This is a genomic window from Levilactobacillus brevis ATCC 14869 = DSM 20054, assembly GCF_001433855.1.
Classification (GTDB): Bacteria; Bacillota; Bacilli; order Lactobacillales; family Lactobacillaceae; genus Levilactobacillus; species Levilactobacillus brevis.
The window spans coordinates 208,894-266,564 of sequence record NZ_AZCP01000004.1 but is presented as its reverse complement, the minus strand read 5'-3'; the positions used below and the strand labels follow the sequence as shown (position 1 = coordinate 266,564).

Genomic DNA, 57,671 nt, shown 5'->3' with positions numbered 1-57,671 from the left:
GGAATAATGACAACGGCTGGTCCTTTTTGCCGGTAGGCTTCCCGAATCGCCTGATTAATGACATATGGCAACTGTTCTGCTGTTGTTGCCGTTCGGTTGTAAACCGCCACATCACTGAACATCGGCGTTTCATCCATTTCCTGGAAATAATTCGTGTTCATGGTTGACTGGGGAACTTGACCCACAATGGCCAACATTGGCACATGATCCATCTTAGCATCGTATAAGCCGTTAAATAGATGGGTCGCACCAGGCCCAGCTGAACCGAAAGCCACACCGATCTTTCCCGTAAACTTGGCATCAGCCGCGGCTGCCAGTGCGCCAACTTCTTCATGACGGACTTGAATATAGTTGATGTGCTCTTTTTCCAAATAAAGTCCTTCCACGGTGTGATTAATCGATCCACCCGGAATCCCATAAATGTGGTCAATATCCCACGCTTCTAGTACTTTAACTAAGGCTTGTCCAGCAATCATCTTTGTCATGTCAATCGCGCTCCTTTAAGTTCATGTGGCGGGTCACATACGATTACTATTGCGCCCCGTAATGATTGATTGTCGTTATCATAGTCCCTTTTAAATCAAAATGCCAGTATTTTTGCTTACTTTTTGTTAGTGAATTTGTTCACGCTTTCAATGTCTCATCAAAAAAGACGATTGCAGCGCCCAAAAGGCAACTGCAACCGTCTGATTCTTACCAAAAATGGCGATGGCGTAACATTACTGCCACGATCCCCATCAATCCAAGCATGAGCAATACCGTGAAAATCCACGAAATGGCATCACTAGCAAAGGGTAAGCGCACGTTCATGCCATAGAATCCCGTAATGATCGTTGGAATCGTGAGCACCAACGACCAGATTGTGAGGAATTTCATAGTATCGTTCAAGTTATTATTTAGAACATTATTAAACGTGTTGGAAATACGATCGACCACGTCAGCTTCAATCGACGTCATTTCGGAAGTCTGGCGCGCTTCAATGACAGCATCCGCCAAATGTTCCGCATTCTTATCTGACAATTGTTTGCCAAACGGCGTACTGCTGAGGTTAACCACCATCATCGCATTATTTCGCGTGGCGCTGACGAAATAAGCCAGACTCTGCTGCAGATTGGATAACGCAATCAGGTCTTTATTATCTGGCGCTTGATTTAGTTGCTTATCCAACCGATTTTGTTCCGCATTGATTTTCCGAATTGGCGGAATAAATTGGTCAAATAAAATAAATAGGCCAATCAACATGAATTCATTGGTATCTGAAATCTGCGCTAATTTCATCCGCTCGCTCAACGTCTGATTCACCCACTGAGTCCGCTTCGTCGTAATCGAAAATACGCGATTACCCTTCAGCAAGAAAGCCACCGGCCGTGTAATATAACGTTGTGAGACTTGATCAACAACGACCGGCACGTGCAGAATAAACAACTGCGTATTTAAATACTCATCTCGATCATAGTGTGATCGCTCATTTTCATCGGTTACATAGGTCAAAATCTCATCAGTCAGTCCGTACTTAACCTGTAAGTCTTCCCGGTCTGAATCTTCTTCAATCATCGCCATGACCCAGATGAGGTCTTGATCCCCGGCCCCAATCTTATGTTCAACAATCATGGACGTTCCTCTTCTCTTCATTAGTAGATTAAGTGTACCACGTCTACGAATGAAATTCGCCCGATAATGTTGAAAATATTTAGCCTAGTGCGCGTGAGCAACCTCAGTCGCATAGATCGCTTCTTGCTTAATCAATCGCTGCCGTTCTTTGGCATTGTACCAAGGCGAAATGGTGAAAGCCAGCACATCATTCATCAAATAAATCGAGCTATTAATGAACATAGCTAGCGTCGCGGAGCCTTGACGGAACGAAATAAACCATAAAACCATTTGCGCTAAACCAGAAGCAATCCACCACACATATTGATTGTTAAACCGTAAGAAACAAATAACCCCTGCGGTTAAACTAATGGCAAAACTGATCGCGTCAACCCATGGCCGTGGATCATCTGTAAACGTGCCAATGGACCAGCCGGATACCAGATAAATTATCAAAGTCGCCGATACCGCTATAACCCAACTCCGACCAGTGAATCGACGAATCTTAGCAGCCATATTTACATTCCAGCTCGCACTAAGTAATACTGGAATATCCAAGGTGATCACATAGGCAATTTGTTCGAAAATACTCAAATAATTTTTAGCAGCCAAGCCGGTCACCACAAAACAAATTGCAGATATGACGCCAAGCCAGCCATTGACTGACTTGGCAGCATTAATGGCTAACACGCACAAAACACCTAAAGTCGTGCCCACAAACGTTAAACATGTCAACCATGTGATGGGAGCATTAACTAATGTCATCACCTGACAACCCAGACTGAAGAAAAAAAGATAATAGTTTTGCTGCGGCCACCCTTTAAGTTGGTGGGACAAAAATTGTAGATAATGGGTCATTGCGATAAACTCCCTTAATTTTATTTTTCTATATTTAGTACGAGCTTATCGATAAGCGAGTCTATAACACAATATATTGTGGTGTCCTTTTTGGACAACGGAAATGATTATAGCATGATTTTTACTGACATTGCCGCCATTGTAGAATATTGTTTCACACCGGAAAATTGTACATAAAGCGCTTTCAATTCAATTAAGCCAGTCGTGAAACAACATGTTGCTGGAACGCATATTCTCACACTCTATTTATTTTGGCGGCAAAATCAAAAAGAGGTGTCCCCATAGGCACACCTCTTTCCTGTCTATTCTCAATTGTTAATCGGCCTCAGTATCATCTTTGGTGGTCAACGCAGCTAACATCTGTGTCAATTCACCTACTGTGATAGACTCATGATCAGTAGCTAATTGTGCTGTACTCATCACTCGTGCGGCTTTTTCTAACGCCTCATGACAATCAATTTCTAATTGTTTGCCACTTGTCGTTAATGATAACGGCCGAACTCGCCGATCCGTACTCTTGTAACTCTGTTCCACATATCCGCGCCGAATCAGCTGAGAAATTCCCCGTGACACTGCTGCTCGAGAAATTCCACGACTATCTGCAACCGTTGCGGACGTTAATTTACCGGGATTTTCCAAGATGTTGTGGAGAATTGCATATTGATCCACTGAAATTCCCATTGTCCGTTGAAAACGAGTTGCTGCCTTTTCTAATTCACGCTTAAGTTCCATAAAGGACTCAAAAAAGCTCTCCGCATGTACGTCCCTACTCTTCATTCTCATCATATCCTTATCATTTACTAACCGGCAAGATAATTAACACGTTTAGCAATATGCAAAATCGTTGACCCCGTAGAAATATCTATACATTTAATAATAATGAAGAACCGTATAAAATGCAAGCCAAAACGTTCATTTAAGAAAAGTTTACGGTATAAAAAGGGGGAGAGAAAATTTCTCACCCCGTAGACATTTCAGGCCAACGATGAATAGCCCCGATTTCAGCCTATTCTAATCGTCGCCAATGATATAATCGGGCCTCCCAAGGCTGAATTTGCATGTCATCAGAAGCCGCATCAACTGGTAGATTAGTTAAAATCAATTCACTAGTTGTCAGATCAAAATTTTGCGTCGTCGCTGGTTGATCACTCATGTTGACCACGACTAACCAGTTATCTCCGTTTAGGGTACGCCGATAGACATACAGCTGATTATCTCCTGTATCTATCAGTTCATATCGTCCTGATCGCAGTGCTGGTACGGATTTTTTTATCCGAATGAGCTGCTGATAGAATGGAAGTACCGCATGTGGATCGTGACTTTCACGCTCAACATTAATTTGCGCTACACCAGGGGCCATCTGGAGCCAGGGCTCATGATCGGAAAAGCCGCCATACTGCTGATGTGTCCACGGCATTGGCGTCCGCGCGTTATCCCGGCTCCGCAATGCCAATTGTGAAAGAATCTGTGGCTCAGCCACACCGGCAGCACGTTGTCGCTGATAATAACGCCGGCTATCTAAATCACGATAATCCGCAATTTTGGTAAAGCCAGCATTAGGTAAGCCTAATTCCTGACCTTGGTAAATGAACGGTGTCCCTTTCATCAATAGGTACAACATTCCCAACGCTTTAGCCGATCGGCGTCGATACTCACCTTGATCGTTACCATAATAAGAAACGGCCCGCGGGAGATCATGATTTTCAATAAACAGTGTATTCCACCCGGTTCCTTCGAGACTTTGCTGCCACCTAGATAAAGTCGCCCGTAGCGCCGCAACTGGGAGCTTAGGCGTGGCCTGTTCCCAGAAATGGACATGGTCAAATTCTAACAGCAAGTCAAAAAAACCGGTTGCCGGATCTAGCCAGCGTTGTGCGGTACTGGGGTCAATCCCCCCGGCCTCACCAATGGTCAATAAGTGATTTTTCACCAATACGGGTTTTAAATCCGCTAGTAACGTGACCGTATCCGCCACATCTTCGTAATACGCGGTAGCTGGCGTCACATCAGCAAAATCCGTGCGCTTCTTAAGATGTGTAACACCAGCGAAACGAAACCCATCAACACCACGATCAGCCCACCACTGTATAATCTGTACCATTTCATGACGAACGGCTGGGTTTCGCCAATTTAAGTCAGGCTGTTCAGCCGCAAAGGTGTGGAGATAAGCGGCCTGTTGATCAGCCACATAAGTCCACGCCGAATCGCCAAAAACAGATTGCCAATTGTTTGGCTGGACGGTCGCGGTCGCCGGTTGCCATAGATAGTAATCACGATAGGGACCCTGCGGATCGGCTAAAGCCGCTTGGAACCACGGATGTTGATCTGAGGTATGATTCAACGCCAGATCAATGACCACCTTAATCCCCGCCTCGTGAAAGGCTGTCACTAACCGATCAAAGTCCGCTAGTGTTCCATATTGGGATGCCACATCGCGGTAATTCGTAACGTCATATCCACTATCCACATTTCCAGAGGGGTAAAACGCTGACAGCCAGACGAAATCAATTCCGAGTGACTGTAAATAATCAATTTTAGTTAAAATCCCTGGCAGATCGCCCACACCGTCGTGGTTACTGTCAAAAAAGCTCCGTGGATAAATTTGGTATCCAACTGCGTGTTGCCACCACTGTGTGTCCGCCATGATTGTCGTCCTTTCATCTCAAATCGCAACCGGTTGTCCTAGCGGTTTTACGCGATTGTATTCGCATACAATTGTAACAAGTTTTTAGGCGTTTGTCGGCTGATTTCCCAAAAAATCTAGTTTCCACCTGAAAAAGCGCCGCAAAGTCCTAATAGAAGACAAAACCATAAGCGACTCGCAGCCCGACATCACAAAAGGGTTAGTCCCCTCAGAGCTGAAGGAGACTAACCCTTTTTATCGATAAACTAAGCCAATTGCGTAAACTGCTTATTTTCCAAACGGAATTGGTGATCACATTGATCGGCCACATCTGGTTCGTGGGTTACAATAATCACACACTTTTGCTGTTCATGGGCAATCTTTTGAAATTGGGCAATCACGTCTCTGGTATTGTCTTCGTCTAGGTTTCCAGTTGGCTCGTCAGCAACCACCAACTGGGCGTCACATGCCATGGTGCGAGCAATTGCGACCCGTTGCTGTTGCCCACCGGAAAGGTGTTGCACGTTACGCAAGGCTAACTCTTCACTAATACCGAAGTCATTTAAAATTTGCTTTGCGTAAACCTTGTCACCGGCATGTTTAGCGCCTGTAATCGCCATCGCCGTCATTAAATTATTTAACGGTGACATGTAGGTAAAGAGGTTATAGGCTTGAAAGACAATCGAAACATCTTTCCGCCGATAGTTAGTCAGGCCAATCTTTTTTAAAGACCGATCTCCTAACAAGATGTCCCCTTCCTTGGGTTTATCCAGTCCGGCAATCAACGACAGAAACGTTGTTTTCCCGGTTCCGGAATGACCAAGAATGGCGTAGGACTGCCCGATATCAAACTCTAAGTTAATGTCTTGAAATAACGGTTGGTCTTTATCCTGATACCAATAGCCTAGACCTTCAGTTTTTAACATGTGCGTGCCTCCTTAAGAAATAAGTACCTTCTTTGGTTCTAGCCGTAAAATACCACCCGAAGCGATCATAATTGACAGGAATGTAATGGCTAAGCCAAAACCTCCCAGTTCGGCCAAATCAACCGCACTGACACTGATATTGAGATCTGCATCGGCCTGCTTCGTGGCGCTGCTAGATTGTCCCACGTTACCTGGGCCGCCGTTGCCACCCTTCATGCCACTACCGCTTCCGCCAGGTTGACCGCCACCGCCGGGTTGTCCCGTCGAACTGCTGGTTGACGTCTGCGTCGTCGTGGTACTTTGCGAAACCAGTTGCGACCCTAATTGATCACCGACAAGCTTCCCACCGGCGCCCGCAATCGCGACGGCAATCACAATCACCATCAGCATTTCCGTAAAGAATTGGGCGATAATCTTCCAGCGCGCTTCTCCAAGAGACAGCAACACTCCGATTTCAAATCGACGTTCTCGGATCATCAAGATGACAATCAAGGCCAAGATAATCGTTCCAGCAATCGCGACTAACCAAACAATCTTATTGGCAAAGCTTTCCACGTTATCCATTGAGGCCTTGACTGTTTGATAGCTAGAGTCATCCGTACTTAGGGCATACTTACTGGTATTAATTAGCTTTTTGCCAGCTGTTTTCACACTGCTGACTTTCGCTGGATTCTTCACATTAAAGGTCACAGAATCCGCCGTCCCAGCGTACTTATTACCTTTGAAAGTATTGGCCAACGTGTAAGAGGTGTACATCGTATTTGACGTATCCGTACTCATTGGACTGCTACTAGAACTAGTAGCGCTTGCTTTATAAATACCGACAATCTTCAATTTCACTTTAGACTTGCTACCCGTAGTTTTCTTAACGGTTATCGTATCACCAACGGATAAGTCATTTTGACTCGCTAATTCCTTTTCAATCACTACATGATTCGTGTCCTTATCGGCGGTGGTAATCCCACGACCCTTGGTAATCTTACTTTGGCTATCACTAAAGTCGCTAGTTAGGCTCGTTGCCGTGACCCCATCGATCTGGGTATCACCTGAACTGGTCGAGGATTTCATGCCACCACCAGGACCGCCACTGCTACTGTTGCCACCCATCCCACTACTGGTCGACACCGTATCATAGGATGAGGCGTTAACTGAGGTACTACTCGTAACGTTGTAACTACTGATATTGCTGAGCTTGGCAATCTTTGTCGCATCGCTCAACTTCACCGGCGTCAACGTTAACTTTGGCCGACTAGACTTGCTACTCGAACTACTGCTTTGCATCTTCTTAAATGCCGCCTGTCGATTGGCTGACAGCGTCACCGTTGCCCCAACCTCTTCCTTGGCTTGATTGGTAGCCTTAACCGCTGCACTACGAATCAGTAGACCGGCCAAGACAAACATTAGGATGGCCGATGAGACCAAAATCAACAGAATTGATCGGCCTTTCTTCGCCCATACATTTAACCAGGCCCGTTTGAAAAAATTCATTAGGGTCGCCTCCATTTCATAACATGTAAACGATTATGCCAAACCCGGCTTGTCGTAAACTTAAAGTTCATCATTTCAGACCACTTGTCTTTTTCTCCATCAACGTAAAAAATGGCGCCGCCCAAAGGGTAGCGCCATTTTAAATTTTTGAACTCGCTTAATAAACCGTTAAGGCTGAGACAACTTATCCGGCGGTAAAACATCCGGATACAGTGCCGAATATTCTTGGTACCACTGAAAAGCGGTTGTTGCTAAGACCTTAAGAACAGCAAAGCCGGGTACACCGAAAATAACCCCGACTAACCCGAACATCTTGCCCCCAGCCAGCAGGACAAAAACAATGGTAATCGGGTGCATCGCCAGACTATTTCCCATAATCAGCGGTGACAAGACCTGTGTTTCTAAGACCCATTCAATCAGATAAACAATCACAACGCCCAACAACATCGATGGACTGGTCACAACCCCCATGATTAATGCTGGGACTAAGGCGATCGCCGAACCAAAGTACGGAATCAAATTCAATGGTCCCGCTAGCAAACCAATTAACAGCGCATACCGTAGGCCAATAATTGAGTAACCAGTTGTGAAGATAATCAACACACATAAGGCAACCGTTAATTGACCACGCACATAGGAACTCACCTTCACATTCATCTGGTCTAACATGACCACGAATCGACTGCGATAGGCGGTTGGTACGACTTGACTGATGTAATGTGGAAACCGCGTTCCATCCTTTAACATGAAGAACAAGACTAGCGGGGCCGTGATAATCGTAATAATCCAGTCACTAACTGTGGTGACCACATTACCCAGTGAACTCAACGTTCCCGTTAGCAAGTTTAACCCCCGTTTAGAGAAATACGTTGACACACGCTCATTAATATCCGCCAAATTCTTGTTCGATAGCCAGTGATGCTGCTGATTCAAGTGATTCAAGTTATGCAGCATATCATTGGCAAACTGCGGTAACGCTGAAATGATCCCAGTCGTCTGCTTGGTTAGAAAGGGAATCAGATTGAGAAAAATAATGACAATAATTGCCGCGGTTGCGATCATTGCGATCGCAATGGCGAGGCCCTGTCGTAAATGTAACCGCCGTTCCATCAAGTGTACCAAAGGATCCAATACATAGAAGAGAATACCGGCCACCACGACAGCCGGCATGGCGATCCCAATAAATTGCCAGACCGGGGCTAAAAGCCACGCATTTTGCATTAGTTCGTTTAACACTAACAATAACAGAAAAATATTTAATAGCAGAATCGTAATGTGGTTATTCAAAAACCGTTGATAGAACCAGGAAAAGCCTGATTCTGGTTGACGCAAGTTCTTCACAGCGACGCCTCCCAATTGATCACTTTCTCCTCTTGATAAGTATCGGTTTTCCAACACGACTCAAGAATTAGTCACTAAGTCTTAGTTTACGGCTCCCAACTGTTTCTGACTAGGGGGGATTACAAAAAAGAGTGGGACAACTGACGACTAGCTGGTACCCGTTTCGACGTCAGCTAGTCAGAAACGCACAAAGAGCCTGAGACTTTTGTCCCAGACTCAGCCTTGCCGCCAAAAAGTGACCAGCAAATAATCACGAACACCTATTTCAGTTAAGTCGCCTAGCTTAACTGCATTCTCTCAACTAGTCATCCGCATTCTGTGCAACCTTAACGGTGGCCGCAGCCGTCGTACCACTGACCTGATAGACCTGTTTGCCCTGTTGCCACGTCACTGAATTCGTCTGATCGTCGTCATCTTGACTGTAAACCGTAATCGCGCCAGTTTTAGCCTGACTCGGTAAGCTCGCACGCGTCAATTGACGATTGACTTGCTTGGCAAATTGCGCCGGGGTGCCAGTCGTATCCGCGTTACTCGTAACCGCCGTGACTGACCAATCACCCTTGTTCCAGTGCACGTAGGTGTGGCCCATGGTACCCTGAACAACTGCGGTGGTCGCACTATTCAATTTAACCGTAGCACCATTTGTGTGACCAACGTTGGCCACCTGACTAGCGGCGGTACTAGTTGACCCATACGTTTTCTTTTGAAACGTTGCTGATTGATCACGGGGTCCTGTATAGGCCACGCGATAATTCTGCTGATTACCGCTGGCACGTGTCGCCGTCAATTTAGTGCCAGCGGCCGTCGCGGTGGTCGGTGCAGCCGTCTGCCCAACTGAGCTGACATCGTTAGCCGCATGAATCTGTAAGATTGTCCCCGATCCCAATGTTAACACCGCTAGAGCGGCAGTCACTGCCGTCACGATTTTTGTTTTTCGTTGCATGGTTTAACCTCCCTATTCGGTAACATAGCTTTGCAAAGCCGTAACATATTTGCCATTACTCAAGACAAAGTAGCGAGACCCTGTCGATCGTTTCTTAACGGCCGTAACTGTCAATTTGGTTCCCTTAGTCACCGCCGAGGCCCGATTGGCTTGCTTGAATGTTGATTTGCTATATTCATACACCTTTTTCTTGGTTGTAATGGTCTTCGCCGAGCCTAGAGATTCATAGTAAGCATGATTCGAGTACTGCGTGTTAGCAGAAATATACCCCTTACTGGTCTTGATACGATAAGATTTACCGCTTGGCGCCTTAACGACCGTTCCTGCCACAGTGGTGCCTGAAGCATAGCTACTTCCTGTTTTCTTCGTCAATGCTGCGTTCGAGTAAATATTTAATTTTTGACGTAGCGTATATGAGCCGTGCTGACCAACCCAAAAGCCGGTCGCATCCTGTGACAAAACCCATTTGCCCAGTGAACTGATATACAATGCCTGCTTTGATTTAGATTGGGTCAAACTCTTCACTTTGGAAATGGCATAAAATTTCTGCCGATCCGCAGTCGAGATTGCTGTACCATCCACATATTTAGTTGCCCCTTTATGTAGGTAGATGTGTTGTCCAGCCTTATAACTACTATATGCGTAAGTGACGTGTGATAATGCCGTTGTCACACTGTCCGTCCACCAAGAAATAGGATGAACTGACGTCACTGCTTGACTATTATCCGTATACTCACCTAATGCTGATAGATAGTTATTATCTGTATATTGCCAAAGCGCATAGGAAATGGTGGGCGTCGTAGAATAGTTCGCAATCCACTGCGCATCAAAGTTCTGGCGCGCCGTATTGGCATAACTTGTCGCAAATGATTGGTAGGAATAGAAGATTAACTTCTTACTCGTTAAAGCACTCATTTCCTCATACCACGCCTTAACAGCGGCGTTAGTGGTCCCTGAAGTGACGTCATTTTCTTCAAAATCCAGAACGTAGAATTGCGCATTTTTATTAGACCGATTGTAAAAGTCTTTGGCCTCCGCCTTAGCGCTGGCGGCACTCGTGAAGCGTGCATAGTCATATTCACCAAACGGAATCCCATATTTCACGTAAAGCGCCGTATTATTAGTCGCATATAAATCTTGGTACGACGATCCGTACTGCCGCCGGTTAATCACAAAAGAAACTTGACTCTTCAAGTTGGCTACCTGACTTGACGTTAACTTACCTTGCCATTCAGAAATATCTGGAATGGCAAGGGTGCTTGCATGGACCACTGACTGGCTACCCCACGCAAGACCGATAAGCGCACTTGCGGCAACCACTGCTTGGGTTAATCGTTTGGCCCACTGTTGTTGATGCAACATCTGTTTGGCACTTCCTCTTCGTAAATTGATGATCCCCTACTCACTTGCGATGCCCTGATTAGCCCCAGCACCGGTCTCATCCTCCGGTTTGATTCACCTCGCTTCATAAACCTTCCTTACCATAGCCCTTTTAAGTGTGCATTCAGTAACAAGGCGATTGCAGTTCAGTTACCGGATTTTACAGTTATATTTATAATGGAATGCCTGTTAAATCAACAATAACTAACATCTTACGGCGGTCTAAAAGTTCATCAGCTAGTCCCTTTGGCCTTGTGATACAGGTGACCCATTTCATTGATGAGAATTGCTCAAACCGACTAATAACTGGATCTTAATGACATAAAAAGAGCCGTTAGATCAAGCAAAGTTAATCTCCCGAAAGAATCCCTTAAGTTTGATACATGATTTATGCACATCTGTTAGATCGGCCTATGATAATAGTTAGGGGAATTTCAGGATGCTCTACTTATGGGGAGGTCGTTATCATGAAAAACAATCAACTACCACGGCTCACAATCGTTGTGCCGTGCTACAACGAAGAACCGGTGTTGCCTAATAGCGCGCCTATCTTGCAAACATTACTTCAACACCTAATCGACAATCAGCAAATCGCCACTGACAGTAAACTTCTATTTGTGGACGATGGTAGTCAAGACCAGACCTGGGCACTCATCACCCAGCTCCACCACCAAGATCCGCTCTTTACCGGATTACAGTTCAGTCGCAATTATGGTCAGGAGGCAGCGCTGATGGCCGGCATGCAAGTCGCCAATCAGTATTCAGATCTCATTATCACTATTGATGCTGATCTTCAAGATGACCCAACCATTATTCCAGCCATGATTGCCCAAGCGCAAGACGGTTATGACATCGTCTACGGCGTCCGCAATGACCGCTCCACGGATACTTGGTTCAAACGAACCACTGCCCAAAGCTTCTACTGGTTAATGGGAAAACTAGGGGTGAACTTGATTCCCAACCATTCTGACTTTCGGTTGTTGACTCATCGCGTCGTCACCGAGCTCATGCGTTGCCAAGAAAGTCGGCCCTTTATTCGGGGGCTCATCCCGCAATTAGGCTTTCCTGCCACGAAGTTATTTTACAAACGCCAACCTCGTCAAGCTGGTGTCTCTAAATATCCCTTGCGTAAGATGCTTCGTTTTGCGTTAGATGGCATTCTTTCATTTTCAATTGCGCCCATTCGCGCGGTACTATACGTTGGTTTGACCATTTGTGGCGGATCACTGTTCGTGTTACTCTGGTTCTTGATCAGTCACCTTTATGGGACAGTTGTAACCGGGTGGTCATCCATTATGGCCTCACTCTGGCTTCTGGGAGGGTTCCAGCTGGTTGCGATCAGCATGATCGGTGAATATATTGGTCGCACGTTTACGGAAGTTAAACACCGACCGCGGTTCATCATCCAGACGGATACCTACTCACCGGCATTTACCTCATCGCATTCAGATAAGATAAGTCCAAGTGAAGACCACCACATTTATTAAGGAGTCTATTCATGAAAATTCGACACACATTAACGGTTGGCTTAGGGGGGCTGATTAGCCTTGGGTTACTGCTAACTTGGTTACTAGCCTTATTTCCAGTCACCATTCGCGTAGATCATGATTGGTTGAAACCGCTCGCATTAATCATCGCCAGTGGCCTGTATTTAGGGGGCATCGGATTGTTATTTCGCTACCTTCATCGCTTACCAAAACGGTTTGACTGGTGGGTAACCGGCGGGCTGTGGGTGCTATTGTTGCTCATTCAACTATGGGTGGCCACCGCATGGGTGGCCGCTCCCCGAGCTGATCTGTACTTTGTTCACCAACAGGCCTTGAATTTGCTACAGGGTAACCATCACTGGGCAGCCTACTTCTATACGTACCCCAACAATGTCACCTTTACGCTCCTATTAAGTACCCTCATGCATCTCGGAACTGGCGTAACCCTTAATCTGATTCAGTTTATCTGGTTGGACTGTGGTCTAGTCGCTGTGTGGCACGTCTTGCGCCAACATAATCCTGCCCGCGCCAATCTCTTCTTAAGTCTCGTCATCACGGCCGTTCCACTCTATGCATATGCGCTCAATACCTACAGTGATGTCTACGTCTTGCCTTTAATCATGCTTGCCGTCGTGACATTTTATCGGCTTCAGCAAGCTGAAACCTGGCAACAAATCGTGGGCCGTAGTCTGTTACTCAGTCTCTTTTTAGTCGCCGCCTACTTGTTAAAAGCTAATCTGGTCGTCCTATTGATTGCCACCTTGCTTACCCTGTGGCTCCGACCAAATCAGGCGCCTCATCAAAGCGTCACCCGGTGCCTATTCACCCTCATCTTGCTAGCAACTTTAATTGCCGGCAACGGACTAAGTCACAATTGGCAGCGGGCCAACGGTTATCGCCTTAACCCTGACCAGGCCTTACCGGCACTTAGCTGGGTCGCCATGAGCTGGAATCCCGACTATTCGGGGCAATACAATCGGCCAGATGTCACGCACATTCGCCAACAGCCAACACAATCTGCCAAACGAGCGTGGGCTAAAACCACCCTAACGCACCGGCTGGACACGTTAGGGCCAGCTGGCATTAGCGGCCACCTCTATCAAAAGGCACGGCTCTTTTTGGCCAATGGGACCTTCGATAGTTTTCAAGTTAATCCCGCCTTTGATCGGGCGCCTAACTGGTATCGCCAGCACCGGGCCACCAGCGATTGGTTTCTTGCCAGCTGGTGTCAAATCACCTATCTAACCCTCCTCTTGGTCAACCTAGGCTGGGGAATTCAGCAGCTTCGACGGCGTCATTTAACCGCTACCTATCTATTGGGGGGCTTAACTTTCATTGGCTTAGCCTGCTTTCACATTATCTTCTGGGAGGCTGAAGAACGCTATGCACTCCCGCTACTCCCCTTGCTACTCGCTGGTACGGCCGCCGGTTATCGTCAACCGGTAAATGTCTTGCGTTATTCATTACGATCACGCTGGTTACCCCTAGGTGTTGGTGCTGCCTTCACGGTGCTCTTAGGCATTGCAGCGTGGCAAAACGCCGGTTTGATGGTGCATTCTAACAGCGAACCGGTCAGTGTCGTTAGTCAAAATGAGGGACGGTATTACCAAAATCACCGATTGACGGTTGCCCCCCATCACACACTGACACAACCCTTTACTGCCAGTCTTCCTTTCGATCAAATCATCATTAATCAGGGGCAGCGACGACTGACGGGCCAGTTAATCTTACGTGATGCTCACGGTAAAGTGGTCTGGCAATCGCGGGGACAACGACCACGTTTAACTTGGAACTTCCCACCCCAAATGGCGGGACATTACACGCTAAGTGTGACTAATCGTGGCACCCAACCACTAAAACTCGTCACCGCGCCAGCAACCTATCGTTTATTACCCCAAGCAATCATCGGCCACGCCAATCAGTATCTTCAGTTCCGTGTTCAACAACAAAGCGTGGCCCCCGTCTTATCAAATGGTAAATTCTGGTTGTTATTCGGTGGTATGTGGCTCAGTGGCCTGCTGATTGTCGATCGTTTCTACTGGTATCGACGTCAAATTTAAAATTTTTAACTAAATGACTTGCCTTAAAGCCACTCGAAGGTACTAGACTAGTTACTAGTGAGCGAGTACGCCTCACCAATTCTAGTAACTTCAACGGATAAAAGGAGTCGACAACACACTTGACTACAGAAATTAATCAACAAACTTTAACTGGCGAACGGGCCTTGTTTCAAGGTCACGATCTCCACATTACCAATAGCACCTTCGTCGATGGTGAATCCCCATTAAAGCACGCGCGTAGTGTCGCCATTGATCACACCATCTTCAAATGGAAGTACCCGTTATGGTACGCCCATCACGCTAATCTAACGCACACGACGTGGCAGCCAGACGCTCACGCTGGTATTTGGTACACAGACGATCTCACCATGCAGCACAGCTTGATTCGGGCCACTAAGACCTTTCGGCATGCTAGTCATCTCAAACTAGACGATGTAACTTTTGCGGACGCTGGTGAAACCCTTTGGTGGTGCCAAGACGTTGATTTGCGTAACGTGACGGCAACGGGTGATTACTTCGGCATGAATAGTGAAAATGTCTATGCTGATCACCTAAAAATCACCGGGAACTATGCCTTTGACGGTAGTAAAAACGTCGAGGTTCATCATTCCACGTTAATTACCCATGACGCCTTCTGGAATTGTGACAACGTCACTGTTTATGATTCCACCATTATCGGCGAGTATTTAGCGTGGAACACCAAGAACATTACCTTCGTCAACTGTTGGCTCGAAAGCGATCAAGGCCTGTGTTACGTGGACCATCTCACGCTCAAAAACTGTTCGCTTATCAATACCGACTTGTCCTTCGAGTACTGCACGGATATCGACGCCACCATCAATACGGCAATTGATAGCGTGAAAAATCCGGTTAACGGCCAAATCACCGCACCCGCAATTGGTCAGGTAATCTTCGATGATCCCACCATTGACGAACACCGTACCACCATTACAACTACCAAGGAGGCATTACCGTAATGCAGTATGATTTTTCAGAAATGATCGACCGGCGCCATACTGACTCAGTTAAGTGGGACGTCCAAGACAACGAGCTCCCCATGTGGGTAGCAGACATGGACTTCCGGACCGCTCCCGGCATTATCAGCGCTATCAAACAAAAGGCGGACGGCGGCATCTTTGGTTACGAAGAGGTTCCCGCAGCTTACTTTGAAGCCGTGCAACACTGGTACGCCACGGAACATAACTGGGCCCCTAATACGGATTGGATGCGTTTTGTGACTGGTGTTGTGCCTGCACTCTCTTCAGCTGTCCGCCGTTTGAGTCACGTCGGCGATAACGTCTTGGTGCAAGCGCCCGTCTACAATATCTTCTATAATTCGATCGTCAATAACGGTCGGCACGTCTTATCTAGTGACCTGCAATTTCACGCGGGCGCCTATACTATTGACTGGGACGATCTCGCGGCAAAGATGGCAGAACCCCTCACGACCATGATGATCCTCTGTAACCCCCACAATCCAGTCGGTAAGGTCTGGACATCGGCGGATCTGCAACATATCGCGGAACTGGCGGCCACTCATCACGTCACCGTCTTTAGTGATGAGATTCACGGTGACATCACGGATGCCGGTCATGGCTATACGCCATTTGCCGCTGTAAGTGATTTGGCGGCTAATCTTAGTGTAACGGCGGTATCTCCTAGCAAGACCTTTAATGTCGCTGCCTTACACGCTGCGACTCTGATCATTCCCAACGAGAACTTACGCAACCAAGTCGACCGGGGGATCAATACCGACGAACTGGCGGAACCCAACGCTTTTGCCATTCCTGGCTCGATTGCGGCCTATACAACTGGCTCACAGTGGGTTCATGAACTAAACGCAACAATTACGGCTAACAAGCAAACCCTCACGACATTCGTACAGCAACAACTACCAGAGCTACACGTGATTGCTGGTCACGCCACCTATCTGGTCTGGATTGACTGTCGCGATGTCACCCAGGATACCCAGGCCCTGTGCTCGGCAATTCGGCAAACAACCGGCTTGTTCATCTCTGCCGGTGCGGTCTATGGCGGTGACGGTCACGACTTCGTCCGTATCAATGTGGCTTGTCCCCCAGCTCGCCTACAAGATGGCTTGAATCGTCTGGCGACGGGCATTCATCAGTTTGAACAGGCCTAAATCTTTGAGCTTAAGCTATAGCTTAGGCTCTTTTTATGTATCATTATTTCGTAACTATTATCACTCGATAACTTATTCACCGTCTAACGCCGAGATCATGCTATACTAAAATCGATTATTAGAATTAGGGGGATGTTCTTATGTCAATCAATCCAGCTGACGCGCAAGATGTCTACCGTGACGCCGGCGATAATATCATGTTTACCACGTATCTAATTAACCGTGATGACCTATCAGGCGACCGTGAAGCATTGGCCGAGTTTGCCGACCGTTTGGCCGCAATTGAGCGTAGTATGGTAATTCGCTATCCAGATGCTGATTTAAAAGTTGCTTTCGGTATTGGGGCAACGGCTTGGCGGCTTCTTTTTCCTACAGCCAACCGACCGAAAGAACTCGTTGATTTCACCGGCGTAACCGGACCTAAATACAGCGCACCGGCAACTCCGGCTGACCTATTCCTACACGTCCGGGCCAAAACGATGGCCGTCGTCTACGAAGTGCTCGATCAAGCCCGTGAGTTCTTACGCGATTGGACCACCGTTGTCGATGAAACACCGGGGTTCCGGTATTTTGAGGGCCGAGCAATCATCGGCTTCATCGATGGGACCGAAAATCCTGCTGGCCAAGATGCTACGCAGTACGCATTGATTGGCGATGAAGATCCTGAATTTATTAATGGTTCTTACGCCTTTGCTCAGAAGTACACCCACAATATGGACGCGTGGAATGGCCTGCACACCGAGGATCAAGAAAAGGCGATTGGTCGCCATAAATTCAGCGATCGGGAACTAGACGATGACGAAAAGCTACCGAATGCCCATAACATTGCCTCACAAGACAATGATGGTGATATTGAACACAAGATTGTCCGCATGAATGTGCCCTACGCTGAACCAGGTAAAGGGATCGTTGGAACTTACTTTATTGGCTACGCGCGGCACTTTACCGTGACGCAACGCATGTTAACCAACATGTTTAGCCAAAGCGATCGCCTACTGGACTTCAGCACCCCCATTACTGGGGCGGCCTTCTTCATCCCATCGCGGCGACTCTTAGAAAAGATTGCCGATGGTGCGTATTTCCCACAAGACTAGTCTCTAATGAGTGGCATGAACGACCATTAGTTGATCCACATTGAATTAATCACTATTTGGAAACCCGAAACGTCTAGGACTTTGGCCCTAGGCGTTTTTTATTTTCAACCGTAACCTAAACTTAATTTCATTGAGTGGTAGCCCCTTATTTAAACCATTGCGAGCGCATACAAATGAGTCGTTAACGTTGACCTTCCGCGGCTATGGGCGTATCTTAGTAAAGTTACCATTACGGATAAGTCACAATTGGTTCGCGTTACCTAGGGTAACCTGATCAATTAATTCAAGTTATAGGAGTTGACATATTTTGGACGAAGCTGAAAGAGAACGCGGGCCTTGGCGGCGTAATCTGCGGGTTCTCTGGTTCTGTACGTTCGTTGCCGGCATGGCATTTAGTGAGATCATGCCATTTTTATCGCTATATATTAGTAGTCTTGGCGATTACACCAAGTCACAAGTCACCATGTATAGTGGCCTCGTGTACGCTGCTGACTTCTTTGTCAGTGCCATTGCTTCCCCCCTTTGGGGAATGGTTGCCGATCGCAAGGGTCGTAAGCTCATGTTAATGCGCGCTTCATTAGGTACGGCCGTAGCCATGGCCTTAATGGGCTTTGCCACCAGCGTTTGGCAGTTAGTGGCCTTACGGGCATTACAGGGTGTCTTTGCCGGATTCATTTCTAATGCCCAGGCGTTAGTCGCCTCGCAAACACCCCGTAAACACAGTGGGGCTTCCCTCAGCACATTAATGACCGGTGTCACGAGTGGCATGCTACTAGGTCCGGTCATCGGTGGGGTTTTGGCCCAGGTCTTCTCCATTCGATTGACCTTTTTCATCACAGCCTTATTGCTCTTTTCGACGTTTATTTTAAGTTGGGTCTTCGTTGAAGAACAGTTCAAGCCCGTCGTCAAGCAACCTGGGGCGGCTAAAAGTCATAATCCACTGGCAGCCTTCCCTAATCCCAAATTAATTCTGGTCTTGTTATCCTCAACGCTCATTGTTCAATTTGGGAATATCTCCATCTCCCCCATTATTAGCTTGTACGTCAAGGAACTCATGCATAACGTCGGTCCCATTACGGTAGTTGCTGGGATAATTGCCGCATTACCGGGGATTTCAAATATTTTTGCCTCACCCCGATTAGGTCGTTACGGCGATCAACACGGCTCGGGAAAAGTCTTGATCTTCGGCTACGTCTTTGCCTTTCTCATGTATTTACCGCAAGGCTTTGTCACCAGCGTCTGGATGTTAGGGATTCTGCGCTTCATGATTGGCATTTCTGACGGGGCATTGTTCCCGGAGATTCAAACCCTACTGACCAAAAACTCGCCAGTCGAACTGACGTCGACGGTCTTCAGTTGGAATCAGTCCTTTCAGTCAATCGGTAATATGCTGGGGTCACTGCTGGGTGGTTGGATTGCCGGTGTCTTTAATTACAACGCCGTCTTTATCTCAACCGCTCTGCTCATGCTGATTAACCTGTTACTGGTTTGGTGGCTAGTTCCTGAAATTCGCCGCTCTAAAACCCAAGCCGCATAAAAAAACGCGTTGTCCTGATGGGCAACGCGTTTTCTTTAACTCATCATTTGTTCAATGGGAAAAGACGTTTCGGGGTCAAAAACCGCCGTTGGTGCTGGATTAACCGCCAGCAACGTGCTTACGCCAGCAAGTCCATCAACCAAGTCAAAATTTAAATGTGCTGTCATTAATCGGCGACGGGCATCGCGGATTTGTCCCGGCAATTCAACAATGTCATCGGTCCGACTCACAATCACTTGTGACGTTCCGGTAGCCTGAGCGGCAGTAATTAATGTCGTCACAGTATTAGCTAGCTTAATTGTTGGGATCAAAGCCACCACGATGTCTTGATCCATCATAGCAGCCGTCAAACCACCTTCGTCGAGTGTTTCCTCAGTTAATGCGGTCACAGTTTGGGGGAGGGTCACTGCACTAGGGGTGTACACCGTCAGCTGAAGCTGATTATTTTCGCTTAGTTGTCGGACAAAGGTTTGGCTGGTCGCGTCCATTGCGCCAGCAAGCAGGATTCGTTTCAAGATCGTAACTCCCTTTCGGTTTTGTTGATGTTATGTAGTATACAGGGTTCGAGCAGGTCGAAGGCAACCCTTTTTTTGGTAAAAAATCCACTCCTCTTAATAAGAATTTTCTTATCAAAAAACAGATTTTGACTATCGCCACCCAAGCCGATGGGTACAGCGTTTTGACCGGGTTGTTCAGGCATTTACATGACATGATTATCAACACCAGGAATTGTATCCGTTTGGAAATTACTGGTAAATCGTGTACAATAGGTTTAATCGTAAGCCGAAAAATCAAATACGACCGGTCCCCAGGTTGCTCCCGCTCTGACGTGTGCTCCCGGCACACCGATCGTCTTTTTATTTCCGGCACTTTGCCGGTTCAGTAACATCATTACTCAGGAGGTTAATCTATGCTACTTTCAATGGAACATCTACGTAAAGAATATCCCAACGGTAAAGTTGCCGTTGACGACTTCAACCTTGAAGTCGACCGCGGTGAATTTATTGCTTTTATTGGGACCTCTGGTTCCGGGAAGACCACGACCATGCGGATGATTAACCGTATGCTCAACCAAACTTCTGGTACCATTAAGATCAACGATAAGGACATCTCGAAGATGGACCCCGTCAAGCTCCGTCGTTCAATCGGTTATGTCATTCAAAATATCGGGTTAATGCCCCACATGACGATTCAAGAAAATATTGAAATCGTCCCTAAATTGCTGGGCTGGTCTAAAGAAAAACGGGCTAAACAAGCCCATAAAATGATTGAATTGGCCCAACTCCCCGATGAGATGCTGCAACGCTACCCTGGTGAATTATCCGGTGGGCAACAACAACGGATTGGGGTCGTACGTGCCTTGGCCGCTGACCAAGAAATCATTCTAATGGATGAACCCTTTGGTGCCTTGGACCCAATCACGCGGGAATCATTACAGGATTTAGTCAAACATTTACAAGAGGACTTGGGTAAAACCTTTATCTTTGTGACGCATGATATGGATGAAGCCCTCCACCTAGCAACCAAGGTGGTCATTATGAGTCAAGGTAAGCAGGTCCAAGTGGATACGCCCGAAAACATCTTGCGTCACCCAGCCAACGAATTCGTTACGAACTTGATTGGTGAAGAACGCTTGATTCGCGCCCAACCAAATATCCTGTCCGTTAGTCAAATCATGTTAAAGAACCCTGTCGCTATTACGCCAGATAAGACGTTAGACGATGCCATTGACGTCATGCATGATCGTCGAGTGGATACCTTGCTGGTTACAGATGCCAATGGGGTCTTACAAGGCTACATTGACTTAGACGATATTAACCGGACGACTGATCCACATACGCCAATCAGTGAGCTGACGAACGAAAAGGTCTTTTATGTCAAAGCTGACTCGCTAATCGGTGATACCGTTGATCGGATTCTCAAACAGGGGGTTAAAAACGTTCCAGTCGTTGATAAACAAAAACGGCTCGTCGGGATCGTCACGCGGACCGCATTGGTTGATATCGTGTATGACGCTTTGCGTGGAGCACCAGAAGCTGATGAAACTCCCGCTTCCCCAATCAATGCTGATATTCACGCAGCAGCCACTCATGAAGGGGGCGACACCGAGAAATGATGCATTTTCTAGCGACTTATGGGACACAGCTGATCAGTAAGACCGGCCAACATCTCTACATTTCGGCAGCGGCACTCGCTCTGGGCGTTATCGTAGCCGTTCCGCTGGGAATTTTACTGACGCGAATGAAACACGGCGCGAATTTTGTGATTACGTTAGCTGGTGTTCTTCAAACGATCCCTGCCATGGCATTATTAGCCATGATGATTCCCATCTTTGGGATTGGATCGACACCAGCCATCGTCGCCCTATTCATCTACTCACTACTTCCCATCTTGCGGAACACCTATTTGGGGATGCAAGGGGTCTCACCAACCGTTCGTGATGCCGCTAAAGGCATGGGCATGACTTGGTGGCAAATGATGCTGCGAGCCGAAATCCCCTTAGCAGCTCCCGTGATTATGGCCGGTATTCGGCTCTCAGCAACCTATGTGATTGCTTGGGCAACGTTGGCATCTTATATCGGTGCTGGTGGCCTAGGTGACTTCATTTTCAATGGTTTGAACCTCTACCGTTCCGACTTAATCTTGGGCGGGTCAATTCCGGTTATCCTGTTGGCACTAATCGTCGATTACTTATTGGGTAAACTGGAAACAGCCGTGACACCACGGCAATTACGATAGGAGGCTCGCTATGCGCAAACACTTACGAAAATGGCTCGCTGGACTTTTGGCCGCTGTCATCCTCTTACCACTGGGTGGCTGTTCCTTACCAGGTCTAGCTGGTTCAGGTAATGATACAATACGAATTGCCTCGCAAAATACGACTGAGCAACAAATCATGGCCTATATGATTGCGGGCATGATTGAACATGACACAAGCTTAAAAACATCGATCATCAATAACCTCGGGTCCGGAAATGTTAGTTTTAACGCGTTAAAGAATGGCAACGCCGATATTTCCGCCATTCGTTTCTATGGGACCGACCTTACCACGATTCTTAACGAGAAATTCGAACGAGACCCGGCCAAAGTTAAGGCAACGGTGACGAAAGGGTTTCAAGATCGGTATCACATGACCTACTTTAAGACGTATGGCTTCGCGGATACTTACGCGTGGATGGTCACCCAAAAGTATGCCAAGCAGCATCACTTAAAGACCGTCAGTGATATGAAAAAGTTGGCGCCTAAGATGAAGGTCGGCATCGACCAAATTTGGCAAAACCGCCAAGGTGACGGGTATCCATCGTTCCAAAAAATGTATGGTTATAGCTTTGGCACCGTTTATCCGATGCAGACTGGACTGCTCTATGATGCCTTATCGGCTAATAAAATGGATGCCATTCTTGGCTACTCCACTGATGGTCGGGTTGCCAGTTATCATCTGAAGTTACTGAAGGATGATAAGCATTTCTTCCCACCATACGATGCCAGTCCAGTGGCCACTAACGCCATTTTGAAAAAGCATCCGGAACTGAAACCCGTCTTAGAAAAACTCGAGGGTAAGATCTCGTTGAAGACCATGCAGGAACTGAACTACAAGGTTGACGACGAACTTGAAGAACCGCAGACAGTTGCCATGAATTATTTGAAACAACACCACTACTTCGAAGGAGGGAACAACTAACATGAAAGACATGGGTCTGTTTAGCCAGTTGGTCTATTACTTTAGCCACAACGGGATGTACGTGCTCAGTCAATTTAACCAAACGTTCCTCGTTTCGATTTATGGGGTGCTGTTGGGTGCAATTGTCGGGATTCCATTAGGCATTTGGATCTCCCAATATCGGCGGTTATCCCCCGTCATTATCGGGATTGCCAATGTTATTCAAACCATCCCCTCGTTAGCCATGCTATCGATCTTGATGCTAGGACTGGGATTGGGCCAAACGACGGTTATCGTCACGGTCTTTCTTTACTCACTCCTCCCGATTATTAAAAATACCTACACCGGGATGTTGAGCGTTGACCGCGACGTCTTAGATGCCGGAAAGGGGATGGGGATGACCGGCTTTCAAATCATGAAAACCATTCGGCTCCCCCTTTCCTTATCCGTCATTATCGCCGGGATTCGTAACGCCTTAGTTATCGGTATCGGGATTACCGTTATCGGTTCCTTCATCGGTTCTGGTGGTCTTGGTGACATCATTGTCCGGGGAACTAACGCAACTGATGGTGGAGCTATTATCTTAGCGGGGGCGTTACCAACCGCCTTGATGGCCATCATTACCGATTTGGTGTTATCCTTTATTGAAAAGCGATTAACGCCTAAGACCTCTTCGGAACGTTAATTCATTCGTTATTACTGGTAAATAAGCCATGTTGTCAAAACTTCAAGTTCTGGCGACATGGCTTATTTAGGTGACCTTATGACCCTACATTAAGCATCCCATCCATGGAATTTGCTATACTAGGACTAAATAATTTTGAGGAGCTGATGACGGTGGCCCGTTTCCGGCAAGCCGGTATTGATTTTTCTATTGGTACACTAAACTTTCTAGCTAACGTGGGGATCATGTTGCCCTACATTTTAATTTTGTTACGCTATCAGCAAACCCAAAGTACCACGTTTCTGATTGCTCTAGTCGCCTTTTATATTTCACGAGCAGCCAGCATCTTTTACACCAAGCGGTTAAATCTTAATTCGACGACGTATCTACTGGTCACCCTGATTTTAGGTGCACTGGGGAGCCTGCTATTTGCCCTCAGTTCTAGTGTCGGTTGGCTCATCATTGGGAGCCTCTTATGGGGATACAGCGCCGCTACGATCTGGCCCTACTTTTTGACGATCAAGCTTCACCTGACCCATACCACCAGCTTCAAAATGAAACGTCTCTACTGGTTAGTCTTTGCCTTATTAGGCATCATGCTGGCAATCGATTTGTCCTTAGGCCTCAGTTATACCCTGACTTTCAGTGTTCTGGCCTTACTTTATCTCGGCGCCATCCCCGGTGGTGTCTTACTGGGGAACTTCGTCAACGATTTCTACCAACATCGTTCGCACAAGATTCATCGACTACATCACATCTGGCGCTGGTTACTGTCCTTGATTGGCTTTGCCGGCATCGCCGTATTAACCACTTTACGCAAAGCACATTTAAATCTCCCAAGTTGGGTAACGTTAACCATTATTGCCATCGCTTTGATCGTCTTCTCAATAGAGTTGTATAGCGATCGCCATGTACTCCCCGATTACAAGATGCGCCTGTTAAATCGGGGCTTCTTAATTAGTTTTGTTCTACTGTTCAACAGTTTTTTTGCCTATTTTTATTGGGGAAGCATCGGCATGTACCTCGTCTTCGGGTTGTATTTACTGGGTTTTGAAGCCGGCTACGCCGTTTTCCAAGTACTCGCCAAACACCAAACGGCTTTGGCCCAGCGTCTCAGTCAGGGCAGTCTCATCGTGGGACACCTTTTACTGCTCATTCCTTGGCGGCTAAGCTACCTCGTGGCCCTCTTACTGATTACGCTTTATATCGGCTACGATAACCCCACCATCAACACGACCCTCTATGAAGCCACGGACATTGATCACGATCTTGCTATCGTTCATAAATACCGCTTCTCAACTTATGGTGGCTTATTAGGTCAACTGACCATGTTCGGCCTGTTAGTCGCCGTGAGTGCCATTATGGCCCAGCCATTGCTGGCATTCTTTAGCCCCACGAATGCCGACCATTTCTGGTTGTACAATGTCGCCTTGAACTGGCCGCTTATTCTGATATCGCTGGGAATTTCATTGGGAAATATCCGTCATGAACCTCAGCATATTTAACTAAAAATGAGACCATCCTGATGGATGATCTCATTTTTTTGATTACTTACTGGCTAATACACATAACCATCAGTCATCCACAGCTTCTTTCAACAACTCCGTTACCAGCTTAGCCGTCGCCTTGGACCGACCGGCCCGTTGATCCGCTTTAACTAAGTAATAACGATGTAAGGCCGACAGCGTCACCGCTTCTGTAGCGGTTGGCAAGGCGTACAGCCGATGATACTGCGCGACAACTGTTGCAAAGTCTGCTTGTGACGTTATCAATTGCCGAAGTTGGCTGGGCGTCACGTGATTTTTCTTGGCCGGTACCCAACCAGTGGCAGGTTGTTCGGCCAACCGCACTTGAAAAGCTTGTCTCAGCTTTTCGGGCCACGTTGCCGGAATAACTGGAGACTGCTGCCAAGATTCCCGTAACCTCAATAGCGTCGCATAACAGGCATCGGATAATTGCCGACCCTCCCAGCAATCCCGCAGCTGCGTCAATCGTTGTCGCCGCTGGTCAGCTGTCAGCTCAAACCCTAGTGCTGCATTAAAGACGTCATCATCCCAATCCCGCTGGCGCTGCGCGGCCAACTGCCGGCTGAACCGATTCAGATCAGCGACTAGGTAACGGGGCACAATTTGAAGCCGCGTAGCCGTGATTTGGCCCGTCCGTGCAAATTCAGTTGCCATCACGCTGAGTTGATAAGAATTTACCAATTGACCGAGTGCTGGTGGCATGGTGATTCCACGCAAACGCTGTTTAAATTGGGGCAAGGGTAAATGTTGCACCATTAAGGCGGCTACTGCCTGTAAATAGGTCTGATAGCTAGTTGACGCACGCAACTGTTGTTCTGCCGTGAGCTGCGCTTGATCGGCCGCCTGCCATGCAGCTGCCGCTTCTTTTTCAGCCAGTTGGGCCTGCTGTTGAACGGCGTGTTGTTGTTGGACTTGTTGCCGTTCAGCCATTTGGCGATCAACCGCCTGCAATTGCGTATATTCTGCCAAATAAGGCGATAATTGGGTTTCTGGCAATATCTGTTGGCGGTGCTTCAAATAACCGGTGACCGTTGTCTTCGTCCCATTCTTCACCCAATGCTGACGTCGACGATGCTGTTGTGGTAAGTGGGGCAAGGCCTGTTGATCCCATAGTATTTCAGGAACCTGGGGATACTGTGCCGTCAGGTCATCATACTGGGCCACTGCGTGAAAGTTATCCTCCGTTGTAATGGTCATCAAGTATTGCATCTCATCACTCATGAACTTCTTGACGCACTCCGACCCCACCAAAATCTCATGTCCATCCGTTCGCAACACCACATGGTACTCGTAGCGCACCGGCTTATGGCACAACGCACAATGGTGCCAGTCTGCGCGTCGATCACTCGCATTAATGGCATACGGTAACCGCGCTAACAACTTCCAAACATCACTGCCTTGAACCAACCAGTTCACTCGTTGATCCAGTAAGAGTTGCCGAGTAGACCGCGACAGAAAATCACTACTGTCTTTAATGGTTGGGTGATCACGCAAAAGTGGCATAACCCGCGTCAGCTCCGTTAATTGTAGTGCTGGCTGACTCAGCTGTAAGAAACGATTCTCAGCTGGCGTTAAAATTGTGGTTGCCATTAAGCCATTTCCTCCATCCTCAAAAATCATGTTCTTTCAGTCTACCATAATTCGGCAAAAATGGGGAACGTACGTTTAATCCGTAGCAAAAAAAGACGACCAACCGGCCGCCTCTTTTATCATAATTTACCATTCAAAAACTGGGCTTCCCCGTTGCCGAAACTCCAATCGGCCTTAGTATTGGTGACCAGATTAATCATAATATCACTGGGGGCCACATCCGTGTGCGTACTTAACTCCTGAACCAATCGCGCATAGAACCGTTCTTTATCAGCCTCCGCACGCGGGCTAGAAGTTAAGCTGAATAATAAAAACTTGGTCGATCGCGGGAGTCCCAATCCGACGTCTTCAATCACCATTTCTTCTGGCTCATGTTGTGTGACGACCTGATAACGGTCACGGGGCAACAAATGAAATTCCTCAGAGGCTACCTGATAAGCAATATCCAAAATCTGACGAATCTCCGCTTTACTACGGCCACGAATCATATCAACTCGCATTAATGGCATAACCCATCATCCTTTCGTATCCTGTTGCCACTGTTTCAAAGCAACACCTGTTTTCGAATCAGCAACTGTCACAGACTGTCGTGGCGTTCCACTGTACTGAATGCGACCACCATAACGACCCGCATCAGGACCTACGTCGATTAACCAGTCAGCCTGACTGATCACGGCCAAGTTATGCTCAATAATGATTAATGAGTTGCCAGTCTCTACCAATTCATTAAACAATTTCAATAACCGTGCCGTATCCTGCAAATGCAACCCAGCGGTGGGTTCATCCAAAAGATACACCGTCCCTTGCTTACCCAATTCAACCGCCAGCTTTAAACGTTGTAGCTCACCACCCGATAAAGTAGTCAACGGTTGTGCCAACGTCAAGTACCCCAGACCGACCCGATCCAAGTTGGCTAACTTCTTGGCAATTGCTGGTGTATCCGCAAAAAATGTGGCCGCAGCTGTCACGGACATTTGGAGAACCTCCGCAATGTTTTTGTCTTGATAGTGATACTGTAATGCGGCGTCACTATAGCGTTTCCCGTGGCACAACTCACAAGTTTGGACAACCGGGTCCATGAAGGCCATGTTAGTAATGGTGACCCCTTTACCCTTACACCGGGGACAAGCGCCTTTACCATTATAGCTGAAGAGGCTCGTACCTACCCGACCGTTAGCTTGGCTAAAGAGCTTACGAATATCATCCAAAATCCCTAGATAAGTTGCTGGCGTCGAACGAATGTTAATCCCCACCGGTGCTTGCGCCAAATCAATATAGTCATCCTGCAGATGCGCCTTAATGGCCGTCACCAGGGAGGACTTACCCGAACCGGCGACACCAGAAATGACCGTCATCACGCCCAGTGGCACATCGATATTCACATCTTGTAAATTATTTTGGGTGATCTTTCTGAGCGCTAATTGTCCCGTGGGTTGTCGTTCGGGTCCCCAGTGATGGGGTTCACGCAGCCACTTCCCCGTTAACGTATCTGACGCCAGTAGGTCTGCGTAACTACCAGTAAACGTTACGGTACCACCACCTTGACCAGCTTGTGGTCCCATTTCAACAACATAATCGGCAAACGCAATCATAGCCGGATTGTGCTCAACCACTAGCACGGTATTCCCCTTATCCTTCAGCTTCGTTAGGGCCTGCTTAATCAGCTGAATATCATGCGGGTGCAACCCCACGCTGGGTTCATCTAAAATATAGACCATATCAACCAAGGAACTGGTCAGATACTTCGCAATTTTTATCCGTTGGGCCTCACCACCAGATAGTGAACTCGTCCCCCGATCCAAGGTCAGATATCCCAGACCAATCGCCACTAATGACTGAATCTTCGTCGTTAATTCACGCACGACGTCGGCCGCCAGTGGGACTGTAATTTGTTGTAAGAACGCTAACACGTGGCGTAAATCCATTGCACTGACCTGCGCAATATTTTGCCCGTTAATTCGGTTTTTCAAAACTTCTGGTTTTAAGCGCGTTCCCTGACAAGTGGGACAGGGTTTGCGCGTCACAATCGCCGCAATTGCTTCTCGATGATGTGCCGCCTCTTTTTTACCAATAATCGACCGGCGAATCCGCGGAACGACACCTTCATATAACGCTGTCCGCGGAAAACCAGCTCCTGGATGCGCTAATCGCTGCTGGGGCGCATGCATCAAGAGATCATATTCGGCCGGCGTATAGTCTTTCAACGGCTTATCGTTATCAAATAGCCCGCTCGTCCCATATCGTCGCCAGCGCCAGGTGCCCGGATCAAAGCTGACGAAGGTAATTGCACCTTCATTTAACGACTTCTCCGGGTCAATCAGCTTACTTTCATCAATGTCATCAACGTAGCCCAATCCCTGACACGTGGGACACATCCCCTGTGGTAAGTTAAACGAAAAGCTATCAGAGTAGCCAATAAATGGCTGCCCAATTCGCGAAAATAGTAGCCGTAGCAACGAGTAAATCCCCGTATACGTTGCCAACGTTGACCGCGCATTTTTTCCCAATCGCTGTTGTTCAATCACAATCGCCACGGGTAAATGTGCAATTTGTCCCACGTGGGGTTGACCAAACTTAGGCAGATATTGCTGGGTAAAACTCGGGAAAGTTTCATTCAATTCGCGACGCGAGGCGGCCGCAATGGTATCGAAAACTAATGATGATTTACCCGAGCCGGATAGGCCCACAAAGACCGTTGTTTGGTACTTAGGTACTCGTAAATTAACGTGCTTCAAATTATTTTGGGTGGCGTCTTGAATCTCAATATAACCCTGCTCAAACATGTTTGCCATGCCGCGCTCCTCTCTCACTCAATTGACAGTAACAATTCCTTCATGACTCTCTTATCAGCTTAACATATCTAAAACCATCCAGATGGCCTCACGCTTCAAGCAAATTTCCCCCTAAATTCTGGTAAGACCGGTATACTCAATAGTGTACTTACTTAAAGGAGGTAGTCATCGTGACCTTATTTGATCATCGTCATTTAAATTTACCCGCAGCAATCATTGCAGGCGGCGCGGCCGGTATCATCTCTGGCTTCGTTAAGCTCGGTTGGGAGAATGTGTTGCCCCCCCGAACCGCAAAACGAGACGCCGTCAATCCACCAGAAACCTTAATGAAACAAGTTGGCATTCCAGATAGCATCTTAAACGCTAGCTATCACTACTCCGGACACGAGATTCCTTGGGCTGGCTTTGTCATCCACTTTGGCTTTTCAACCACTTTCGCTGTGCTATACCAAATTCTCGGTGAAAAGGTACCCGCCATCAAAAAGGATGCCGGTACTTGGTTTGGACTAGCCATCTGGGTAGCCTTCCATCTCGGCATCATGCCCGCCATGGGCACCGTTCCCACCGCTAAAGAACAGCCAAAAGACGAACACATTTCCGAGGCCCTCGGCCATATCGTCTGGATGGTTACCAACGATCTAGTTGGTACCGACGTTTATCGGCGGTTAACGCAACAAAGTCATCGCCATTAGTGGCACGGAGGTAACCCGTTGAACTCTCCTTGGCAAACAAAGTGGCCTGAACGTATTAGCTATGGCCTGAGTGATGCAGCCGATAACTTGGTCTTTCAAATGATGACCACGTATCTCCTGTTCTTTTATACTGATATTTATGGCCTGTCAGCTAGTGCCGCCGCTATTTTATTTATCGTTGCGCGGCTGGCTGATGTGGTTGAAAGCCTGCTCATCGGTGTGTTGATTGATCACACGCATTCTAAATGGGGCAAGAGTCGCCCCTTTTTCCTCTGGTACGCCTTGCCGTACGTATTGTTTGCCGTGCTGACCTTCGTCACCCCGCCATTCGGTGCCCAAGGAAAACTTATTTGGGCATACGTGACTTACCTGGGCCTGGGTTTCTTTTACACCGCGGTTAACCTACCCATCACTTCAATCCTACCGACCATGACCCAAAACGAATCTGAACTAACGCTCCTAGGGGTCATCCGTCAATTTGGTGGTAGCTCGGTGCAAATTATCGTGGCCGTCTTCACATTGCCACTGGTTGCTTGGTTCGGCCACGGCAATCAGCAACATGGATTTTTGCTCACAATCATTTTGTTTGGCGCCATCTCACTGGCATTAATCTGGAATACCTTTTTCCACGTTCGTGAGCGCTTTACCAATCCAGAACATGCTCACCAATCGTGGCGAGCTGTCGGTCGGATGCTACGACGTAACCAACCGTGGTTAATCATCTCTGTGGTCATCTTGTTATATTGGCTAACCACAGCCATTAAGAACCAAACGACGATTTACTACTTCAAATATATCCAACATAGTGAGGCACTGGTTCCGTGGGCCAACAGCTTTACTTTTGCCGCACTAATTGGTGTCTTGCTGATTGTTCGTGCGGCTCACGTTTGGGGGAAAAAACAAACAATGTTGGGTGGGATCGCCTTGGCCGCCGGTGGTCAACTGATCTTAACGCTGGGGGTCTTGTTCAATCAATTAGTTCCCTTATTCGCGGGTATTCTAATCAATTCAGTTGGTAACGGTTTGATTATCGGTCTAGTTTCCATTATGATTGCCGATACCATTCGTTATGGGATGGCTTTGGGGATTCAAGCCGAGGGCATCTTAGCGTCAACTGATGACTTTGGGGTTAATGTCGGTTTAGGCCTTGGTGGTTTAGTAACGGCCGGATTGTTTCACTTGTCCGGATACGTGGCTAATCACCCGCAAAATACTGCAACACAACACATGATTATTTTAAATTATGCTTGGTTGCCACTACTGTTATACATCGTCATGTTTGTTACCTTGTTGTTCTACAATGAACGTCGCTTAAAGATCACCCTTGATCAGCAAAGTGACCGTGACTAAAAGAAGCCGAGTTCTCAGAAGATCTTTCGTCCTGAGAACTCGGCTTCTTTTATTAAACGCGTCTGAATCCGTGTTAATTGCCACGTGTATCATCCATTCGCTTTAACCCAAAAGTAGCCCGAAACCTCCGTTCCGCGCTACTTCCTCGTTAAGATTAATCTTAAGCTATTCAGCCGTACGGCCATGACTGTTCCGGCTACGGTTGGAATTCCGGCGCTTATCATGTAAGCTATCGAATCCAACGAAGCCCGCCGCAATAGCCCGTTCGTTGGCTTTGTGTAAGACCTTGATAAACCGTTCAGCTTCTTCTTTACCACCAAAGAATTCTAGCCAACGGTGGAACCGTTCATCCGTTGCCTGGGATAAGTTCCGTTGAACCCGGCTACCAGCCGCCGTTAACGTAATATATTTGACACGGCGGTCGTTAGGGTCAACCTTTTGCATCACATAATTTTCCTTTAACAGAACGTTTACTTGGCGCGCAATTGCACTCTTCGAAACGCCCTCCAATTTAGCTAATTCCACCAACGTTTGACCATTCTTGCTCCGTGCCACGTTATCCATGACCATGAATGCTTCGAAAGTCAAATTGTACTTTTGCGTCGGAATGGAAACGAAGTCCCCAATGTACTTAAAAATATGCATGTAGAGATCATCGAATTCCTTTTTTAATTGTGCTTCCGTTACTTCTTCACTAGCTGTCTCTGTCATTATTCGTCCATTACTCCTTTGTTCAGCGTATCCGCTGCCTTTTTTCACCCAACTTTGCGTACGGCTACGGGACCGCATGCATACCCTCTAGGTCTATCATCTGACAACAAACTTATCAGGTGAATAACCCTGCGTACATTTTACCATGAAATTAAGTTATCCGATAATGTTTCGCAAACTGGTTTCAAAAGTCGAACGTTTGTTCTATAATAATGTACGAAGTGCTTACCACAAAGGATGTGCCCATCATGTACCCGAACAGTCCACAAATTAGGCATCTACTCCAAAATGCCTACCAAAATAACCAAGTTACAACGCTCACCCTCAAAGCGGCCACATACACGGGAACCATCGATTTTATCACCGATTCCACTGTCTATCTTGGCTTAACTGCTGGTCGTTCCTTAAAAATTCCACTGGCAGATATTACGCATGTTCAACTACACCAATTACAATCTTGGTGGCATCTTTACGAACACTCTAGCTAGTTCCCTTTATTAGTATCGCCTCTCTTCCCCAAAAAATAAAGGGTCTTTAGCAGATCGTTAATGCTTCCAAGGTAATTCTCTGCAAGCGTTGTCTAAAACATGCTTAGCGGGATTCTCACGAAACACCTAACAAAAACACGCATTTAAATTAGTCCTAGTCTAGTTAAATTATACCGCGCCTAGCCCTGAAAAAGTGACCCCAATTTGCAACGACTGGTAACAATCGAAAAGTTACATAGAATGATTGGTTAATTGGATAAGAGCCTACTCCCATGCAGGGTTTGATTGCCAGTTAAAATATCCTACCAACCATTCATAGGGGGATATAAACGATTGGTGGCCTATCATAGATGCTGATTTTCCTTTGTTAAGCCAACCAGTTTACCTCGCTTTATCAGTTCTGGGCTAAAAAATAGCACCTCCAGAAATCAGGATCTGGACGTGCTAATAACCTTATTTAAAATAAACCTACGCTATCTAGTTCAAATCAGTAAAGGCGCCAGGCAAAATCGCGGCTACCGTGGTCGCCGTAAAAGCCCCTTTCTGGTTAGTTAAGTAGATTGGCGCGTCGGCATCAAAGAATTCAGCAATGACCTGGCGACAGATGCCACAAGGGGCAATGGGACCATCCGTGTTGCCAGTTACCAATAACGCCGTAAAGTGTGTCTCCCCGGCAGCAATTCCCGAGAAGATAGCCGTTCGTTCGGCACAGTTAGTGGCACCAAACGAGGCGTTTTCAATGTTGCATCCACCATAAATCTTACCACTGGCACCCACAGCCGCCGCACCCACGTGAAAATGAGAATACGGGGTATAAGCCTTATCGAGCATTGCCGTTGCAACCGTTAGTAATTCTTGTTGTTCTGCCATGTTGCGGCCTCCTTTTAGGTCAATCAGTTTACACCCTTTATTGTGACACAGTTTAACCGAAAGCGCTACCACTAGATCGTTATTTCTAGTCATTTGGTTAATTTTTCACCAAACAGGCAAACGTTAGGGTAAGCTATGCTAGAATGACACCAATCAAGTCTAGTAAACAAGGGAGATCGTCTGACTTATGAAAGTCCTCCGTAACATTCTTAGTTGGGTGGTGCCGATCGTGGTCGCGGTCGTCATTGTCCTACTTGTTCGTACTTATCTATTTGAAGTTGTTAAGGTTTCTGGTGGCTCTATGGAACCCAATCTAACCAACAACGAACGCATGGTTGTCATCAAGCCATTAAAGTTAAAACGACTCAGTGTCATTGTCTTTGACGCCTATGGTGAAGACCCGGCTGCCGCCCCCAACACTAACTATGTCAAACGGGTGATTGGTCTGCCCGGTGACAAGGTGGTCAGCAAGAACGGCTATATTTACGTTAACAACCAAAAAATCAATCAGTCTTTCATCAGTCAGGCCGAACGTGCGGGTGGGACCGGTAACTGGACCCTCGCCAGTCTTGCTAAGAAGAACCATTGGACTTACCGCGGCAACACCGTTCCTCAGGGACACTACTTCGTCTTAGGTGACCATCGCAGTATTTCCGAGGATAGTCGCGCTTGGGGTTACGTTGATGCTAACAAAGTGATGGGCGTCGTCAAGGTGCCATTTTGGACCGGAACTCGTCAACATCGAACCAACATTAACACCATGGCTAGTTAATTCCTGGGTCAAAAAAATAGGGCTTCCCCAGAATCAGACAGATTCTAGGGAGGTCCTATTTTTTTGACCGCAACTCGCTAGTCTAGCGTTTAGCTAAACATCCGGCGTGTGGCCTTCAACAACGTCTTCGGATCTTTATCATAACGCGGCGTCTTGACCAAATGATCCATGGAAATACCCGCAAAGTGATAGGCAGCAATTTCACCTGAACGAACCGCACTTTGCTCCGTGAAAATCATCTGATACGGTTGTTCTGCAAACTCACCCGTAAAGGCAAGATTGGTCGAGTGTGCTGGAATCACTTCCGGCCGATCGGTCTTAGCCCGATTGTTAAATAAGGCCGAGGCATATGGCATGTGCACTGGAATATTATTAATAATACTGTCTAAAATTTCTGCTTCCTTGTGCTTAATATTATCGGGTCCTGGGTCAACTTTAGACAATTGACCAATCAACTCTTGTGCCATTTCTTTCCCAGTCATCTTAATGTACTGTTTGTGGACAAACTCTCCAGTCCGTCGTGGGTAAAGGAAGTATCCCCAAATAACTGTTTCATTAGGCTTTTGCGTCGTGAAATGTGGTTGATGGTGCACCACAATCGACATATTAACATCCTTTTGCCCCAGCTTAGTGATTGGCGTCGTGGACAGGAAGGAGTTCAGGGCATTCCCAGGCATCTGTGTGGTGATCCGTGTAATTTCGTTTAACAACAAGTGATTCTTAGTGGTCAGCGTAAAGCTGGTCCATTCGGAATTCTTCCGGTCGTTAAAGAACTTATCTGGCGTGCCTAGATTATAGAAACGTTCCGTGGCTTTCTTCCACAGTGCGGCACTAATCCCGTATTCCATATTTTCCACAGCCGGAGTGTTGTAATCCCCCATGCTAGTGGAATCCGTAATGGACCCGTTTGTGAAGATAACGGCGGTGTTATCGTCAATTGGTACCAATTCTTCGGTGTCATCCGTGGTATTCTTCACGTGAATCCCGGTAACTGTAATCTCATCTTGCATCGGACTATCGGCAAATTCCCAATCAGTGACAATCCGGTTACCAATAAAGGTGACGCCTTGACCTTTCAGGTAATTAATCAGTGGTAGCATCATGCTTTCGAACTGATTGTACCGCGTCCGGTTAACTCCGACTAAATGTTCAATTTGCGTAAATTCATAAATCATTTGGTGCATGTAACGGCGCAGTTCCTGAGCTGAACTTTCTACCCGAAAGGCGAAAGTCGTTTCCCACATATACCAAAAGTTAGTCTGGAACATGTGCGGGTCGTCCTTAAAGTATTCGGCGATCGTGACATTATCCAACTTTGTTTCTTCGTCATCTGGCATCAAAACCAGCTTGGATAACAGCACCCGATCCTTATTGTTCAGACCCAGCTTGCCACCATCAATGATCCCCTTACCCCCTTGGAGTAAACGGGCTTTATCGAACGTCCGGTGATGTGCATCAAAGTCACGCGTATCTTCGGCCGCCGTCATTCCTGGCTCCGTGGTTGACGGAATCCGGTCCAGTAAGTCCATTAAATCAACGTAGGTCCGGTAGTTTAACATCCGACCACCCCGAGCCACATACCCAGTCTGGTTATCTAATGGATGATTCTTATTCCAGTATTCATCCGTGAAGTCGTGTGCTTCCCCACCATCATTGGACCCGTGCATATCGATGCCATAAAAAGTAATCTGATCGCCACGCCAATGGCCTTCTTGAATCAGATAAACTGCTGCGGCCATATTTGCTAAACCCGCACCAATCATTACTGCTTTTGTCTTTACCATCAAAAAACACCTCCGTAGATTCTTGCTGCTTTTTACACACCCATTATGCGTGCTTTGTCAAAGATTGTAAAGCGGTTACTTCGGGTACCGAAAAACATTAAGAATCCTTAATCTGGCGGGGATTGTGACAGGCCATGTTGTAACTATTTGATCCACTTGGCCGCCCTTTTTTCACCCAAAAAACGGCCACCAATTGGCAGCCGTTTTCAGATAATTCACGTTTTAAATTTAGTCTGCAGGCATGAACTTGCCAGCCGTCAATTGTGACGCCACAACCCAGCCCTTGCTGGAAACGTACAGGTAGTTCACGTTCTTCTTGTTTTCTTTAACCGTGATCTTCTTGGTTGCGTAGTAAGTCTTGCCACCAGCTAAAGTCCCCTTCTTCGTCAAGGTTACCTTAGCCTTATCTGCGGCAAACTTGCCGGTAAAGAAAGCCACGCTACCGTTACCCTTGTAGTGGAAAGCTGATTTCTTGAGACTTGTTGCGCTAACCAATGTGTAGGTCTTGCCAGCAACCTTATCTGCGGCCTTCTTGGTAACCTTCTTGCCGTCAGCTGCCTTAAAGATTCCCTTGGTCAACTTAGACAAAGCAACCCAGCCCTTGGTCTTGCCATTGGAGGTCTTCACGTAAACATACGTCACGCTCTTAGCCTTGGCTGTCTTAGTTGCTTTAGTTTTAACCACAATCTTCTTCGTTGCGTAATACGTCTTTTGGCCCGTCAATGAGCCTTTCTTGGCCATAGTTACTTTGGCTTTGTCTGCGGCAAATGCAGCACTATATAGTGCTGGACTGCCACTCTTAACGTGGAAAGCCGCTTTCTTCATACTCTTTGAGCTAACCAAAGTTAATGTGGTTTTCTTAGCCGCGGTCTTGGTCGCTGCTAAAGCTGTTGCGCTCCCGTTAGTTGGTGCAATCGCCCCTACACCTAATGGTAATACCATGGCTGCCGCTGCAGCAATCATTGCAACTTTCTTCATCATAACAATTACCCCCCGTAGATTATATGTCCGAACCCATCTCTGAATTCACAGATATCATAGCACATCTCTCCTCGGACAACCGACTTGACTACTCGAAAGTCGTCCTGAATGTGCAAAAACACTGATCCACTAGTAAATTCAGGCAACAAACCTTGACTTCCCCAAATGAGTGCGCCCACTAAAAAAGCGTAGATGCTAAATATCTTAGCACTTACGCTTTTAATCTCACGCTTTCGTTTCCTTAGCAATCGCTTTGGCAATTAGTGATGTGAAGTAACGATTACCCTGATTATTCGGGTGAACATGATCACTCACAAACCAACTACTATGTGTCTTCGCAGTTGTGTACCAATCAATAACGTGGACATTTTTATACTTAGCCGCCGTTTTTGCAATTCGGTTATTTACTGAATCTTGCCATTCACGGGTTGGGACGTGCGCCGTCACCCAGAAGATTTGGTGATCGGTACCAATTGCGTGCACAATATCATCGGCCTGCTGAGGCGTCACATAACCATTAGTCCCAATATTCACTAAGACATTCTTGGCTAGTTCACCCCGCTGAGCAAGGCTGTGAATGACTCCCGGAACCGCATCAGCTTGCCGACCAACGGCCCCATCTACAACCGCCCCCGGAAAGACTTGTTGCAAGTCACCAGAGTCGTCCAGCAACACGGAATCGCCGACCGCCGTTAACGGCGTCTGCTTGCTACTTCGTAGTTCATCAGCCGATAAGAAGTACGTTTTCGCAATCTTTTTATCCGCTTTGGATAACTTCGCTAAAGCCGCAGCCTTATCATGCTTTCGTTGCGAGGCCGCTTTTGCCAAAGCGCGTTGTTTCTTGGCTGCCGCGGCATTCTTTTTCTTAGCCGCTGCTTGTCTTGCCGTAATCGTCTTTTGTAACGCTGTCGGTTGTGCGCTAGCTGGTTGTTGAACGAAACCCACAGCCGATAAACTAAACAGTAAGGCGGCAACCACCCCTAATCCGCTCGCCCAACGATGGCGACTAGGTTGATGGAAATACTGCACCACATCCTGCGTAAGTTGCCCATAATGGTAATGGCGCATTGGATTCTCAATTAACCGGTAACTCAACTCCGTGACCAACATAATCAAGGCCAGCTCAATCAGCGAATTTAGTAACGGGTGATTACCAATATTAACCCGGGCCTCATAAAAAATCATAACGGGAAATTGATACAAGTAAATGCCGTAGCTTCGCTGCCCAATATAGCTGAAGACCGGATTCGTCAACACGCGATTCAAATCACTGCCGGGATGCGCTACCGTTGCCACTAGAATTCCTGACAATAACGTAAACCAGAACATCCCACCACGATAAGTGCTGGCTGCTTGGCCACTCATATTGAAGAACATCCAGATCAACATGAGCAGTGACAAACCACCGGCAATATCCAAAATTAACCGGTGAGCGGAAGTCACTTGCGGATTGAGCTTGTGAGCCGGCCACAAGAAGGCCATCGCCGTGCCAATCAAAATCGCAAACATCCGCGTATCAGTACCATAATAAACCCGGTTCGTATTGGCCGGATCGTATAGAATGGCCATCAATACGGCCGACAGAATGGCCACGCCCAATAAAATAGCGGCTGCTCGTAGTCGCTTACGTAAGAATAAGAGCAAGCCCAGTACCACAAAGGGCCAAACGAGATAAAATTGTCCTTCAATCGACAGTGACCATAAATGTGTGAATGGCGACTCCCCACTAAACCGATCGAAGTAGGATTGTCCGTGCTTAATCTCAAACCAATTGTACCCATAAATGAGATTTGTCAGCACCGTACCACGAATATTTAACAACAGACTCCGCTGAAATAGCGTAATGTAGGCCGTGGTCCCCAGTAACATGGTGACCAGTGCCGGGTAAAGTCGTTTTAGCCGTCTGCCGTAGAAGCCAAGAATATTGATGCCTTGGGTCTTATCCCACTCTTGAATCAGTAAATATGTAATCAGATAGCCCGAAACCACGAAGAAAATCGGAACACCTAAGTACCCCCCTTGAAGTGTTGACGGCGCTAAATGATAGATAATAACCCCTAAGACTGCCAACGTCCGAATGCCATCAAATCCCGTAATATAACGCCGCTTGCCCGCATGCTGACGCCGGACTGCTTCCCGCGTTAGTCGCGTGTAAGATTGTTCCATATCCATTACTCCTTTTTCCACCAAACCGATTACTAAGCTTTTGGTGACACTCCCCCAAATGGTCGTTCGCCAATTTTTAAGCCGCGTTATTTATTTTAGTGTGTTCATAACCAGACTAACAACCAATCTTGTAGCACCTCATGATTTCTCTATCATAAATCACGGCTACAAATCAAACTTCTATTAAGTACCCCTATCATATAATGTTTAGTCAAGTGAAACAACGATTTTCCACTATCTTTATAAATTGTAAAATTTGCCAGTCGGTTGGGCTCACTTCCAACAATTCGGCGTTATTCACTTGTTTAGTCATAATCGCCCAATTCGGTTAGTTTGGTCAATTGCTTAACTTTAGAATGGGAAACAACGAGGTCAGCCTTAAATCCCGACAAATTATCGATCCTAGCTGGCGGTTAACCGCTTTCATGATATACTAGGAACAAGTGTTTAATCGAAGGAGGAGTTCAGTAATGTCTAGCGTTAAGCCCTTTACCCCAGAAAATGTCCGCCATTATCCCAAGGTGGAGTTACACTGCCACCTTGATGGTTCCATCTCACTTTCAGCAATCCGGCAAATGGCGGCCGTAACGAACAGCCCCCTACCAGCCGATGATGCCGACCTCCGCCAATTGGTCACGGCCCCGCTAGAAACGACTAGCCTGATTGATTACTTGCAGCGATTCCAAGTGGTTACTGACCTGATGCAAACGCCTGAACAATTGCGAATTGCTGGTTACGATATGGTTCAGACCGCGGCCGAAGATGGCCTTATTTACTTAGAGGCTCGCTTTGCCCCAGCAATTTTTACCGCACAAGGTTTAACCGTTAAAGAAGCCATCGCCGCCACACTCGATGGTTTGCATGCTGGTACTCGAGAATTCGGCATCCCAGTCAACGCAATCGTTTGTGCCATGCGCGATCAACCCCTAGCGGACTGTATCGCGGTCTTTAAGACGGCAGCCGATTTTGCCGACCAAGGCGTTGTTGGCCTAGACTTTGCTGGTGATGAAGCCAACCATCCCGCCATTGACTTGGCACCCGCAGTGAAGGCCGGGTTAGCCACTGGCCTGCCATTTACCCTTCATGCTGGAGAAGCCGGTCCCGTGGACAATGTGGCGGTCTCACTAACGCTCGGCGCGCAACGAATTGGTCATGGCGTTCATATGAGCGGCTTCCCGGCAACGATCAACCAAGCCAAACGAGCCGGTGCCACCATTGAAATGTGTCCCACCAGTAATGTCCAAACTAAAGCGGTTGTCGATTATACCGCCTTTCCGCTAGCCGAATTCCTCAGCGCCGGATTAAAAGTCACCTTAAATACGGATGATCGCACCGTTTCTGACGTCACGCTCACCAGTGAAATCATGCGGATGCACGATGAATTCGGTCTCAACTGGTCTTTACTGGAGCAGTTGACCCTCAATGCTATCGACGGTGCCTTTCTCAACGATCCGGCTAAAGAAAAACTACGTGAACGCGTGCGGGCCGCTGCAAGTACGGTGAATCAATCATAGTTAAAAAACAACAGACTGACCGCTGCTCTCATCAGTGAGGGCTAGCGGTCAGTTTTTCATTTTTAACTACCGTCTTAGATTTGCTATAATCAGGCTAAACATGCTTGAAAGTGAGGTAAACCAATGTCTGTTGATTATCCTTATCAGGATGCCTTTGATCGTCTACTCGACCAGCGTGACATGGCTACGGCCACTCATGATGAGTACACGGCAACATTAAAGGACTTTTTCCACTACTTAGAAAACTTCAATCCAACTTATCAACGTACCCATCAAGTCAATCAGTTACAAACAACCGACGTCCAGCAGTATTTAAGTATGTTGGTGACGGCTCGTCAAATTAAAAATCAAACTTACAATAAGATTCTTTCCCATCTCAACGTCTACTTCAAATTTCTCTTTTCTCATCAATGGACCCCTTATTTGCCCACACTGGACCTTAAAAGCAAGCCCAAGCAACCCGCTCAACCAATTAATTATCAATGGGTCGACAACCTTGAAACCTTTTTGCGTGATGAACGCCTCCACGTATACACCCGATTGACCCTCTTATTAATTGCCCAAGGCTATCCGGAACAGGCTTTCTTAACGCCCGGCATGACCGCTCAACTACAGCCTACTAACTGGTCGCCAGCTGCTCGTCAGTTTCTCAAGCGATTTCAGGCCTTCATTATTCCCTTGCAACAACGGTTCCAGTGCACCGATTGGTTTTTGAAACAACGCGCAGCGGCCGATCCCCATTTAACGCTACCTGGTTTGCATAAGTATTTACGACCGGATGAAGCGATTATTGGCTTTTCTTTGAGTCCCACCGTTTTATATCAAGGTTACTTAATTAACTATCTTCGGCGTAATCCCCAAAAAACTGATCAGGAGGTCATTGCCGCCCTGCATCTACCACCGGATTCGATCGATTATTATCGTCGATTGGCCCAACGTGCCGATTAATTTTCCTTTTTGAAGGTGATCCCCTTATAATGAAACTATTGGGGGACACTATCATGCAGAAAAAATTCGGGTATTTAGGTGGTTGTTTGGTACTCATCATTGCCATCATCGTGGGGGTTGGACTTCGTCAACGATCTGCCCATCAAGCAACACCAGCAACTGCCCATCGTCCGGTTACACAAACCAGTCACGTTAAAACAACTCACGTTGCCACGACTAAACCGTGGATCAAACTTAAACGACCACTTCAGTTACCAATTCTGATGTATCACAGTATCTCTAGCGGCAATAATTTACGCGTGCCCAAGCAACAGTTCGTTCAAGAACTAACGTATTTAAAACAGCATCACTACCGCACCCTCACTGCGGCCGAAGCAATTCGGGCTTTAAAGACCAATACCATTCCGCAAAAGAAAGTCGTCTGGCTAACCTTAGATGATGCGTATAAAGACAATACAAAAATTATGGCAACCCTGAAAAAGGATCATTTTCACGCGACCATCAATGTCATCACTGGCTTCACCCACAAAACCAATCATCTGTCATTGGCCCAACTTAAACAGATGAAAGCAACCGGCCTAGTTGATTTTGGTAGCCACACCGTTCATCACCTCGACCTCAATGCCTTAACAACGGCCCAGCAACGAACGGAAATAATCAGCTCCAAATCATGGCTGGATCAGCACCTCCACCAAACGACCACCCTCTTATGTTACCCCGCCGGTCGCGCCAACGCGGCTACTCATAAATTAGCTAAACAGGCAGGGTATCAACTGGCGTTAACAACACAAGAAGGCTTGGCAAGCTTACATGAAGGTCGTTATAATCTATCCCGGCTACGCGTAACACCGGGGATCAGTACGGCCACCTTTGCGACGTTGATTAACGTTCATCATTCATAAGCTTCCTAATGACCCCGACGACTGTTCGGGGCTTTTTGGTAGCCGCTGTTTATTTCAACATAAAAATGTAAGCGGTGTCTATTGCGGAATGACGCGGTTCAGCGTACAATAGAGGTAGTTAAACCATACACAAGGAGGTCTTTTCCATGGGGAGCATAGTAACGTTAGTGACTTGGTCAGCAATGATCGTGTTAATTGGTGCGGAAATCATTCGGGGGATCTTTATGTTTCGGGGTTAAGTTCAGTCATAAATAATAATAAATCGTCGCGATCCATTCAGCAGGTATTGAAGCTGAACGGATCGCTTTTTAATTACCCCTTCACTGAAGATAAGCAACCAATCAGCCACCTGGCTTCAGAATTTTATCGTTGACAGATGTAAACGATGGCGATATACTAATTTCGTTAATTGGGATTACATTTGTAAACAAAGGCTTGGTTTAGTCGTTTAGCGATTCGACCGAATTAAGTCATTAGGTGATCACCACCATTTTTAGTGTCACTTACCGTATTCCTCATACTTATCTAGACTGAAAGGACTGGTTTATCATGCTCAAACTAACTGTACTCATTGTTGGTCTCTTAATTATTGGTTTTATTCTTTGGTGGTTCTTTGGTCCCCACCACGCCACTACCGTCACTGCCGCCACCCATGGGCAAACCCAAAATATCGATATTGAAGTCAATGGTGGCTACTCACCCGAAAATATCGTGCTCAAACAAGGTATCCCGGCAACGCTAAGTTTTGTTCGTCAAGACGCGTCCAGTTGTTTGGACCACGTCGTCTTCGCCGATTTTGGCATTAACCAAGAACTTCCACGTCATCAAAAGGAAGTCATTCACATTGATACTAGTAAGCCTGGTAACTTCCAATGGGCTTGTGGTATGGATATGTTCCACGGTAACTTAACGATCAAATAAAAAGGAGTTGGCCACGCTTGTCAATCACTAAACGTTTTTGGATTTCATTCATTTTCTCCTTGCCAATGTTGGCTGGTATGATTTTAATGCCATTCGGCTGGATGCTGCCAGGCGGGGCTTGGACCCAACTTGGGTTAACCACTGTCATCATGCTACTATCGGCCGGCCCCTTTATTCAAAGCGCTTGGGCCTCGTTCACCAAGCACCACGCTAACATGGATACACTAGTCGCTATTGGAACGGCAACGGCCTACTTTTACAGTATCTATGCGATGGTGACCCACCAAGCCGTCTTTTTTGAAAGTGCTGCTTTTGTCACAACGTTTGTTCTCCTCGGACAAGTCTTTGAGGAAAAAATGCGGCACAATGCCTCTAATGCCGTTGAAAAACTGGTTAATTTGCAAGCCAAAGACGCTGAGGTACGCCGTGGCGATCACTTTGTCAAAGTACCCCTCGCTGCTGTCAAATTAGGTGACACCATTCGCGTGAAACCCGGCCAAAAGATCCCGGTTGATGGGACGATCGTTAAGGGTAGCTCCAGCGTTGACGAATCAATGGTGACGGGGGAAAGTATGCCCGTTACCAAAACGGTAACCGATCCTGTCATCGGCTCGACACTAAACAACACCGGTACCTTTTGGTTTAAGGCCGATAAAATTGGGGATCAAACCCTACTATCGCAAATTGTCGACCTGGTAAAAAAGGCCCAAAATAGTCACGCCCCTATTCAAAAATTAACGGATAAGGTCTCCGACATTTTTGTGCCGGTTGTCTTGATTCTGGCAATTGCCACGTTCCTCGCCTGGTACGTTCTGTTGAATGCCAGCCTCGCTAATGCACTGATCTTTGCGGTCTCCGTTGTCGTTATTGCCTGCCCATGTGCGCTGGGTTTAGCGACGCCCACGGCCTTAATGGTTGGCACGGGACGCGGCGCTAAAATGGGGATTCTTATCAAAAATGGGGAGGTTCTGGAAGCCGTTAACGACGTTCAGACCGTTGTTTTTGACAAGACAGGCACACTCACTGTCGGCAAGCCCCAAGTCACCGATATCATTGGGGATTCAAAGCAGGTCCTTCAAATTGCTGCTAGTCTAGAGGACTCATCAGAACACCCATTGGCAGCAGCAATTTTAGCTAAGGCTAAAGCTGACAACATCTCCACGCTTCCGGTTGAGAACTTCACTGCGATTGAGGGTAAGGGAGTTGCCGCAACCATTAGTGGTCAACAAGGAGTCGTGGGTAACCAGAAACTCTTAGGCGATCTGACCTTTGACAAGCAGTTACAACAACAGGAAACCCGGCTGCAAAACGAGGCCAAAACCGTGGTATTTGTGGGTCTGGATGACCGCATTATCGGGTTGATCGCCATTCAAGATGCCCCTAAACCAACCTCAAAAGAGGCCATTGCAGCCTTACGTGCACGTGGTCTAAGAACCGTCATGCTAACAGGAGATAATCAACGGGTAGCCCAGGCTGTCGCGCAACAAATTGGGATTGATGAAGTGATTGCCGATGTCTTACCAGGCGATAAGGCCGCCCAGATTAAGCAATTCCAACATGATGGCAAAGTGGCCTTTGTCGGTGATGGTATCAACGATGCGCCAGCACTGACGACAGCCGACGTCGGTATTGCAATGGGGTCCGGCACAGATATTGCCATTGATTCTGGTGGCATTGTCTTAGTCAAAAACGACTTACGTGACGTCGATAAGGCCTTGGCGTTGAGCCAAAAAACGTTTAGTCGTATTAAACTAAACCTCTTCTGGGCCTTCATCTATAACGTCCTTGGTATTCCCGTGGCGGCAGGTGTCTTCTTCGCGATTGGCTTATCACTCAGTCCTGAACTGGCTGGTCTAGCAATGGCATTTAGCTCCTTATCCGTCGTGGCAAGCTCCGTCTTGTTAAATCGATCTAAGCTCACGACCACTATCAGTGGTGCTTAATAAACGAAGACCCCCCGCAGTTACTGGCGATGATGCCCAGTAACTGCGGGGGGTCTTTTTTTATCACTTTATGCGGTTTGCTTAAAATTTAGGCAATCTTAGTTAATCACCGACTGGATGCCAACCGTTATTATCAGTCAGGCGATTTAAGAACGCCATATCCTGTTCATTAATCGTAAAGTCCAACTGCGCATTAGCTTGTACATGAGCCATTGACCGGGCCTTAGGGAGTGGTGCCACCCCATTTTGAATGACAAACCGTAACGCTAATTGTGGAATCGAGACCCCATAGTTACCAGCTACCCGTTCTAGCTCTGGACTATCCACCAAACCACCCGTTGCCAAGGGTGAATAAGCTTGAACGACAATCTCATTTGCCGTTGCTGTATCGACAATTGAGGCCTGAGTGTGACCGACATAGTATTGAATTTGATCAACAGCGGGCTTAACCGTTAAGCCATCCCAGGTCAGCAAATTGTTGAGGTCATGGGAATTAAAGTTAGACACCCCAATTGCTTTAGCTCGACCGCTCTGATAAATCGTCTGCATCGCACGCCAAACCTCACGATTTTCAGCATCATGGTTGGAACCCATTTGGGCCCACGGCCACGGCGCATGAATAATGTAAGAATCAACATAGTCTAAGTCTAACGCAGCTAAGCTACTTTCGAAATCGGCTAACGTTTCATCATAAGTCTTGGATTCAGCGGGTAATTTTGTCTGAATAAAGAGGTCTTCTCGGGCGACATCACTGTCACGAATTGCCTCACCAACGCTCGCTTCATTGCGATAAGCCTTCGCCGTATCAATAAATCGATAGCCAGCTGTTAGTGCGCGACTAACCGCTTCATAGGTTTCTTGACCCGGCTTCGTTTGCCACGTCCCAAAACCAACCTTGGGCATCTCTAGACCATTGTTCAACGCAAAGGTTTCTGTAATTGTTGTCATCCAAAAGTCCTCCTTTAATCGTTCATAATGCCATCTTACCCCCTTCGTCCCACACGAAGGCAACTCAAAACATCTACTTATCAAAAAAGGACTGGTTATTTCCAGTCCCTGAGTCCTTGTAGATTAGGTCGTAAAAATCTGGGCCATCGGTTTAACCAAGGCCGTTAATAACGGATCGGTCTGATCAGTTTGTTGAAACACGACCCGATCAGCAAATAATGTGGCTGTTTGAGCCGCTTGATACGTGATTTGTTGCTGCACACCGGCTTGCCGGTCGGTGACGGTCGCTTGCGCAACAGGATCGCCCGCCGATACCACTCCCCGACGTAGTTGTTGTGCAGTTAATCGGGTTTGCACCGCTGTGGTCAAGCCACCAGCTTGCGTCCGATACCACACCCCCGCCTGCTGGGAAGTTGGTGCCGCAGTGACGGTCGTTGCCAAACCATTGCCTAGCTGAATCTGCCGACTGGTTAGCGCGGTAGTCTCCAATCGATAGCTCTGTTTGAGTTGTTTAATTAACTTGTTCATTGCTGAGAAAGTTGTGTCACCACCCAGAATGGTGGCAATCATCCGCTGCCCATTCACGGTATAGGTCGCCGTAAAACATAACTTCGCATTCTCAGTATAGCCAGTCTTCAGCCCATCAATGTGACTCGCCTTTTTGTACTGTGATTTACCGGGCAAACAACTATTCTCATTATAAATTTTGGTGCCATTAATAGTGGCCTGCGTCTTGCTAGCAACCGCTGTTATCGTTGGGTCAGCAGCCAGTAAGTGTTGGGCCACCACGGTGATGGCTTTCGCAGAGACCAAGTTCTCTTCCTTTTTTCCAGTTCCAGCTAATACCAAATGATAATCCTTCAAATCCGTATTATCCAGGCCCGATGAACTGATAAAATGGGCATCGATTCCCCAGTCTCGACTCTGTTGATTCATTAACTGAATAAATTTTGCATTACTTCCGGCAACGTACTCGCCTAGAGCCGTAGCCGCGCTATTGGACGATGCAATCATCGCCGCCGCTACTAACTGACGGACCGTAAAGCTTTCACCCTTTTTCATCCGCAATGACGAATACGTATAGCTATGACTGAGCTTTAACAAGTCTTGACTCATGGGCACGTTATCCGTCCATTTAATTTGCCCATCATTAATGGCCTTCACTGTTAAGTAAACGGTCAGCAACTTGGACAGCGAGGCAATCGGATACTTTTTATTGGCATTTTGTTGGTAAAGTACCTGACCGCTCTGCGCATCCATGACGTAGGCCGCCCGCGCAGCCACCTTAGATACCGTCTTGGTTGCCGCAGCACTAGCGGTTGGTCCACCACCAAGTAGGCTACCGATAAGGCCCAGTACAGCCCCCCACCGTAACCAGCGTTTTAACATCTTCACGTGTTAAACGCCCCTTTCCGTAACACAATTTTTTTAATCGTTTATCTTTTCTTGATTGACGTAACTCGTATTATACAAAAATAATCTTTAAAAAGGCATAGTGCTAAACTATTTTTGCCGAAACTTTAATTTATTATTAGCACATTTGTAAAAAAGTCTCTTCCTTGACACATCATGACTACAGATGTAGACTCAAGTCAGTTATTAAAGATTACATTTGTAGTCTAAGGGGGGAGTCACTTATGTCAAATACAACATTAACCGTCTCCATTTCCGACGCCGAATGGCGGGTCATGCGGATTGTGTGGACGTTAAATCAGGCCGATAGTCATACCATCATTGAACTTCTTGAGCGCCAACACGACTGGAAAGCCCCGACGATTAAGACCTTAATTGGACGTCTGGTCAAAAAAGGCGCCTTGGCAACCACCAAACAAGGCCGTCAATATATCTACACACCACTTATCGATGAACAAACGGCCATGGACACGGCCCTACAAACCGAGCTTGATCAGATGTGTGCGATGCACCGCGGCAAAGCTTTGACCCACGTATTAGAACAAACTGAACTGAGTCAAACGGATATTCAACAGTTAATTGGGACACTAACCCAGAAGCTACCGCAGGCGCCTCAAATGGTCGACTGTGACTGTTTACCAGCAGATTGTGAAGGGAGCTGTGAATCATGAAAGAACACGAAATGATGACCCACGATCACATGGACCAAATGGATATGGCTCATGGCGATCACATGAATATGAACGATATGGACATGGGCGATGGCCATATGATGCACATGGGCAACTTAAAGCGTAAGTTCTGGGTTTCCCTGATTCTGACCATCCCCATTATTCTCATGTCACCAATGATGGGTGTCACCCTGCCCTTCCAGTTAACCTTTCCCGGTAGTGATTGGGTCGTCGCCATCTTAGGCACGATTCTCTTCATTTATGGTGGTGCCCCCTTCTTCAGCGGTGCCAAGGCCGAACTCCAAATGAAGCAACCGGCAATGATGACGCTCATCACGATGGGCGTTGGTGTGGCTTACATCTACAGTATTTATGCCGTCATCGCTAACGACTTATTCCATGTCACCCCGATGGTCAACAATTTCTTCTGGGAACTTTCCACTTTAATTGTCATCATGCTATTAGGACACTGGATTGAAATGAACACCGTCATGAATGCCGGGTCAGCCGTGGATGCCTTAGGCAAGCTACTCCCACAAACTGCCCACGTCGTTGATGACGCTGGCACCACCCACGACGTTTCCCTAAATGACCTACAAGTTGGCCAGACAGTGGTTGTTCGTGCTGGTGAGCAAATTCCCGCGGATGCGACGATTGTAACTGGGACCTCCGCAGTTAATGAATCCCTAGTCACTGGTGAAGCCGCTGCCGTCAAAAAGGTTACGGGCGACCAAGTCATCGGCGGTTCCGTGAATGGCACCGGAACATTTACGGCTAAAGTCACCGGAACTGGTGATTCCGGTTATCTCGCTCAAGTCATGGACTTGATCCAAAATGCCAAGAATGCAAAGTCAACCTCAGAAAATTTGGCTGATCGCGTGGCTGGTTGGTTGTTCTACGCCGCTTTATTCGTTGGTATTCTGGCTTTCCTCATTTGGTTAACGGTGGCCAACCTAGCCGTGGCACTTCCCGTAGCGGTAGCCGTCTTCGTCATCGCCTGCCCGCATGCATTGGGCTTGGCTGTCCCATTAGTTGTCGCACGGAGTACAGCACTAGCCGCTCAAAATGGCTTACTCATCCGTAATCGCAATGCCATGGAAGATGTCAAACACTTAAAGTTTGCGCTGATGGATAAAACGGGAACTTTGACTATGGGGCATTTTCAAGTGAACCATTTGATTAGCTTAGACCAAGACTACAGTGAAGAAACCATTTTACGCTTACTAGCTAGCCTGGAAAGCGGCTCTAGTCATCCACTAGCAACCGGGATTCTTAGCGCTGCTAAGGCACAACAAATTACCTACACAGCCGCTACTGACACGCATCAAGAAACTGGGATGGGCCAGTTTGGTACCATCGATGGCGTCACTTATGGTGTCGTTGCCGTTTCCTATTTGGAGCAACACCACTTAACTTACGATCAAGCCCAATTCAAGACCTTAGCCGCTGAAGGCAATTCACTCAGCTATCTCGTCACAGGTGACCGGGTCTTAGGGTTAGTCGCTGAAGGTGATCAGATCAAACCAAACGCCCAGCACCTCGTCAGTGAATTAAAGCGCCAAGGGATTACCCCCGTTATGCTGACGGGTGATAATCAAGAAACGGCGAATAAGGTCGCCCACGCTGTTGGGATTGAGGATGTACAAGCTCGCTTATTGCCAGAAGACAAGGAACGTCTCGTTCAACAGTACCAAGCCTCTGGTAAAGTCCTCTTTATCGGCGATGGGGTCAACGATGCCCCAAGTTTGGCCCGAGCAGATATCGGGATGGCAATTGGCTCTGGTACCGATGTCGCGATTGAATCGGCGGACATTATCTTGGTCGCCAGTGATCCAGCCGACGTCATTCAATTCCTAGACTTAGCGCGCGCGACGACACGGAAGATGACCGAAAACCTCTGGTGGGGGGCTGGCTACAACTTAATCGCGATTCCACTGGCAGCTGGAATCTTGGCCCCCATTGGTTTCATGCTTGATCCCATGGTCGGTGCCGTCATCATGTCACTTAGCACCGTGATTGTGGCAATTAACGCGATGACCTTAAAACTCAAACCTGTCAAATGACACGGTAACTGTCTACCAGATAGTTTACCTGCACTATAAAAAAAGATCGGTCCACTCAGCTGTTTAAGTCCTGAGTAGACCGATCTTTTGGGTTTTGCTAAGTTTCTGCGCGTCGACGGCGGAAAAAGTTCATCATCTTACGACCGTTCAAGGATAAGACCATGACGGCTAAAATAATTAAAGCACCACCAACTAAATCGAAAGTTGTCAGTTGCACATTTAAAAAGATGACCGAGAACACCGTCGCCGATAAGGGTTCAAAAGCATCTAATAGACTCGCCGTTGTTGGTAAGATATAACCTAAGGCGTGGGCAAACATTAAGAATGGAATGACCGTCCCAAAGATAATAATCAGTAAAACCAGCCCCCATTCAGCCGCGGTTAGCGTGACATGTACTCGCCACAACGGGCCAAAGACATTTAAGCAAATCCCGGCCACGAACAAGCCCCAACCGGTTACCGCCATAGCCCCAAATTTAGGTAACAAGGGGCGTGGGATCAAGGTGTTCGTCGCCACCCCGATTGCCGATAGACCGCCCCAGATGAGCACCACTGGTGAAATCGCTAGGCTAGTCAAGTGTCCATGCGTCACAATCAACAAGGTCCCCACGAAGGCCATCACCATCCCAATGCCTTCGGGACGAGTCGGCGTCATGTGCTTAAACAGGAAATAATAAATACTAATGATAAAGGGGCCTAAGAACTGAATGATTGTCGCAATGGGCGCGTTACCAAACTTCACCGCTTCAAAGTAACATAGCTGAACTGGGACCAGTCCCAGTAGACCGTAGCTAATGACACGTAGTCCGGTGGCTCTTTGCCGCCAAATTTGAAATGGCTGGGCGTGAATTAGTTGACCCCAAATCAACAGAATGGCCCCAGCGCTAATCATTCGAATCTGGGTCAGCCACAGAGCGGTCACGTGATGATTTAACGTAAACAACGTGCTCGCAGCAACCCCAGAAATCCCCCACAACATGCAGGCAATGCTCGCCAATAGCACGCCTCGTAAATGGTGTTGGCGGGTCATTGACACCACTTCCCATCAATCCTTAACTTCATTAACATGTCAATCCCTCTTACTCATCAAATTTCACAAAGTACTAACCATTATAGCAGATAATGACCGGCAATCTAGGCCCCTTTGTCCAATTTTTTTCGAATTTAATTGCTAAAGCGGTTTCTTTTTAATGGCTAGTTAATCGCGTCTGGTCGCCGGTTTGAACCATCGGAACTAATCTTGCATCGGCCTTTCCATAAATAAAAAGAGCCCGACTAAAATCGTCGCGCTCAGTGGATTATTCAGTTAACGTTGCGGCCGGACGACCGCTAAGAAGTCCTGTAGGGCTTGTGGATCAGTCAATTGCCGATTGCATTGTGCACTATCACGACAAATATAATTGCCGTTGCGCGTATATGTCCCGAGTCCAGAGGTCTTCGTCGTTGAGACAAACAACGACACGTTACCAATCGTCTGACAGATCGCGCAAACCCCTTTGACGGTTTGTGGTGCCAGATCACCGCGGATACCGATAAACCGCTCGTGGTCTGGTATAACCAGGTATTTCTTCTGACTGCCCCCATCGTTCCAACCAAGATAGGTTAATTCATGCAGATTCAAACTGGCCCACGCTGGTTGTTTTAGCTTTTTCACCTTGCGGAACAGCTTTCCCAGTTGTTTGGTACTGAACTGCGGAAAGGGAATCACAGCGGGTTCTAGTAACGGTAACAACTTCGCCGCTTCCTTACGACTGAGGCGATCCGGCTGTAACCCAGCCAGAAATGCTTGCGTTAAGGGGGCGCCCTCCGGTAAGAATGGTGTCACATAGGCAATTGTCTCAGCCCGAATAATCGATCGCATATGGCGATCATTGACGGCTAAATAGGCACTTACCAAGGCGTTAACGTGTTGTTTGATGTCACTATACTCATAGGCAGTAATTGTTGGTTCCATGATATTAAATTCCTTTCAGATTGACAAACCTGACACTTCTCTGAAAGGGTCTCGCAGAAAAGTGTCGCTAACTAGCAGCACTTTTCCGTACGAATAACGATGCCATCATCGTTGATCATCTCCTTAATTTTAGCCTAATTTGGCTAAAGCGGCTGTAAGTATACCGAACTTCATCCCAAATAGCAACCGGCCAAAAATTAACGAACCAATTTTCGATCCCTATATTTATCCGTATAAATATTCTGCAAACTATGCTACAATAAACAAAACAACGCTGGAGGCGGTTTCATTTGAAAACAGAAAAAGAAAAATTTCTTGCGGGCGAACCTTATAACATCATGGATCCCGAGTTAGCTGCTGAGGAGACCAAAGCCCGTCGTTTATGCAAGATTATCAATGAACTGGACGACACCGCCGCTGCTGAAAAGGACCACACCATCCGCCAGCTCTTTGGCTCTGTTGGTAAAAGCCCATGGATTCAACCCAATTTCCGTTGCGATTTTGGCTATAACATTCACGTTGGCGATAACTTTATGTGTAATTATGACAATGTCATCTTAGATATTGCACCAGTGACCATTGGTAATCACTGTATGTTGGCGCCCCACGTACAAATCTATGCGGCCTATCACCCGCTGGACCCCCGCGGTCGCGACAAGTTCATTGGCCTAGGTAAGCCGGTAACCTTAGGCGATTCCGTTTGGGTCGGTGGCGGATCGGTCATTTTGCCCGGCGTGACTTTAGGTAACAATGTGGTGGTTGGTGCCAACTCGACCGTCACCAAATCCTTTGGCGATAACGTCGTCATTGCTGGTAACCCTGCCCGAGTCATCCGCCAAAACATCCCCACTGATTCAACCAAATAAAAAACGAACCTGAGTATTCTCAGATTCGTTTTTTATTTACGCTCGGTTGGGACTTCTTTGATGGTAGACGTCCCACAGCTTCCCGTTTTATAACTGAGCCACACGGCCACTACCGCGTGGCTCACTGGTAGTGTAGCGCATCCCTTAGCTGATCACTAACCAGATCTTTTAGTTAACTTAGTCAGTAAACGAAGTTAGTTTAGGCGATCCAGCCACCGGTTCCGAGAATCGTTACGGCGCCAGTTTGCGCTACTTTGACGCGATAGGTATACCCATGAATATCAAAATCTGCACGGGCGGTAAAGCTAAAGATAGGCGCGGTTTGCTTAACCTTCGCAGTCTTAACAACTTTCCCCGTTGCCGACCGCGTGGTGGCGATCACCGCCCGCCCAGTAACAAAGTCAGACGTCACCGTTGTACTATCTTGGCGAAGCAAGACAACCCGTTGTACCACCCCGGCCGCCATCGCCACACCCACCTTGACGTGGGCTGCCGCATCAACTGTCGTGGTCGTGGCAGTGATCCCTGTTAACTGCCGATTCACCTCACGCTGCAATAAGTTGGGGTAAGTGCCCTTAATCACCACATTGGCTGGTAGCCAACCAATCCCTTTGCCATTTGCCGTGGTGAGATACAGATAATGTTTCTGACGGGTTGTCGTCAACGACTCGGTCGCATACAACGTTCGGTAACCATAAGTCGTGCCGTAATGAACGGCAGCCGTCGTCCCGATCGTTCGCGCCGGCATATCCCAATAATCATGGTCGGTCGTTGGCGTCCAGTAGGCCGTTTTCTTAATGGCTTTTAACTGCCGAATCACTGAGTGACTGCGTAATTGTCGCAAGGCCACGTATCCTCCCGCCAACTGATTGCGCTTAGCAGGCAGTGGGGCAACCGTGCCGTGATGCAACGGTTGGGCACTGACTGCCGCCAAACGCACGTAGCGTTTGCCATTAACCGTCACGACCTTATCAACCGTCCACTGCTTTTTCGTGCTCTTATTAACGCCCAGCACCTTGCTACGGGCATACGCCGCTCGCGGATAGCTGTACACCTTAGTCCGCCGGGTCTTAAACGTAAATAGGCGTTGCCGCGGATACTTGGGTAAGACAGTCCGCTTAGCCGCCTGAGCCGTTGTCGTTCCCCATAAACTTAGACTTAGACCGGCTAAGAATGCTAACTTCATCCATTTCATGTTGGTTCTCCCCCCTTATGTCCCCCCGGACTAATTTATAAGTTTTGCCCCTTTTCCCAAGCCGTCTTTGATAATAACAGGCCATGCTTGACAATCGTGTCAAATAACTCCCGCGTGCGTTTAGAAATCTCACCAGCAGTGATCTGATTACTTTGCGTGAGGAAGGCAGATACGTTACCACTAACCGCCGCATCCGTTGCCGCTACGCGCGACCGCGCATATGACTGGCACCCATCACGAAAGGCGTTAACAGCCTCAACATAGTCGTGGAAATGGGGTTCAATCAACACGGATAACGTCTTATTTAACCAATAAACATTGGCCACATCAACTGCCGCTGTCGTGCTTTGATAGTCAGCTGGCGTGTCTGTAATGTTGGTAAAGAATGGCACATATGGCGCGTAGGCAAAGAAGCCCATCGCAATCCACTGAATTGCCGCATGATCGGCGGGAACGTCATTTCTAATTTGAAGAATCGACGAACATTGGTTACGATCCATAGCAATCGGCCGGTACTTACGCTGATCGGCTGCTGACCCTGAGGCATAAGTACCAAAGGGATCATAGGGCGTCCCGTTGTAGTGGGATGACAAGAAGAATTGCACGTCTTCAATCGCCAGTTTCTTGGCTGGCTTTCTGGTAAACGGCATGTCTTGATCCGTTGGTTGTTGATCGGTGATTTCCGGATTGAATAGCTTCTGACCATACCAAGTCCGCGGCGTATTGTAGTAGGCATCGTCTTCACCATGTGTCCCAAAAATTTCCCGGAAATTAAACGTGTCCGGTGTCGGATTCAAGTGGTGTTGCGCAACAAAGTCCACTAGATCACTGGCAACTAAGAAATTATCAGTGTCTTGCAAATCCACCGTTTGCATCAGCGTTTGGTTCGGCGCAATGGCATAAGTATCTTCTGGTAGCCGCATAGCCGCCCAATGGTGCCCACCGGCTGTTTCTAAGTACCACACATCATTTTGATCGTTAAACGCAATGCTGTTACTTTCGCCTGTCCCGTATTTTTCAATCAGAGCGCCTAATCGTGCGGCGCCTTCCTTGGCACTTTTAATGTAAGGTAGGACTAGCGTAATCATGGCTTCTTCGTTAATGCCATCGTCCACCAAGGGGTCATAGCCCAAGACGCGGGCATTCGTTGCCGTGGTCTCAGTGGCACTCATCCCAACGTTTAGCTCGTTAATCCCGGCCTCTTCGTACTGACCATCGCTTTGGTCGGCCTGCGGGGTACCCGTATAGCGGTACGCGTGATCGGGTAAGGGCACTTCCACCCCCGTTACGGCTGACGTAAATGACGCGCCAGTTTGGTCAACGGCTGGGTGCATCACAAATTTAATGGGGTTAATTGGCCCATAGCCATCCTCGTTACGTGCTACAATCGTGGAACCGTCCATACTGGCGGCTTTACCCACTAAAATCTCGGTACAATCGGAACTTTTTTTCATCATTTGTTGTTCCGCCCCCTTTGTAAGTCCAGTATAGGAGTCTCATGGGCTAAGAGCTAGCGAAATTTGTGGGAAATGTTAATCCGTGGAAATAAATTTCTATTCCTAATAACAAAAAAAGCAGCTCCCTCAGGAATCAAATTCCAAGGGAGCTGCTGGTTATTATTTGATGACTAACGCCTGACGCTTAATACACGTCACACCCGTCAGTCATTAGAAATTACGCTGTTCTCGAGCCACCATCTTGGCATCGTAGCGGTGACGCAACCATTTGGCAATCTCGGTAACGATTAAAACAACAATCCCCGCCAAGATTGGAATCCCCCAACCGTAGTGGAAGTTCGCGCTCGTAGTGTGGAAGACACCTTGCATCGCTGGCCAGTAAATAATCACGGCCTGTAACGCAATCAACAGGGCCACAATAGCAAAGCTCATCTTATTTCTGAAGAAATACTTAGAGAATACCGGATGGTCGTTTTGTAAGTTAAACAGGTAGAAAATCTTACCAAAGATGATCACATTTAACGTCATGGTACTCCCGACCACGGTAGATAAGCCTTGCGCTGTCAGGAGGTCATAAGCCAACATCCCTAGTCCAGAGATCAATAAGGACACGTAGGTCACCTCAAACACGTCATACTTTGAGAGAATCCCTTGCGTGACGTCCCGGGGTCCCCGCTTCATAATGCCGCTTTCTGCCGGTTCAAAGATAAACGCAAACTGAATCGTCAGTGCCGATACCATGTTAATCCACAACAGTTGCGTTGGGAATAACGGCAATGATTGATCCATCAGAATACTCATCACCACAATTAGGCCTTCGGCAAAACTCGTTGGTAACAGGAAGCGAATCGTCTTACGAATATTATCAAAGACGTGTCGACCTTCTCGCACAGCACCGAGCAAGGACGTAAAGTCATCATCGGCTAACACCATATCAGCGGAGTCTTTGGCGACATCGGTTCCCCGAATCCCCATTGCTACACCAATATCCGCTTGTTTTAGGGCCGGCGCATCGTTCACCCCGTCACCAGTCATGGAAACGACGTGCCCGCGACTCTGTTGGGCCTTCACAATTCGGAGCTTATCAGCTGGCGTTGTCCGCGCGAAGACGGTATACTGGTCAATCTTTTTCGCCAGCTCATCATCACTTAGCTGTGCCAGTTCTGGCCCAGTAATCGCCTTAGCCTGTTCTGACAAATTCAACTGTTCGGCAATCGCCGCAGCTGTTTCCGGGTCATCCCCGGTAATCATTTTGACCTTGATACCGGCGTACCGCAGCTGCCGGACAGCATCGGCCACACCAGGACGGGGTGGATCAATAATCCCCGCCATGCCGGCCAAATGAAAATCTTGCCCAAT

At 47.4% G+C, this 57,671-nt stretch carries 49 protein-coding genes (1 of these 49 running past the window's edge); 23 read left to right on the top strand and 26 right to left on the bottom strand.

Annotation, left to right across the window (positions count from 1 at the left end; genetic code table 11):
- From spxB to FC61_RS09120, 10 genes are all read right to left on the bottom strand, one after another.
- A protein-coding gene (spxB, locus tag FC61_RS09165; protein ID WP_021742514.1) for a pyruvate oxidase crosses the window boundary here: on the bottom strand, positions 1-485 show its 5' portion. 1,276 nt of this gene lie to the left of the window's left edge; the window shows 485 of its 1,761 coding nt (coding positions 1-485); it begins with the start codon at positions 483-485; its stop codon lies beyond the left edge, outside the window.
- Between the two features lie 208 nt (positions 486-693).
- Positions 694-1,611 (bottom strand): magnesium transporter CorA family protein, encoded by a 918-nt coding sequence (locus tag FC61_RS09160; RefSeq protein WP_021742513.1) that lies wholly within the window; start codon positions 1,609-1,611, stop codon positions 694-696.
- An 84-nt stretch (positions 1,612-1,695) separates the two neighbouring features.
- On the bottom strand, positions 1,696-2,448 hold the full coding sequence (gene pnuC / locus FC61_RS09155) for a nicotinamide riboside transporter PnuC (RefSeq protein ID WP_021742512.1): 753 nt from the start codon (positions 2,446-2,448) through the stop codon (positions 1,696-1,698).
- A 315-nt stretch (positions 2,449-2,763) separates the two neighbouring features.
- A complete protein-coding gene (locus tag FC61_RS09150; RefSeq protein ID WP_225353918.1) occupies positions 2,764-3,225 on the bottom strand; it encodes a MarR family winged helix-turn-helix transcriptional regulator in 462 nt (153 codons plus the stop codon).
- Positions 3,226-3,454: 229 nt separating this feature from the next.
- A complete protein-coding gene (locus FC61_RS09145; RefSeq protein ID WP_021742508.1) occupies positions 3,455-5,092 on the bottom strand; it encodes an alpha-glucosidase in 1,638 nt (545 codons plus the stop codon).
- A gap of 245 nt (positions 5,093-5,337) precedes the next feature.
- A complete protein-coding gene (locus FC61_RS09140; RefSeq protein ID WP_021742507.1) occupies positions 5,338-5,997 on the bottom strand; it encodes an ABC transporter ATP-binding protein in 660 nt (219 codons plus the stop codon).
- Between the two features lie 12 nt (positions 5,998-6,009).
- A complete protein-coding gene (locus FC61_RS09135; protein WP_035464960.1) occupies positions 6,010-7,485 on the bottom strand; it encodes an ABC transporter permease in 1,476 nt (491 codons plus the stop codon).
- A gap of 168 nt (positions 7,486-7,653) precedes the next feature.
- Positions 7,654-8,826 (bottom strand): AI-2E family transporter, encoded by a 1,173-nt coding sequence (locus FC61_RS09130; protein WP_011667100.1) that lies wholly within the window; start codon positions 8,824-8,826, stop codon positions 7,654-7,656.
- A 301-nt stretch (positions 8,827-9,127) separates the two neighbouring features.
- Positions 9,128-9,769, bottom strand: a complete 642-nt coding sequence (locus tag FC61_RS09125; RefSeq protein WP_021742504.1) for a hypothetical protein — start codon at positions 9,767-9,769, stop codon at positions 9,128-9,130.
- A gap of 12 nt (positions 9,770-9,781) precedes the next feature.
- Positions 9,782-11,131, bottom strand: a complete 1,350-nt coding sequence (locus tag FC61_RS09120) for a GH25 family lysozyme (protein WP_021742503.1) — start codon at positions 11,129-11,131, stop codon at positions 9,782-9,784.
- A gap of 485 nt (positions 11,132-11,616) precedes the next feature.
- Between FC61_RS09120 and FC61_RS09115 the strand changes: the two genes are divergently transcribed.
- The 6 genes from FC61_RS09115 to FC61_RS09090 all read left to right on the top strand — a co-directional run bounded on the left by FC61_RS09115 (position 11,617) and on the right by FC61_RS09090 (position 19,470).
- Positions 11,617-12,636, top strand: coding sequence for a glycosyltransferase family 2 protein (locus tag FC61_RS09115; RefSeq protein WP_035464959.1), 1,020 nt, complete (start codon positions 11,617-11,619; stop codon positions 12,634-12,636).
- Positions 12,637-12,647: 11 nt separating this feature from the next.
- Complete coding sequence (locus tag FC61_RS09110; protein WP_021742501.1) at positions 12,648-14,696, top strand: hypothetical protein; 2,049 nt, start codon at positions 12,648-12,650, stop codon at positions 14,694-14,696.
- Positions 14,697-14,815: 119 nt separating this feature from the next.
- Entirely contained in the window at positions 14,816-15,673 is an 858-nt protein-coding gene (locus tag FC61_RS09105; protein ID WP_021742500.1) for a DUF3737 family protein, read from the top strand.
- Complete coding sequence (locus tag FC61_RS09100) at positions 15,673-16,839, top strand: MalY/PatB family protein (protein WP_021742499.1); 1,167 nt, start codon at positions 15,673-15,675, stop codon at positions 16,837-16,839. The genes FC61_RS09105 and FC61_RS09100 overlap by 1 nt, the downstream gene beginning before the upstream one ends.
- A 140-nt stretch (positions 16,840-16,979) precedes the next feature.
- Positions 16,980-17,933, top strand: a complete 954-nt coding sequence (locus FC61_RS09095; RefSeq protein WP_021742498.1) for a Dyp-type peroxidase — start codon at positions 16,980-16,982, stop codon at positions 17,931-17,933.
- 307 nt (positions 17,934-18,240) lie between these two features.
- Positions 18,241-19,470: an MFS transporter gene (locus FC61_RS09090; RefSeq protein ID WP_035464958.1), complete on the top strand. Its 1,230-nt coding sequence runs from the start codon at positions 18,241-18,243 to the stop codon at positions 19,468-19,470.
- A gap of 35 nt (positions 19,471-19,505) precedes the next feature.
- Here the strand turns inward: FC61_RS09090 and FC61_RS09085 are convergent, their stop codons facing one another.
- Complete coding sequence (locus tag FC61_RS09085) at positions 19,506-19,985, bottom strand: Rossmann-fold NAD(P)-binding domain-containing protein (protein ID WP_021742496.1); 480 nt, start codon at positions 19,983-19,985, stop codon at positions 19,506-19,508.
- A gap of 395 nt (positions 19,986-20,380) precedes the next feature.
- On the opposite strand from FC61_RS09085, the gene FC61_RS09080 reads away from it, so the two are divergent.
- From FC61_RS09080 to FC61_RS09060, 5 genes are all read left to right on the top strand, one after another.
- Positions 20,381-21,586: a betaine/proline/choline family ABC transporter ATP-binding protein gene (locus tag FC61_RS09080; RefSeq protein ID WP_011667089.1), complete on the top strand. Its 1,206-nt coding sequence runs from the start codon at positions 20,381-20,383 to the stop codon at positions 21,584-21,586.
- The gene (locus tag FC61_RS09075) at positions 21,583-22,209 is read left to right on the top strand and encodes an ABC transporter permease (protein WP_021742494.1); all 627 of its coding nucleotides are present in this window, start codon (positions 21,583-21,585) and stop codon (positions 22,207-22,209) included. The genes FC61_RS09080 and FC61_RS09075 overlap by 4 nt, the downstream gene beginning before the upstream one ends.
- Before the next feature lie 10 nt (positions 22,210-22,219).
- Positions 22,220-23,152 (top strand): osmoprotectant ABC transporter substrate-binding protein, encoded by a 933-nt coding sequence (locus FC61_RS09070; RefSeq protein ID WP_021742493.1) that lies wholly within the window; start codon positions 22,220-22,222, stop codon positions 23,150-23,152.
- A 1-nt stretch (position 23,153) separates the two neighbouring features.
- Entirely contained in the window at positions 23,154-23,816 is a 663-nt protein-coding gene (locus FC61_RS09065; protein ID WP_011667086.1) for an ABC transporter permease, read from the top strand.
- Between the two features lie 152 nt (positions 23,817-23,968).
- Positions 23,969-25,300, top strand: a complete 1,332-nt coding sequence (locus FC61_RS09060) for a hypothetical protein (RefSeq protein ID WP_024525829.1) — start codon at positions 23,969-23,971, stop codon at positions 25,298-25,300.
- A gap of 69 nt (positions 25,301-25,369) precedes the next feature.
- On the opposite strand, the gene FC61_RS09055 is transcribed toward FC61_RS09060, so the two are convergent.
- The 3 genes from FC61_RS09055 to FC61_RS09045 form a co-directional block, all read right to left on the bottom strand.
- Positions 25,370-26,911: a hypothetical protein gene (locus FC61_RS09055; protein WP_035464957.1), complete on the bottom strand. Its 1,542-nt coding sequence runs from the start codon at positions 26,909-26,911 to the stop codon at positions 25,370-25,372.
- 119 nt (positions 26,912-27,030) lie between these two features.
- Positions 27,031-27,420 carry a tautomerase family protein gene (locus tag FC61_RS09050; protein WP_011667083.1) on the bottom strand — a complete coding sequence of 130 codons (390 nt, stop codon included), beginning with the start codon at positions 27,418-27,420 and terminating at the stop codon, positions 27,031-27,033.
- Between the two features lie 6 nt (positions 27,421-27,426).
- A complete protein-coding gene (locus FC61_RS09045) occupies positions 27,427-29,694 on the bottom strand; it encodes an ATP-binding cassette domain-containing protein (RefSeq protein ID WP_042516752.1) in 2,268 nt (755 codons plus the stop codon).
- Positions 29,695-29,873: 179 nt separating this feature from the next.
- Here FC61_RS09045 and FC61_RS09040 point away from each other — a divergent pair, with 179 nt between their 5' ends.
- Positions 29,874-30,395, top strand: coding sequence for a DUF1440 domain-containing protein (locus tag FC61_RS09040; protein WP_011667081.1), 522 nt, complete (start codon positions 29,874-29,876; stop codon positions 30,393-30,395).
- A gap of 18 nt (positions 30,396-30,413) precedes the next feature.
- Positions 30,414-31,745 carry an MFS transporter gene (locus tag FC61_RS09035; protein WP_021740835.1) on the top strand — a complete coding sequence of 444 codons (1,332 nt, stop codon included), beginning with the start codon at positions 30,414-30,416 and terminating at the stop codon, positions 31,743-31,745.
- A 165-nt stretch (positions 31,746-31,910) separates the two neighbouring features.
- On the opposite strand, the gene FC61_RS09030 is transcribed toward FC61_RS09035, so the two are convergent.
- Complete coding sequence (locus FC61_RS09030; RefSeq protein ID WP_024525833.1) at positions 31,911-32,456, bottom strand: MarR family winged helix-turn-helix transcriptional regulator; 546 nt, start codon at positions 32,454-32,456, stop codon at positions 31,911-31,913.
- A gap of 248 nt (positions 32,457-32,704) precedes the next feature.
- Here FC61_RS09030 and FC61_RS09025 point away from each other — a divergent pair, with 248 nt between their 5' ends.
- Positions 32,705-32,944: a hypothetical protein gene (locus tag FC61_RS09025; protein WP_024855215.1), complete on the top strand. Its 240-nt coding sequence runs from the start codon at positions 32,705-32,707 to the stop codon at positions 32,942-32,944.
- A 477-nt stretch (positions 32,945-33,421) separates the two neighbouring features.
- Here FC61_RS09025 and FC61_RS09020 read toward each other — a convergent pair whose 3' ends face one another.
- Complete coding sequence (locus FC61_RS09020) at positions 33,422-33,907, bottom strand: cytidine deaminase (protein WP_015473176.1); 486 nt, start codon at positions 33,905-33,907, stop codon at positions 33,422-33,424.
- A gap of 94 nt (positions 33,908-34,001) precedes the next feature.
- Here FC61_RS09020 and lepB point away from each other — a divergent pair, with 94 nt between their 5' ends.
- Positions 34,002-34,586: a signal peptidase I gene (gene lepB / locus FC61_RS09015; RefSeq protein ID WP_021740837.1), complete on the top strand. Its 585-nt coding sequence runs from the start codon at positions 34,002-34,004 to the stop codon at positions 34,584-34,586.
- 89 nt (positions 34,587-34,675) lie between these two features.
- Here lepB and FC61_RS09010 read toward each other — a convergent pair whose 3' ends face one another.
- The 3 genes from FC61_RS09010 to FC61_RS09000 form a co-directional block, all read right to left on the bottom strand.
- Complete coding sequence (locus FC61_RS09010) at positions 34,676-36,370, bottom strand: oleate hydratase (protein ID WP_021740838.1); 1,695 nt, start codon at positions 36,368-36,370, stop codon at positions 34,676-34,678.
- A 228-nt stretch (positions 36,371-36,598) separates the two neighbouring features.
- Positions 36,599-37,351: a hypothetical protein gene (locus FC61_RS09005; protein WP_021740839.1), complete on the bottom strand. Its 753-nt coding sequence runs from the start codon at positions 37,349-37,351 to the stop codon at positions 36,599-36,601.
- A 225-nt stretch (positions 37,352-37,576) separates the two neighbouring features.
- Positions 37,577-39,517, bottom strand: a complete 1,941-nt coding sequence (locus tag FC61_RS09000) for an acyltransferase family protein (RefSeq protein ID WP_035463957.1) — start codon at positions 39,515-39,517, stop codon at positions 37,577-37,579.
- Positions 39,518-39,987: 470 nt separating this feature from the next.
- Between FC61_RS09000 and add the strand changes: the two genes are divergently transcribed.
- The 5 genes from add to FC61_RS08975 all read left to right on the top strand — a co-directional run bounded on the left by add (position 39,988) and on the right by FC61_RS08975 (position 45,745).
- Positions 39,988-41,031: an adenosine deaminase gene (gene add / locus FC61_RS08995; protein WP_035463960.1), complete on the top strand. Its 1,044-nt coding sequence runs from the start codon at positions 39,988-39,990 to the stop codon at positions 41,029-41,031.
- Between the two features lie 123 nt (positions 41,032-41,154).
- Positions 41,155-41,979 carry a phage integrase N-terminal SAM-like domain-containing protein gene (locus FC61_RS08990; RefSeq protein ID WP_021740843.1) on the top strand — a complete coding sequence of 275 codons (825 nt, stop codon included), beginning with the start codon at positions 41,155-41,157 and terminating at the stop codon, positions 41,977-41,979.
- A 53-nt stretch (positions 41,980-42,032) separates the two neighbouring features.
- Complete coding sequence (locus FC61_RS08985) at positions 42,033-42,881, top strand: polysaccharide deacetylase family protein (protein ID WP_035463963.1); 849 nt, start codon at positions 42,033-42,035, stop codon at positions 42,879-42,881.
- Positions 42,882-43,430: 549 nt separating this feature from the next.
- Entirely contained in the window at positions 43,431-43,802 is a 372-nt protein-coding gene (locus FC61_RS08980) for a cupredoxin domain-containing protein (RefSeq protein WP_011667068.1), read from the top strand.
- A gap of 17 nt (positions 43,803-43,819) precedes the next feature.
- Positions 43,820-45,745 (top strand): copper-translocating P-type ATPase, encoded by a 1,926-nt coding sequence (locus FC61_RS08975; protein WP_035463966.1) that lies wholly within the window; start codon positions 43,820-43,822, stop codon positions 45,743-45,745.
- A 102-nt stretch (positions 45,746-45,847) separates the two neighbouring features.
- Here FC61_RS08975 and FC61_RS08970 read toward each other — a convergent pair whose 3' ends face one another.
- Positions 45,848-46,693, bottom strand: coding sequence for an aldo/keto reductase (locus FC61_RS08970; protein WP_021740847.1), 846 nt, complete (start codon positions 46,691-46,693; stop codon positions 45,848-45,850).
- Positions 46,694-46,816: 123 nt separating this feature from the next.
- Positions 46,817-48,082, bottom strand: a complete 1,266-nt coding sequence (locus tag FC61_RS08965; protein ID WP_233995623.1) for a D-alanyl-D-alanine carboxypeptidase family protein — start codon at positions 48,080-48,082, stop codon at positions 46,817-46,819.
- Between the two features lie 248 nt (positions 48,083-48,330).
- Between FC61_RS08965 and FC61_RS08960 the strand changes: the two genes are divergently transcribed.
- Both FC61_RS08960 and FC61_RS08955 read left to right on the top strand, forming a co-directional pair.
- Positions 48,331-48,777, top strand: coding sequence for a CopY/TcrY family copper transport repressor (locus tag FC61_RS08960; protein WP_011667064.1), 447 nt, complete (start codon positions 48,331-48,333; stop codon positions 48,775-48,777).
- Positions 48,774-50,840: a heavy metal translocating P-type ATPase gene (locus FC61_RS08955; protein WP_021740851.1), complete on the top strand. Its 2,067-nt coding sequence runs from the start codon at positions 48,774-48,776 to the stop codon at positions 50,838-50,840. The genes FC61_RS08960 and FC61_RS08955 overlap by 4 nt, the downstream gene beginning before the upstream one ends.
- 97 nt (positions 50,841-50,937) lie before the next feature.
- On the opposite strand, the gene FC61_RS08950 is transcribed toward FC61_RS08955, so the two are convergent.
- Both FC61_RS08950 and FC61_RS08945 read right to left on the bottom strand, forming a co-directional pair.
- The gene (locus FC61_RS08950; protein ID WP_011667062.1) at positions 50,938-51,870 is read right to left on the bottom strand and encodes a DMT family transporter; all 933 of its coding nucleotides are present in this window, start codon (positions 51,868-51,870) and stop codon (positions 50,938-50,940) included.
- A gap of 276 nt (positions 51,871-52,146) precedes the next feature.
- A complete protein-coding gene (locus FC61_RS08945; protein ID WP_021740853.1) occupies positions 52,147-52,794 on the bottom strand; it encodes a FusB/FusC family EF-G-binding protein in 648 nt (215 codons plus the stop codon).
- Positions 52,795-53,084: 290 nt separating this feature from the next.
- On the opposite strand from FC61_RS08945, the gene FC61_RS08940 reads away from it, so the two are divergent.
- Complete coding sequence (locus FC61_RS08940) at positions 53,085-53,660, top strand: sugar O-acetyltransferase (RefSeq protein ID WP_021740854.1); 576 nt, start codon at positions 53,085-53,087, stop codon at positions 53,658-53,660.
- A 199-nt stretch (positions 53,661-53,859) separates the two neighbouring features.
- Here the strand turns inward: FC61_RS08940 and FC61_RS08935 are convergent, their stop codons facing one another.
- From FC61_RS08935 to FC61_RS08925, 3 genes are all read right to left on the bottom strand, one after another.
- Entirely contained in the window at positions 53,860-54,855 is a 996-nt protein-coding gene (locus tag FC61_RS08935; RefSeq protein WP_042516678.1) for a hypothetical protein, read from the bottom strand.
- Positions 54,856-54,890: 35 nt separating this feature from the next.
- On the bottom strand, positions 54,891-56,309 hold the full coding sequence (locus FC61_RS08930) for a C69 family dipeptidase (protein WP_111705400.1): 1,419 nt from the start codon (positions 56,307-56,309) through the stop codon (positions 54,891-54,893).
- A gap of 213 nt (positions 56,310-56,522) precedes the next feature.
- Positions 56,523-57,671, bottom strand: a 1,149-nt coding sequence (locus FC61_RS08925; RefSeq protein WP_155516311.1) for an HAD-IC family P-type ATPase, incomplete at its 5' end; no start/stop codon positions are given.

Bases quoted from the DNA above. Each gene is read 5' to 3' on its own strand.
- FC61_RS08980 (WP_011667068.1), top strand. From the start codon at position 43,431: ATGCTCAAACTAACTGTACTCATTGTTGGTCTCTTAATTATTGGTTTT.
- pnuC (WP_021742512.1), bottom strand. From the start codon at position 2,448: ATGACCCATTATCTACAATTTTTGTCCCACCAACTTAAAGGGTGGCCG.
- FC61_RS09145 (WP_021742508.1), bottom strand. From the start codon at position 5,092: ATGGCGGACACACAGTGGTGGCAACACGCAGTTGGATACCAAATTTAT.
- FC61_RS09020 (WP_015473176.1), bottom strand. From the start codon at position 33,907: ATGACTAGAAATAACGATCTAGTGGTAGCGCTTTCGGTTAAACTGTGT.
- FC61_RS09005 (WP_021740839.1), bottom strand. From the start codon at position 37,351: ATGATGAAGAAAGTTGCAATGATTGCTGCAGCGGCAGCCATGGTATTA.
- FC61_RS09045 (WP_042516752.1), bottom strand. From the start codon at position 29,694: ATGTTTGAGCAGGGTTATATTGAGATTCAAGACGCCACCCAAAATAAT.
- FC61_RS09160 (WP_021742513.1), bottom strand. From the start codon at position 1,611: ATGATTGTTGAACATAAGATTGGGGCCGGGGATCAAGACCTCATCTGG.
- FC61_RS08930 (WP_111705400.1), bottom strand. From the start codon at position 56,309: ATGAAAAAAAGTTCCGATTGTACCGAGATTTTAGTGGGTAAAGCCGCC.
- FC61_RS09030 (WP_024525833.1), bottom strand. From the start codon at position 32,456: ATGACAGAGACAGCTAGTGAAGAAGTAACGGAAGCACAATTAAAAAAG.
- FC61_RS08935 (WP_042516678.1), bottom strand. From the start codon at position 54,855: ATGAAATGGATGAAGTTAGCATTCTTAGCCGGTCTAAGTCTAAGTTTA.
- FC61_RS09025 (WP_024855215.1), top strand. From the start codon at position 32,705: ATGTACCCGAACAGTCCACAAATTAGGCATCTACTCCAAAATGCCTAC.
- FC61_RS09095 (WP_021742498.1), top strand. From the start codon at position 16,980: ATGTCAATCAATCCAGCTGACGCGCAAGATGTCTACCGTGACGCCGGC.
- FC61_RS09050 (WP_011667083.1), bottom strand. From the start codon at position 27,420: ATGCCATTAATGCGAGTTGATATGATTCGTGGCCGTAGTAAAGCGGAG.
- FC61_RS08955 (WP_021740851.1), top strand. From the start codon at position 48,774: ATGAAAGAACACGAAATGATGACCCACGATCACATGGACCAAATGGAT.
- FC61_RS08960 (WP_011667064.1), top strand. From the start codon at position 48,331: ATGTCAAATACAACATTAACCGTCTCCATTTCCGACGCCGAATGGCGG.
- FC61_RS08990 (WP_021740843.1), top strand. From the start codon at position 41,155: ATGTCTGTTGATTATCCTTATCAGGATGCCTTTGATCGTCTACTCGAC.
- FC61_RS09120 (WP_021742503.1), bottom strand. From the start codon at position 11,131: ATGTTGCATCAACAACAGTGGGCCAAACGATTAACCCAAGCAGTGGTT.
- FC61_RS09135 (WP_035464960.1), bottom strand. From the start codon at position 7,485: ATGAATTTTTTCAAACGGGCCTGGTTAAATGTATGGGCGAAGAAAGGC.
- FC61_RS09125 (WP_021742504.1), bottom strand. From the start codon at position 9,769: ATGCAACGAAAAACAAAAATCGTGACGGCAGTGACTGCCGCTCTAGCG.
- FC61_RS09140 (WP_021742507.1), bottom strand. From the start codon at position 5,997: ATGTTAAAAACTGAAGGTCTAGGCTATTGGTATCAGGATAAAGACCAA.
- FC61_RS09000 (WP_035463957.1), bottom strand. From the start codon at position 39,517: ATGGAACAATCTTACACGCGACTAACGCGGGAAGCAGTCCGGCGTCAG.
- FC61_RS08985 (WP_035463963.1), top strand. From the start codon at position 42,033: ATGCAGAAAAAATTCGGGTATTTAGGTGGTTGTTTGGTACTCATCATT.
- FC61_RS09070 (WP_021742493.1), top strand. From the start codon at position 22,220: ATGCGCAAACACTTACGAAAATGGCTCGCTGGACTTTTGGCCGCTGTC.
- FC61_RS09075 (WP_021742494.1), top strand. From the start codon at position 21,583: ATGATGCATTTTCTAGCGACTTATGGGACACAGCTGATCAGTAAGACC.
- FC61_RS09115 (WP_035464959.1), top strand. From the start codon at position 11,617: ATGAAAAACAATCAACTACCACGGCTCACAATCGTTGTGCCGTGCTAC.
- FC61_RS09100 (WP_021742499.1), top strand. From the start codon at position 15,673: ATGCAGTATGATTTTTCAGAAATGATCGACCGGCGCCATACTGACTCA.
- FC61_RS09065 (WP_011667086.1), top strand. From the start codon at position 23,154: ATGAAAGACATGGGTCTGTTTAGCCAGTTGGTCTATTACTTTAGCCAC.
- lepB (WP_021740837.1), top strand. From the start codon at position 34,002: ATGAAAGTCCTCCGTAACATTCTTAGTTGGGTGGTGCCGATCGTGGTC.
- FC61_RS09150 (WP_225353918.1), bottom strand. From the start codon at position 3,225: ATGAAGAGTAGGGACGTACATGCGGAGAGCTTTTTTGAGTCCTTTATG.
- FC61_RS09010 (WP_021740838.1), bottom strand. From the start codon at position 36,370: ATGGTAAAGACAAAAGCAGTAATGATTGGTGCGGGTTTAGCAAATATG.
- FC61_RS08950 (WP_011667062.1), bottom strand. From the start codon at position 51,870: ATGACCCGCCAACACCATTTACGAGGCGTGCTATTGGCGAGCATTGCC.
- add (WP_035463960.1), top strand. From the start codon at position 39,988: ATGTCTAGCGTTAAGCCCTTTACCCCAGAAAATGTCCGCCATTATCCC.
- FC61_RS09110 (WP_021742501.1), top strand. From the start codon at position 12,648: ATGAAAATTCGACACACATTAACGGTTGGCTTAGGGGGGCTGATTAGC.
- FC61_RS09055 (WP_035464957.1), bottom strand. From the start codon at position 26,911: ATGGCAACCACAATTTTAACGCCAGCTGAGAATCGTTTCTTACAGCTG.
- FC61_RS08965 (WP_233995623.1), bottom strand. From the start codon at position 48,082: ATGTTAAAACGCTGGTTACGGTGGGGGGCTGTACTGGGCCTTATCGGT.
- FC61_RS08945 (WP_021740853.1), bottom strand. From the start codon at position 52,794: ATGGAACCAACAATTACTGCCTATGAGTATAGTGACATCAAACAACAC.
- FC61_RS08970 (WP_021740847.1), bottom strand. From the start codon at position 46,693: ATGACAACAATTACAGAAACCTTTGCGTTGAACAATGGTCTAGAGATG.
- FC61_RS09080 (WP_011667089.1), top strand. From the start codon at position 20,381: ATGCTACTTTCAATGGAACATCTACGTAAAGAATATCCCAACGGTAAA.